Origin of the sequence: Dechloromonas sp. A34 (assembly GCF_026261605.1) — a bacterium.
Classification (GTDB): Bacteria; Pseudomonadota; Gammaproteobacteria; order Burkholderiales; family Rhodocyclaceae; genus Azonexus.
Map to the genome: position 1 here is coordinate 3,383,759 of NZ_CP102486.1, position 57,671 is coordinate 3,441,429.

The 57,671-nt window shown below is 62.4% G+C and carries 52 protein-coding genes (1 of these 52 cut by a window edge); 19 read left to right on the forward strand and 33 right to left on the reverse strand.

Annotation, left to right across the window (positions count from 1 at the left end):
• The 7 genes from NQE15_RS16880 to acs form a co-directional block, all read right to left on the reverse strand.
• Positions 1–67, reverse strand: the start of a protein-coding gene (locus tag NQE15_RS16880; RefSeq protein WP_416336474.1) for a DUF294 nucleotidyltransferase-like domain-containing protein. The gene continues 1,922 nt to the left of window position 1, outside the view; only the first 67 of its 1,989 coding nucleotides appear in the window; the start codon lies at positions 65–67; its stop codon lies off the left edge, out of view.
• A gap of 47 nt (positions 68–114) precedes the next feature.
• Positions 115–1,173 carry a DUF294 nucleotidyltransferase-like domain-containing protein gene (locus NQE15_RS16885; RefSeq protein ID WP_265942927.1) on the reverse strand — a complete coding sequence of 353 codons (1,059 nt, stop codon included), beginning with the start codon at positions 1,171–1,173 and terminating at the stop codon, positions 115–117.
• Between the two features lies 1 nt (position 1,174).
• Positions 1,175–3,337 (reverse strand): exonuclease domain-containing protein, encoded by a 2,163-nt coding sequence (locus NQE15_RS16890; protein WP_265942929.1) that lies wholly within the window; start codon positions 3,335–3,337, stop codon positions 1,175–1,177.
• Positions 3,338–3,419: 82 nt separating this feature from the next.
• Positions 3,420–3,791: a response regulator transcription factor gene (locus tag NQE15_RS16895; RefSeq protein ID WP_265942931.1), complete on the reverse strand. Its 372-nt coding sequence runs from the start codon at positions 3,789–3,791 to the stop codon at positions 3,420–3,422.
• A 17-nt stretch (positions 3,792–3,808) separates the two neighbouring features.
• Entirely contained in the window at positions 3,809–6,520 is a 2,712-nt protein-coding gene (locus NQE15_RS16900) for a sensor histidine kinase (protein ID WP_265942933.1), read from the reverse strand.
• Positions 6,521–6,715: a hypothetical protein gene (locus tag NQE15_RS16905; RefSeq protein WP_265942935.1), complete on the reverse strand. Its 195-nt coding sequence runs from the start codon at positions 6,713–6,715 to the stop codon at positions 6,521–6,523.
• Between the two features lie 184 nt (positions 6,716–6,899).
• On the reverse strand, positions 6,900–8,861 hold the full coding sequence (gene acs / locus NQE15_RS16910; protein WP_265942937.1) for an acetate--CoA ligase: 1,962 nt from the start codon (positions 8,859–8,861) through the stop codon (positions 6,900–6,902).
• A 254-nt stretch (positions 8,862–9,115) separates the two neighbouring features.
• Here acs and NQE15_RS16915 point away from each other — a divergent pair, with 254 nt between their 5' ends.
• Together NQE15_RS16915 and NQE15_RS16920 are read left to right on the forward strand one after the other, a co-directional pair.
• Positions 9,116–9,652 carry a TIGR00645 family protein gene (locus NQE15_RS16915; RefSeq protein WP_265942939.1) on the forward strand — a complete coding sequence of 179 codons (537 nt, stop codon included), beginning with the start codon at positions 9,116–9,118 and terminating at the stop codon, positions 9,650–9,652.
• 13 nt (positions 9,653–9,665) lie between these two features.
• A complete protein-coding gene (locus NQE15_RS16920; protein WP_265942941.1) occupies positions 9,666–11,198 on the forward strand; it encodes a fumarate hydratase in 1,533 nt (510 codons plus the stop codon).
• Positions 11,199–11,295: 97 nt separating this feature from the next.
• On the opposite strand, the gene NQE15_RS16925 is transcribed toward NQE15_RS16920, so the two are convergent.
• Positions 11,296–12,543: a diguanylate cyclase gene (locus NQE15_RS16925; RefSeq protein WP_265942943.1), complete on the reverse strand. Its 1,248-nt coding sequence runs from the start codon at positions 12,541–12,543 to the stop codon at positions 11,296–11,298.
• 435 nt (positions 12,544–12,978) lie between these two features.
• Between NQE15_RS16925 and ilvB the strand changes: the two genes are divergently transcribed.
• Positions 12,979–14,649 carry an acetolactate synthase large subunit gene (gene ilvB, locus NQE15_RS16930; protein ID WP_265942945.1) on the forward strand — a complete coding sequence of 557 codons (1,671 nt, stop codon included), beginning with the start codon at positions 12,979–12,981 and terminating at the stop codon, positions 14,647–14,649.
• A gap of 1 nt (position 14,650) precedes the next feature.
• Positions 14,651–14,962 carry an acetolactate synthase small subunit gene (gene ilvN / locus NQE15_RS16935; protein WP_265942948.1) on the forward strand — a complete coding sequence of 104 codons (312 nt, stop codon included), beginning with the start codon at positions 14,651–14,653 and terminating at the stop codon, positions 14,960–14,962.
• A gap of 30 nt (positions 14,963–14,992) precedes the next feature.
• On the opposite strand, the gene NQE15_RS16940 is transcribed toward ilvN, so the two are convergent.
• Positions 14,993–15,349, reverse strand: coding sequence for a PilZ domain-containing protein (locus NQE15_RS16940; RefSeq protein ID WP_265942950.1), 357 nt, complete (start codon positions 15,347–15,349; stop codon positions 14,993–14,995).
• Between the two features lie 145 nt (positions 15,350–15,494).
• Here NQE15_RS16940 and menB point away from each other — a divergent pair, with 145 nt between their 5' ends.
• The gene (menB, locus tag NQE15_RS16945; RefSeq protein ID WP_265942951.1) at positions 15,495–16,322 is read left to right on the forward strand and encodes a 1,4-dihydroxy-2-naphthoyl-CoA synthase; all 828 of its coding nucleotides are present in this window, start codon (positions 15,495–15,497) and stop codon (positions 16,320–16,322) included.
• Positions 16,319–17,296, forward strand: a complete 978-nt coding sequence (locus tag NQE15_RS16950; RefSeq protein WP_265942953.1) for an o-succinylbenzoate synthase — start codon at positions 16,319–16,321, stop codon at positions 17,294–17,296. Before menB ends, NQE15_RS16950 begins: the two co-directional genes overlap by 4 nt.
• 25 nt (positions 17,297–17,321) lie before the next feature.
• Here NQE15_RS16950 and phaR read toward each other — a convergent pair whose 3' ends face one another.
• The 4 genes from phaR to phaC form a co-directional block, all read right to left on the reverse strand.
• Positions 17,322–17,882, reverse strand: coding sequence for a polyhydroxyalkanoate synthesis repressor PhaR (gene phaR, locus NQE15_RS16955; RefSeq protein ID WP_265942955.1), 561 nt, complete (start codon positions 17,880–17,882; stop codon positions 17,322–17,324).
• A gap of 123 nt (positions 17,883–18,005) precedes the next feature.
• Positions 18,006–18,749 (reverse strand): acetoacetyl-CoA reductase, encoded by a 744-nt coding sequence (gene phbB, locus NQE15_RS16960; protein WP_265942956.1) that lies wholly within the window; start codon positions 18,747–18,749, stop codon positions 18,006–18,008.
• A gap of 48 nt (positions 18,750–18,797) precedes the next feature.
• A complete protein-coding gene (gene phbB / locus NQE15_RS16965) occupies positions 18,798–19,538 on the reverse strand; it encodes an acetoacetyl-CoA reductase (protein WP_265942958.1) in 741 nt (246 codons plus the stop codon).
• A gap of 26 nt (positions 19,539–19,564) precedes the next feature.
• Positions 19,565–21,250 (reverse strand): class I poly(R)-hydroxyalkanoic acid synthase, encoded by a 1,686-nt coding sequence (phaC, locus tag NQE15_RS16970; protein WP_265942960.1) that lies wholly within the window; start codon positions 21,248–21,250, stop codon positions 19,565–19,567.
• 129 nt (positions 21,251–21,379) lie between these two features.
• Here phaC and NQE15_RS16975 point away from each other — a divergent pair, with 129 nt between their 5' ends.
• The gene (locus NQE15_RS16975; RefSeq protein WP_265942962.1) at positions 21,380–21,613 is read left to right on the forward strand and encodes a hypothetical protein; all 234 of its coding nucleotides are present in this window, start codon (positions 21,380–21,382) and stop codon (positions 21,611–21,613) included.
• Here the strand turns inward: NQE15_RS16975 and NQE15_RS16980 are convergent.
• Together NQE15_RS16980 and gcvA are read right to left on the reverse strand one after the other, a co-directional pair.
• Positions 21,554–22,321 (reverse strand): ZIP family metal transporter, encoded by a 768-nt coding sequence (locus NQE15_RS16980; protein ID WP_265942964.1) that lies wholly within the window; start codon positions 22,319–22,321, stop codon positions 21,554–21,556. The two genes, NQE15_RS16975 and NQE15_RS16980, sit on opposite strands and share 60 nt — an antisense overlap.
• Before the next feature lie 29 nt (positions 22,322–22,350).
• Positions 22,351–23,328 (reverse strand): transcriptional regulator GcvA, encoded by a 978-nt coding sequence (gcvA, locus tag NQE15_RS16985; protein WP_323054903.1) that lies wholly within the window; start codon positions 23,326–23,328, stop codon positions 22,351–22,353.
• 125 nt (positions 23,329–23,453) lie between these two features.
• Here gcvA and NQE15_RS16990 point away from each other — a divergent pair, with 125 nt between their 5' ends.
• Together NQE15_RS16990 and NQE15_RS16995 are read left to right on the forward strand one after the other, a co-directional pair.
• Complete coding sequence (locus tag NQE15_RS16990; RefSeq protein ID WP_265942966.1) at positions 23,454–23,678, forward strand: hypothetical protein; 225 nt, start codon at positions 23,454–23,456, stop codon at positions 23,676–23,678.
• Between the two features lie 199 nt (positions 23,679–23,877).
• The gene (locus NQE15_RS16995) at positions 23,878–25,389 is read left to right on the forward strand and encodes an acetyl-CoA hydrolase/transferase family protein (RefSeq protein WP_265942968.1); all 1,512 of its coding nucleotides are present in this window, start codon (positions 23,878–23,880) and stop codon (positions 25,387–25,389) included.
• A gap of 51 nt (positions 25,390–25,440) precedes the next feature.
• On the opposite strand, the gene NQE15_RS17000 is transcribed toward NQE15_RS16995, so the two are convergent.
• From NQE15_RS17000 to rluD, 3 genes are all read right to left on the reverse strand, one after another.
• A complete protein-coding gene (locus NQE15_RS17000; RefSeq protein ID WP_265942970.1) occupies positions 25,441–28,059 on the reverse strand; it encodes a chemotaxis protein CheW in 2,619 nt (872 codons plus the stop codon).
• A 250-nt stretch (positions 28,060–28,309) separates the two neighbouring features.
• Entirely contained in the window at positions 28,310–29,044 is a 735-nt protein-coding gene (gene pgeF / locus NQE15_RS17005) for a peptidoglycan editing factor PgeF (RefSeq protein ID WP_265942972.1), read from the reverse strand.
• Positions 29,037–29,993, reverse strand: a complete 957-nt coding sequence (gene rluD, locus NQE15_RS17010) for a 23S rRNA pseudouridine(1911/1915/1917) synthase RluD (RefSeq protein WP_265942973.1) — start codon at positions 29,991–29,993, stop codon at positions 29,037–29,039. The genes pgeF and rluD overlap by 8 nt, the downstream gene beginning before the upstream one ends.
• Here rluD and NQE15_RS17015 point away from each other — a divergent pair.
• A complete protein-coding gene (locus tag NQE15_RS17015) occupies positions 29,992–30,819 on the forward strand; it encodes an outer membrane protein assembly factor BamD (protein WP_265942975.1) in 828 nt (275 codons plus the stop codon). The genes rluD and NQE15_RS17015 overlap by 2 nt on opposite strands.
• A gap of 80 nt (positions 30,820–30,899) precedes the next feature.
• Here NQE15_RS17015 and NQE15_RS17020 read toward each other — a convergent pair whose 3' ends face one another.
• Genes NQE15_RS17020 through NQE15_RS17040 form a run of 5 tightly spaced genes read right to left on the reverse strand, consistent with a single transcriptional unit; the run spans position 30,900 to position 38,336 of the window.
• Positions 30,900–32,378 carry an HDOD domain-containing protein gene (locus NQE15_RS17020; protein ID WP_265950327.1) on the reverse strand — a complete coding sequence of 493 codons (1,479 nt, stop codon included), beginning with the start codon at positions 32,376–32,378 and terminating at the stop codon, positions 30,900–30,902.
• The gene (locus NQE15_RS17025) at positions 32,303–33,283 is read right to left on the reverse strand and encodes a serine/threonine-protein kinase (RefSeq protein WP_265942977.1); all 981 of its coding nucleotides are present in this window, start codon (positions 33,281–33,283) and stop codon (positions 32,303–32,305) included. The genes NQE15_RS17020 and NQE15_RS17025 overlap by 76 nt, the downstream gene beginning before the upstream one ends.
• Positions 33,280–33,708: a DUF3293 domain-containing protein gene (locus NQE15_RS17030; RefSeq protein ID WP_265942979.1), complete on the reverse strand. Its 429-nt coding sequence runs from the start codon at positions 33,706–33,708 to the stop codon at positions 33,280–33,282. Before NQE15_RS17030 ends, NQE15_RS17025 begins: the two co-directional genes overlap by 4 nt.
• The gene (locus NQE15_RS17035) at positions 33,692–35,026 is read right to left on the reverse strand and encodes a DNA recombination protein RmuC (RefSeq protein ID WP_265942981.1); all 1,335 of its coding nucleotides are present in this window, start codon (positions 35,024–35,026) and stop codon (positions 33,692–33,694) included. Before NQE15_RS17035 ends, NQE15_RS17030 begins: the two co-directional genes overlap by 17 nt.
• Positions 35,027–35,033: 7 nt before the next feature.
• On the reverse strand, positions 35,034–38,336 hold the full coding sequence (locus NQE15_RS17040) for a DUF748 domain-containing protein (protein ID WP_265942984.1): 3,303 nt from the start codon (positions 38,334–38,336) through the stop codon (positions 35,034–35,036).
• A gap of 126 nt (positions 38,337–38,462) precedes the next feature.
• On the opposite strand from NQE15_RS17040, the gene NQE15_RS17045 reads away from it, so the two are divergent.
• The 3 genes from NQE15_RS17045 to NQE15_RS17055 are packed head-to-tail and all read left to right on the forward strand — an operon-like array spanning position 38,463 to position 40,243.
• Positions 38,463–38,861, forward strand: coding sequence for a hypothetical protein (locus NQE15_RS17045; RefSeq protein WP_265942986.1), 399 nt, complete (start codon positions 38,463–38,465; stop codon positions 38,859–38,861).
• A gap of 35 nt (positions 38,862–38,896) precedes the next feature.
• Entirely contained in the window at positions 38,897–39,847 is a 951-nt protein-coding gene (locus NQE15_RS17050) for a diguanylate cyclase (protein ID WP_265942987.1), read from the forward strand.
• 3 nt (positions 39,848–39,850) lie between these two features.
• Positions 39,851–40,243: a response regulator gene (locus NQE15_RS17055; RefSeq protein WP_265942989.1), complete on the forward strand. Its 393-nt coding sequence runs from the start codon at positions 39,851–39,853 to the stop codon at positions 40,241–40,243.
• A 50-nt stretch (positions 40,244–40,293) separates the two neighbouring features.
• Here the strand turns inward: NQE15_RS17055 and gloB are convergent, their stop codons facing one another.
• Positions 40,294–41,049 carry a hydroxyacylglutathione hydrolase gene (gloB, locus tag NQE15_RS17060; protein WP_265942991.1) on the reverse strand — a complete coding sequence of 252 codons (756 nt, stop codon included), beginning with the start codon at positions 41,047–41,049 and terminating at the stop codon, positions 40,294–40,296.
• 28 nt (positions 41,050–41,077) lie between these two features.
• Between gloB and NQE15_RS17065 the strand changes: the two genes are divergently transcribed.
• The 6 genes from NQE15_RS17065 to NQE15_RS17090 are packed head-to-tail and all read left to right on the forward strand — an operon-like array spanning position 41,078 to position 45,700.
• Positions 41,078–41,794, forward strand: coding sequence for a class I SAM-dependent methyltransferase (locus NQE15_RS17065; protein ID WP_265942993.1), 717 nt, complete (start codon positions 41,078–41,080; stop codon positions 41,792–41,794).
• The gene (gene rnhA, locus NQE15_RS17070; RefSeq protein WP_265942995.1) at positions 41,784–42,227 is read left to right on the forward strand and encodes a ribonuclease HI; all 444 of its coding nucleotides are present in this window, start codon (positions 41,784–41,786) and stop codon (positions 42,225–42,227) included. The genes NQE15_RS17065 and rnhA overlap by 11 nt, the downstream gene beginning before the upstream one ends.
• 4 nt (positions 42,228–42,231) lie before the next feature.
• The gene (dnaQ, locus tag NQE15_RS17075; protein WP_265942997.1) at positions 42,232–42,945 is read left to right on the forward strand and encodes a DNA polymerase III subunit epsilon; all 714 of its coding nucleotides are present in this window, start codon (positions 42,232–42,234) and stop codon (positions 42,943–42,945) included.
• 7 nt (positions 42,946–42,952) lie between these two features.
• Entirely contained in the window at positions 42,953–43,846 is an 894-nt protein-coding gene (locus NQE15_RS17080; RefSeq protein ID WP_265942998.1) for an esterase/lipase family protein, read from the forward strand.
• The gene (locus NQE15_RS17085; RefSeq protein WP_265943000.1) at positions 43,843–45,147 is read left to right on the forward strand and encodes a M18 family aminopeptidase; all 1,305 of its coding nucleotides are present in this window, start codon (positions 43,843–43,845) and stop codon (positions 45,145–45,147) included. Before NQE15_RS17080 ends, NQE15_RS17085 begins: the two co-directional genes overlap by 4 nt.
• Before the next feature lie 16 nt (positions 45,148–45,163).
• On the forward strand, positions 45,164–45,700 hold the full coding sequence (locus tag NQE15_RS17090) for a methyltransferase family protein (protein ID WP_265943002.1): 537 nt from the start codon (positions 45,164–45,166) through the stop codon (positions 45,698–45,700).
• A gap of 48 nt (positions 45,701–45,748) precedes the next feature.
• On the opposite strand, the gene NQE15_RS17095 is transcribed toward NQE15_RS17090, so the two are convergent.
• From NQE15_RS17095 to NQE15_RS17130, 9 genes are all read right to left on the reverse strand, one after another.
• Positions 45,749–47,986, reverse strand: a complete 2,238-nt coding sequence (locus NQE15_RS17095) for a heavy metal translocating P-type ATPase (protein ID WP_416336547.1) — start codon at positions 47,984–47,986, stop codon at positions 45,749–45,751.
• Positions 47,987–48,058: 72 nt separating this feature from the next.
• Positions 48,059–51,199, reverse strand: coding sequence for an efflux RND transporter permease subunit (locus tag NQE15_RS17100; RefSeq protein WP_265943006.1), 3,141 nt, complete (start codon positions 51,197–51,199; stop codon positions 48,059–48,061).
• A gap of 616 nt (positions 51,200–51,815) precedes the next feature.
• Entirely contained in the window at positions 51,816–52,019 is a 204-nt protein-coding gene (locus tag NQE15_RS23915) for a copper-binding protein (protein WP_323054904.1), read from the reverse strand.
• A complete protein-coding gene (locus NQE15_RS17105) occupies positions 52,016–53,326 on the reverse strand; it encodes an efflux RND transporter periplasmic adaptor subunit (protein WP_323054905.1) in 1,311 nt (436 codons plus the stop codon). Before NQE15_RS17105 ends, NQE15_RS23915 begins: the two co-directional genes overlap by 4 nt.
• A complete protein-coding gene (locus NQE15_RS17110; RefSeq protein ID WP_265943008.1) occupies positions 53,323–54,573 on the reverse strand; it encodes a TolC family protein in 1,251 nt (416 codons plus the stop codon). Before NQE15_RS17110 ends, NQE15_RS17105 begins: the two co-directional genes overlap by 4 nt.
• A 13-nt stretch (positions 54,574–54,586) precedes the next feature.
• Positions 54,587–55,156, reverse strand: a complete 570-nt coding sequence (locus NQE15_RS17115; RefSeq protein ID WP_265943010.1) for a DUF2231 domain-containing protein — start codon at positions 55,154–55,156, stop codon at positions 54,587–54,589.
• Positions 55,157–55,167: 11 nt separating this feature from the next.
• On the reverse strand, positions 55,168–55,488 hold the full coding sequence (locus tag NQE15_RS17120) for a copper-binding protein (RefSeq protein WP_265943012.1): 321 nt from the start codon (positions 55,486–55,488) through the stop codon (positions 55,168–55,170).
• 142 nt (positions 55,489–55,630) lie between these two features.
• On the reverse strand, positions 55,631–55,939 hold the full coding sequence (locus tag NQE15_RS17125) for a M48 family metallopeptidase (RefSeq protein WP_323054906.1): 309 nt from the start codon (positions 55,937–55,939) through the stop codon (positions 55,631–55,633).
• Positions 55,940–56,367: 428 nt separating this feature from the next.
• Positions 56,368–57,576, reverse strand: coding sequence for an ATP-binding protein (locus NQE15_RS17130; protein WP_265943014.1), 1,209 nt, complete (start codon positions 57,574–57,576; stop codon positions 56,368–56,370).
• Positions 57,577–57,671: the final 95 nt, after the last annotated feature.

Here is a 57,671-nt window from a genome sequence, read left to right on the forward strand (position 1 = left end):
GGCGCCCCTCCTGACGCAGCATGTTTTCCATCTCGGCAACAGCTGTGGAGTCCTGAGCTTCGGACATTTTTATTGGGGTTTCCTGTGACTTATTCACGACAACCTCGGTTCTTCTCAAAGGACGTAGTTTAACTTGAGTCGCTGTTGCAGCCGGCGCGCCAGTTTCAACGCTTCGCGCAGGATCACCCGGTCCATCTCATTCAAGGTATGCAGTTTCAAACTGTGACTGTCGCCGACCCCGGCCGCGCGGTCGGCTAACTGTTGGTCCAGACGCAAACGCAGGACATGCGAAAAAGCGGCATTGGCAGCGACCATTTCGCCTGCACCGAGGCCCGCCAGTTGGCCCGCCTCGCTAAGACGTTCGGCCGAATGCACGGCTCTGGTGCCGGCCGCCAGGGCAAATATCCGGGCTACGTCGACAAAAATTCGGCTCCCGAATTTTTTCAGATCAAGTAGATCCCCTTCGGCCGCCACTTCCCCGCGAAAATTGAGCGGCACCTCGGCCTGCAAGGCATTGGCCGCCATCAAATGCAGGAAGGACGGCGTATCCGAGGTCAGAGACAGCAGTAGGGTGCGCAAGGCTTCTCCGAGTTGGAGCTCACCGAACAGCGGTCGCAGATCGAAGAAGATGCTGGCATTGAGCAAGGCCGCCGGCTCGGGCCGGCGCACCCAGTCGATGAAGCGCTCGCGCCATTCGTCGTAGGACAGACACCAGACCGGATTGCCGGCCATGATCTGGCCGCTGCACAGCTCAAAGCCGCAGTCGGCAAGCCGTTGATTGACTTCCTGTGCGAATGGAAGAAACAGCGCCCGCAGCGCTTCAGCCTCTCTGCTATCGGTCGCATTGAAAATCAGGCCGTTGTCCTGATCGGTGACGAAGGTCTGCTCATGCCGGCCTTCCGAACCGAGCGCCAGCCAGCACCATGCCACCTGGGGCAGTCGGTGTTTGCGGGCGGTCAGTTCGATCACGCGAACGGTCAGCTGATCGTTGCCGGCCGAAATCAGCCGGGTCATCTCCAGCCCGGCAATCCCTTTGCCGGCCAGGTCGCGCATCAAGTCGCGCAGTCGCGTTGCCAGCGCCGGGGCTTTCTCCAGCCCATCAAGCGCCCGTAGCTCGGCGATCAGTTCGGCCTGCTGGCGGCAGGGATAAAAGGCGTCGAGAGACCAGTCCACCTCAGTATTTCACCCGGGCAAAGTAGGTCTTCTCGGAGGCTTCGAGCGCCTGGCGAACGGTGACAATCCCCTTCTCCTCAAGCAACGGAATCAGTTTCAGGAACACTTCGCCGGTTGCCAGGGCATCCTCCAGGGCATTGTGGCGAGTATCGATGTGCACCCCGAGGCGTTCGAGGATGACGTCCAGCCGGTGCGATTCCTGATTGGGATGGACGACCGCCGAGAGCAGCAGGGTATCAAGTACCGGCTGCGAAAACCGGATGCCGGTGCGCGTCTCCTTGAGTTGCAGGAAACGCATGTCGAAAGCGGCATTGTGTGCAATCAGCACCGTGTCTTCACAGAACTCATGGAAGGCCGGCAGCACGACATCGATATTCGGCTTGCCGCGCACCATGTCTTCGGTAATGCCGTGGATGGGAATCGATTCCGGCTTCAGCGGGATTTCCGGATCTACGATCTGTTCAAAGATTTCCTGGCGTAGCAGACGGTTGTTGACGATCCGCGCCGCCCCGATCTGGATGATTTCATCGCCGTTGGACGGCTCCAGCCCTGTAGTTTCGGTGTCGAATACCGTATAGGTCAGGTCGCTGAGTTTGCGATCGAGGTCGATCGACTTGTCGGCAAAATTAAAAAGGTCGAAGTCGTAGTATTCGGGGCGTCCGCCGCCCCGCCGCTGCTCCTCCTGATCGGGTTCGAGTTCCGGGGTCGCCACCGGCAGCACGAAGCGGAAGTAGGCGCGATGCGCCGCCTTTTCGCGCTGGTACCAGACCTCGCCACCATGGCGGTCAATGACGTCGCGCAAGGACAGCGGCGTCGTTTCGCTGCCGATCTGCATGGTGTCCATTTCCCAGGTGTAGAAGGTCTCGGACGACATCGCCGGGCCGGCCCAGATCAGATCGAGGTAGGCGAGTTTGCCGGCCGAACTCAGACGGAAGCGCAACTCTCGCGGTTCGTAGTGGTCCTGCAGCTTGCCCGCCAGATAAACCAGGGCAAAAACCAGAGAATAGCTGTCGGCCTTGACCCACAGCGCATCGTCGAGCTCTTCGGTCTTCGTCGGCAACTTCAGCTTGTCGTCGATGCGGCGCTGGGCGGCGGCGATGATATCGATCCCCAGGATGTCCTCAAGCGGCCAGCGGGTTTTCATCGAGTCGGAGAACTCGCCCATCGTCTGGTCGAGGCGCTGACTCATCTTGGCCGCTTCGTCAGCCACCACCAGAACGAAGCGCTCACGCAATTCCGCTTCCATGTCCGGGTAATCGGTCAGATTGGCGACGGCGGCGCGGATATTGCCGAGCGCCGAACGACTGCCTTCGGTCAAGGAATGCAGCACCTGGTCGCGGCGGGCTTCCTGCTCGATGCTGCGGGTAATGTTTTCAACGGTCAGCACGTAGCCGGACATTGCAGCTTCACCCTCGCTGCCCGCAGCCGCCAGCACGGGGACCATCTGGGCGCGCAGCAACTGGCCGCCACGCGTCGTCGTGATGAAATTGGAGATTGCCGTCTTGCCGGCGATCAGGCGCTGGCGAATCACTTCCTGGGCATGGTCGACCTGGCTTTTTTCGAGAATGGAATGGATGGAACGGCCCAACCCGATCAGTGCCCCGCCGGAAACCGAGGTCGGCCCCTGGGCCAGCGCCTTGAACTGCAAGCGGGCGCGGTTGTTGTAGAGCAGGATGCGGCCATCGAGATTGCAGACGACCACGGCCTGCGCCAGTTCCGACATCAGGGCGGCCAGGCGATTCTTTTCTTCTTCGACTGAAGCCTTGGCGCGAGATATCTGGGCATCGACATCGTCCATCAGGACGTCGCGCTGTTCGGCCAGGTCGTTGGCGGCCTGAGCCAGCTGCTGGACCTCAGGCGGACCATCGAGCGTCACCCGAAAATTCCGGTTGGCGCCCAGCATCAGGCGCAGCGTCTCCGACATGCGCAGCAGGCCTTCGACGTACTGTTTGAACAGCTTGTGCAGAACCAGCACCCCAATCACGAAGCCAAACAGCGTCATCATCGTCCCCACCGGCAAGCGAGAAAGCAGCAGTCCGGTGAGCAGGTCGCGCTCGCCTTCCTTCATGTCCAGCCAGACCAACAGCGAGGTGACGACAAACGGCCCGGTCATCAGCAGACCGAGGACGATCACGGCAAAGATGAAACGATGTTTAGCCTTCATGGCATGCATTCCGATGAATTTGGCCGTCGGCGGCCAGCACGGGCGACCGGGAGAATTTCACCCGGCTCACGGGAAGGGATGCTCAGGCGACGCCCAGCATGCTTTTCACCTTGAGCACCAGATCCTTGGTCGAGAATGGTTTGGTCACATAGGCATCAGCCCCGATGGCCAGACCCTTGGCCACTTCGGTATCGCGCCCCTTGGCGGTCAGCATGACGATTACCAGGCCGGCATGCGCCGGATCGGCACGCAGGCACTCGCAGACCTCGAAGCCGGATTTCTTCGGCATCATTACATCGAGCAGGATCAGGTCGGGGTTGAAACTGGCGACCTTGGCCAAGGCCTCTTCGCCATCGCTGGCCACGGCAATTTCGAATCCCTCTTTCTTCATCAGGAACTCGAGCGAGATGACGATGTTGGGTTCGTCATCGACAATCAGAATCTTGTGAGCCATATCTTAAGTCTCCCTTGTTATTCTTCCGGTACCGGCAAAGGCACCGTGAATATGAAATTCGCACCCGCTCCGGGCTGGCTTTCAACCCAAAGATTACCACCAAAATATTCGACGATCTGCCGGCTGATCGGCAGGCCGAGGCCCGTCCCCTGCGGCTTGTCGGTCATCGTGTTGCCACCCTGACGGAATTTTTCGAAGATCACCACGCCCTCCTCCGCCGTCAAGCCGGGGCCGTTATCCGCCACCTCGACGCGAACAAACTTGTCGTCCGACGACACCTTGACGTGGACCCGTCCGCTGCCACCGGGCACGAACTTCACTGCATTCGACAACAGATTGACCATGACCTGGGTCAGGCGGTCGCGGTCGGCCATTACCCGAGGCACCTGCGGCGGAATGTCGCCATCGAGGGCGACCTCCTTTTCGCGGAACAGCTGGCCGAGCGAAGCCATGCTCTCGCGCACCACTTCTCCGATATCGACGGCGCTTGTCGTCCATTCCGCCCGTCCCGACTCCAGCTTCGCCATGTCGAGAATTTGGTTGATCAAGCGGGTCAGGCGCTCCGCTTCATTGACGATGATGCCGAGAAAACGCTTGCGGTCGCTCAGTTCGAGCCGGGGGTCTTCATGTAGCATTTCGGAAAGCGCCCGGATCGAGGTCAACGGCGTGCGCAACTCGTGCGTCACGGTCGAGATGAAATCGTCCTTCATGCGGTCGAGTTCGCGCAGGCGTTCATTGGCTTCGCGCAGATCGGCCGTCGCCTCTTCCAGTTCATGCTGCTTGACCTCCAGTTCGCGGCTGTAGGCGCGCACCTGGGTCGCCTCGTCAAGGATGTCGAGTACCTCGTCCAGCCCGAGGTCCTCTTCCTGGGCCACCGAAGCGACCATCACTCGGGCGCTGGCTGAACCGATCGCCCCGGCCAGTTCGGCCTCGGCGAAATGGACAAAATCGGCATCGGCCGGCAGGGCATGCCAGTCCATGGCGCCGCGGACCTGGGCATAGTTCGCCAGTTGCTGCCGGGCGCGGGCCGGGCCGAGAAAACGTTCGAGCAAGGCGACAACGGTGTCGACCGAGGCATTGCCGCGCCATAGCCGATTATCGGTATCGCGCTGGGCGTGCCGGAAGACATCGACAAACCGTTCGGCCTGACCGGCCTCGACGGCATCGGGCGTCGAATTTAGGGAAACGGCGACATAGCAGCCAAGATTGGCGAGCAGGCTCCACCATAGGCAATGCGAGATCTCGTCCATCCCGGTCAGACCGAAAAGGGACTGCGCCTTCAGCCAGTCGATGCCGAACAGCCCGTGTTCGACAAAACCGCTGCCGATCCACCCCGATCTGGCAAAAGACGGCAGCAACAAGGTGTAGAGCCAGACCCCGAAGCCAGCCAGCAACCCGGCCACCGCCCCCGCCCGCGTTCCCTGCTTCCAGTACATGCCGCCGAACATGGCCGGGGCGAACTGGGCCACCGCAGCGAATGAAATCAAGCCGATGCCGACCAGGGCGTAGGCCTCGCCGGCCGCCCGAAAGTAGATGTAGCCGAGGAGCAGGATCAGCGCGATGGCGACGCGCCGGATGCCGATCAGCAGTCCGGAGAGATCCTGGCGTCTTTCGATCTGCAGCCAGGACGAGCGGAGCAGCAGGGGCATGACGAGGTCGTTACAGACCATGGTCGACAAGGCGATGGTCTCGACAATGACCATGCCGGTCGCCGCCGACAGCCCACCGATAAAGGCGAGCAGCGCCAGTGCCTCGGCCCCCTGGGTCATAGGCAGAGTCAGCACGAAGGTGTCGGGATTGAGTCCCTGCCCCTGAAAATGCAGCAATCCGCCGAGCGCCAGCGGCAAAACAAAAATATTGATCAGCAGCAGATAGAGCGGGAACAACCATACTGCCCGCTTCAGATGCGCCTCATCGACATTCTCGACAACAATGATCTGGAACTGGCGTGGCAGGAAAATAATCGCCAGACCGGAGAGCAAGATCAGCGACGTCCACGTCCCGGCCCGGCTGGAATCGAGCTGGAGCAGACGAAGCAGGTCTGGACTCTGTGCCGCCCGCTGAAAAATATCAGACAGGCCACCATACATGCCATAGGTGACGAACAAACCGACCGCCATGAAGGCCAGCAGCTTGACCACCGACTCGAAGGCGATGGCCGCGACCATGCCCTCGTGGCGTTCCGTCGCATCGAGATGACGGGTGCCGAACAGAATCGTAAATAAGGCGAGCACCGCGGCAATCAGCAAGGTCGAATCCAGCCACCAGGGCAGCAGGGTCGGTTCGGCGTGCTCGAACAGCACGCCAAGACTGGCCGATACCGCCTTCAATTGCAGCGCGATGTAAGGAACGACGCCGATCACTGCGATCACCGTCACCAGCCCGGCCAACAACTGGCTCTTGCCGTAGCGCGAAGCGATGAAGTCGGCGATGGAGGTGATGCGATAGGCTTTGCTGATCCGGATCATCTTGACGATGACGCCGACGAACATCAGCATCAGCGTCGGCCCAATATAGATGGTCAGGAACGACAAGCCGCCCGAGGTAGCCCGCCCGACGCTGCCGTAGAAAGTCCAGGAAGTGCAGTAAACCGCCAGCGAGAGTGCATAGACATTGGCCGAAATAATCGACCGCCCGGCATCAGCGCGCGCGTCACCAAAGCGGGCGACGGCAAAAAGCAGCCCGAGGTAGGCCGTGGACAGCGCCGCGACAAGCCAGCCTGACAGCAACTATTTCCCCCGCCGTTCCGCCACCCAGGCTGCCAGCGCAATCAAGCCAGCCCAGACGCCAAACAGATAGAGATAACCGGCCGGTACGCCGCCCAGGCTGCCGCTCGGCAGACTGAGCAAGGGATATGTGAGCAGAGGCAGGCCGAGCAGGCCGAGCGCTGCAAACCGCTGTCGGACAGGACTGGCTCTCTTCATCACCCGCTCCCAAAAAAGGAAACGGCTGGCACGCCACGCGTGCCAGCCGTTGTTGGCATGCAGTCTGATGCGACCACACGGGAGGCCACCTTATGGGTGACCATTGTCTCCTCTTTGCCTTTTAGTCTGTAGAGGCGGCGTGGCAAGCTCGCCGCCTCTTTGGCTCATTCAACAACCGGGGAAATCAACCCTTCAGTTGTTCCAGAATGGCCGGATTTTCCAGCGTCGAGGTGTCTTGCGTCAGTTCCTCGCCCTTGGCCAGACCACGCAGCAGACGACGCATGATCTTGCCCGAACGGGTCTTCGGCAGGTTGTCACCGAACCGGATGTCCTTCGGCTTGGCGATCGGCCCGATCTCCTTGCCCACCCAGTCTTGCAGTTCCTTGATGATGCGCTTGGCGTCGTCACCGGTCGGACGCTGGCCCTTGAGCACGACGAAGGCGACAATGGCTTCACCGGTCAGGTCATCAGGGCGACCGACAACGGCAGCTTCGGCAACGATCGGGTTGGCGACCAGCGCGGACTCGATTTCCATGGTGCCCATGCGGTGACCGGAAACGTTCAGGACGTCGTCGATACGGCCGGTAATGGTGAAGTAGCCGGTATTGATATCGCGAATCGCACCGTCACCCGCCAGGTAATACTTGCCCTGGAAGTCGGCCGGGTAGTAGGACTTGACGAAGCGCTCGTCATCGCCCCAGATCGTACGAATCATGGACGGCCAAGGCTTCTTGACGACCAGGATACCGCCTTGACCCCAGGGCACGTCGGCACCGGTTTCATCGACAATGGCGGCCATGATGCCCGGGAAGGGCAGCGTGCAGGAGCCCGGCACCAGCGGGGTAGCGCCCGGCAGCGGGGTGATCATGTGACCACCGGTTTCGGTTTGCCAGAAGGTATCGACGATCGGGCAGCGTCCGCCGCCGACGTTCTCGTAGTACCACGTCCAGGCAGCCGGATTGATCGGCTCGCCGACCGAACCGAGGATGCGCAACGACGACAGGTCGTAGCTCTTCGGGTGGATCACTGGATTGTTATCAGCCGCCTTGATCAGCGAACGGATCGCGGTCGGTGCCGTGTAGAAAATGCTGACCTTGTGGGTCTGGATTACCTTCCAGAAACGGCCGGCATCCGGGTAGGTCGGCACGCCTTCGAAGACAATTTCGGTAGCACCGCAAGCGAGCGGGCCGTAGGTGATGTAGGTGTGACCGGTCACCCAGCCGATGTCAGCCGTACACCAGAAGACATCGTTCGGCTTGATGTCGAAGGTGTACTTCATGGTCAGGATGGCGTGCAGCAGATAGCCGCCGGTGGAGTGCTGAACACCCTTCGGCTTGCCGGTCGAACCGGAGGTATAGAGCAGGAATAGCGGATGTTCGGCTTCGACCCATTCCGGTTCGCAGGTTTCCGGCTGGTTGGCCAGGGCATCGTGCAGCCACTCGTCGCGGCCGGCAACCATATTGACTTCGGCGCCGGTGCGCTTGAAGACGATGACGTTCTTGACGCACTCGCAGCCACCCATGCCGAAGGCTTCGTCAGCGATCGGCTTCAGCGGAATGGCCTTGCCGCCGCGGAACTGGCCGTCGGAGGTGATCAGCATCACGGCGCCGGCATCGTTCATGCGATCGCGCAGGGACTGGGCGGAGAAGCCGCCGAAAACGATTGAGTGGATGGCGCCGACGCGGGCACAGGCCTGCATGGCAACCACGCCTTCGATGGTCATCGGCAAGTAGATGACGACGCGGTCACCCTTCTTGACACCCTTCGAGCGGAGCAGGTTGGCCATCTTGCAGACCTTGACCAGCAGTTCCTTGTAGGTGACCTTGGTCGATTCGCCGTTGTCGGCTTCGAAGATGATGGCGACCTTGTCGCCGAGACCGGCTTCAACCTGACGGTCGAGGCAGTTGTAGGAGACATTCAGCTTGCCGTCGGCAAACCACTTGAAGAAGGGGGCATTGGACTCATCGAGTACCTGGGTAAACGGTTGCTTCCAGGTGACCAGTTCGCGGGCATGGCGAGCCCAGAAACCTTCGTAGTCGGCCTCAGCTTCCGCGCACAGCGCCTTGTAGGCGTCCATCCCGGAAACCGCCGCGTTCTTGACGATTTCGTCAGACGGATAAATGAGCTGCACGGATTCATTCGACATATTCTTCTCCTCTGCGGTACTTCGCAATTTATGTTGAAACAACCGATTGGATCTCGGGTTTTCGCCCGGGACAATTTAAAGCCGCACAAGCTGGAGGAAGTCCCTCTCCTCTCGCCAGCGTTGAGGCAGCATTAGACGTTGATATTCTTACAAAGCGCTTACGAAATCACGCTGCGCCGCAGCAATTCGGCATATCCGGGTTCCGCGCCGACCGCGTGATAAACTTCGCATCCCCAAAAAGTAGAATCCGGACGATGCGTACTCCAATCAAATCCCTTGAGTCATTCATCTTCGCCAGCCGCTGGATCCAGGCCCCACTTTACGTCGGCCTGATCGTCGCCCAGGTTGTCTATTGCTGGCTCTTCATGGTCGAACTGAGCCACCTGGTTCATAACGCCATTGATTCAGCCCATATCAGCGAAGCCGATGTCATGCTGGCAGTCCTTGGTCTGATCGATGTGGTGATGATCGCCAACCTGCTAGTCATGGTCATCGTCGGCGGCTATGAAACCTTCGTTTCCCGCCTCGATCTGGAAGACCACCCCGACCAGCCTGAATGGCTGTCGCACGTCAATGCCGGCGTCCTTAAGATCAAACTTTCGACAGCAATTATCGGCATCTCGTCGATCCACCTGCTGAAAAGCTTCATCAACGCCGCCAACCTGTCGCAGCACACGCTTATGTGGCAAGTCCTCATTCATGTCGTATTCCTTTTCTCCGCCCTGGCCATGGCGCTTGTCGACAAGACCATGACCCAGACCCTCGCCCTTCAACACCAGAAACCCCACTGACCCGGAGTTGTGCATGACCGCCATCAAACAGGAAGACCTGATCCAGTCCGTCGCCGACGCTTTCCAGTACATCAGCTACTACCATCCGCTCGATTACATCAAGGCCCTCGGCGAAGCCTATGACCGCGAGGAAAGCCCCGCCGCCAAGGACGCCATCGCCCAGATCCTGACCAATTCGCGGATGTCCGCCGAAGGCCATCGTCCGATCTGCCAGGACACCGGTATCGGAATGGTCTTCATCAAGGTCGGTATGCAGGTCACCTGGCCGGATGCCACTATGAGCATCCAGCAGATGATTGATGAAGGCGTCCGTCGCGCCTACGGCAACCCGGACAACCCGCTGCGCGCCTCGGTGCTCGCCGACCCGGCCGGCGCCCGCAAGAACACCAAGGACAATACCCCGGCCGTCGTGCACTTTGAAATCGTTCCCGGCCATCACGTTGAAGTCATCTGCGCGGCCAAGGGCGGCGGCTCGGAAGCCAAGTCCAAGTTCGCCATGCTCAACCCGTCCGACGACCTGGTCGACTGGGTCCTCAAGAAGATCCCGGAAATGGGCGCCGGCTGGTGTCCGCCCGGCATCATCGGCATCGGCATCGGCGGTACGCCGGAAAAGGCCATGCTGCTCGCCAAGGAATCGATCATGGCGCCGGTCGACATCCACGAACTGAAGGCTAAGGCCGCCACCGGCGCCAAGCTGACCCGGGCCGAAGAATTGCGCCTTGAACTGATGGAAAAGATCAACGCCCTCGGCGTTGGCGCCCAGGGCCTGGGTGGCCTGACCACGGTGCTCGACGTCAAGGTGCTGGATTACCCCTGCCACGCTGCCAACCTGCCGGTCGCCCTGGTCCCGAACTGCGCCGCGACCCGCCACTGCCATTTCCACCTCGACGGCTCCGGCCCGGCCAAACTCGAAGTGCCGAAGCTGGAAGACTGGCCGGCCGTCACCTGGACGCCGGATCTGAAGGCGGCCACCCAGGTCAACCTGAACACCCTGACCAAGGAAGAAGTCGCTTCCTGGAAGCCTGGCCAGAAGCTGCTCCTGAACGGCAAGATGCTGACCGGCCGCGACGCTGCCCACAAGCGCATCCAGGACATGCTGGCCAAGGGCGAGAAGCTGCCGGTCGATTTCACCAACCGTGTGATCTACTACGTCGGCCCGGTCGACCCGGTGCGTGACGAAGTCGTCGGCCCGGCCGGCCCGACCACCGGCACCCGGATGGACAAGTTCACCCGCATGATGCTGGAGCAGACCGGCCTGATCTCGATGATCGGCAAGTCCGAACGCGGCCCGGTTGCCATCGAGGCGATCAAGGACAACAAGTCGGCCTACCTGATGGCCGTCGGCGGTGCCGCCTACCTGGTCGCCAAGGCGATCAAGTCGGCCAAGGTCGTCGGCTTTGCCGACCTCGGCATGGAAGCCATCTACGAATTCGATGTCGAGAACATGCCGGTGACCGTCGCCGTCGATTCCTCCGGCGTCAGCGTGCACGAAACCGGACCGAAGGAATGGCAGATCAAGATTGGGAAGATTCCGGTCACGGCCTGATCCGTATCCCGGACAAACAAAAACCGGCTTCGGCCGGTTTTTTTATTTAGCTGCGATCTACACGCGCTGGACCACAAAGGCAACAGCTGGCACTAGCTCAGCACTTTTCCTCGTTCCGTGCCGAGCAGAGTTGCTCGCCGGCAGCATCCGACGGACAGAGCGACGCCTTGCCCGCGGTACGCAAGCTCCGACAGGCTCCGCAAATCGAGGTTACCCACCCCTTGCATGACATCATGGTCTCCGGCCCCGCCTCGGCGAGCAATTCCCGCAGGCGTTCGAAAAACTCATCCTGGCTGACGCTGTTCCCGCCGCAACCGGTCACGAAAACCACCCGGTTGCCACCAGCCTGAACCGCCGCATCGAGGCGGCTGACGGCCAGGCGCAACAACTCGTCGGTCGTGGTTGCCGCACTGTCTTCCGGCAATGCAGCAACACCAGCACTAACCGTGGCGACGACGCGCTCACCACGCAGGGAAATTTTTGCCGCAGCCAATGCTTTGCAAATACGCTTCGCGAAGCTGACACACTGCTCACGGCCGGCCGTCGACGAGATGATGGCAACGCGGCCACCGACCAGATGCAGCACGCTTTCGTTGCTCCGTATCTTGCTGGCCAGCAGGCGAGAAAATTTCAGAACAACCGAGTCGGCAACCTCTGATCCGTAGCGCAGCCTGAAATTCTCATAGCCATCGAGCCCGAAGACCAGGGCACCGCCCGGCGGAGCACCTTTGATCTCGGAAAGCGAGGACTGCAGACAATGTTCGGCTGATTCGCCACCCAACCCTAATGTCGGGGCGGGATTGTCGACAAATGGCTCACCAGTCAGGCCTGCCAGCCGACCGACCCGCGAGATGAAATCGCCCAGACCGACCTCACTCTGACTCCCGAACTCCGCGGCTTGCAATTCGGAAGCCGATGGATCCGCCGGATCGGGATTACCGGCATGAACGCGCTCGCCGGCGCCAGAACAACTCAGTTCGAGCAAGAGATTCTTGAGCGCCGGACCGGCCGTTTTTTTCGGGACGAACTCCGACACGCCAAGCTGCCGCGCCACGTGATGCCCAGAGGCGGCAAAGCTGTCGGAGACCAGAAGAAAGAAAGGCAGGCGATTCAGGCGCGGCAACTTGCTGGCCCGAAGTCGCTCGACCAGTCCCGCCCCTTCAAGATGGGTTATATCCAGTCCGGAAACGACCGCGATGATCGACGAATCGAGAACGAGAGTTTGCCAGGCCGACTCGGCGCCGCCCTCTTCGCAAACATTGAAACTCCCGCGTAAATACTTTGCCAACGACGCCCGAACCACCCTCGAGGCATCGACGATCAGAACCTTCGGCAACTTTGTCATATCTCTTCCGTACAGAATCGACAGTTTCTTGCGGTCGCTCAACTTCTATGACCAATTGCCTAGTTTACTTGATTCAACAGGATCGCGTAGTCATATTGGAATGCCATTTATTGATCGAGATCAAGACTATCCATTTTCTCCTCCTCTTCCCGGGTTCTTGATTTTGTTGCCGGCTTGGGCCATATTGCGAACTTCACATTGCCAGTCTCAATCCCCATCCGACCATGAACGCGAATTCCCTCTACCCTCTGGCCGCCATTTCGGCACCGTCGGTCGTCGTACGCGTAGTCGTCGTAGTAGGCGTCGTTACGCACGCGCCGTCGCGGATCGGGTAAGGCAAACAGACAGACTTCCCAAACCCCCGCCGGCGCAAACCGGCGGGGGTTTTGTTTTTGGAGCCCGCCGGTTGCACCACCAACCACCACGGAGAACTCCATGACAGAAACCCTGACCGGTGCCCAGCTCACCATCCGCCTGCTCGAACGCCAGGGCATCCGCACCGTCGCCGGCATTCCGGGCGGTGCGATCCTGCCGATTTACGATGCCCTCGGGCAATCGCACCTGATCCACCACGTCCTGGCCCGCCATGAGCAAGGCGCCGGCTTCATGGCTCAGGGCATGGCCCGGGTCAGCGGCCAGCCGGCGGTCTGCCTGGCATCTTCCGGCCCCGGCGCCACCAACCTGCTGACGGCGATCGCCGACGCCAAGCTCGATTCGATTCCACTGGTCGCCATCACCGGCCAGGTGCCGCGCGCGATGATCGGCACCGACGCCTTTCAGGAGGTCGATACCTACGGTCTGAGCATCCCGATCACCAAGCACAACTTCCTGGTGTCGTCGGCTGCCGAATTGCTCGAAGTCATTCCCCGCGCCTTCCAGATCGCCGCCTCGGGTCGGCCCGGCCCGGTGCTGATCGACATCCCAAAAGACGTGCAGACCCAGGCCATTGAAATCGGCGCCTGGCCCGAACCGGGTGCCGCCCTGACCCATGAACCGGCCGCGCCAGGACTGATCACCGAAGCCGCCGCCCTGATCAACGCCGCCGAACGACCCATCCTCTATCTCGGCGGCGGCGTTGTGCACTCCGGTGCGGCAATGGCAGCCATCGAACTGGCCGAAAGGGCTAGCCTGCCGACCGTGATGACGCTGATGGCATTGGGCGCCATGCCGGTCGATCACCCGCTGTCGCTCGGCATGCTGGGCATGCACGGCGCCCGCCACACCAACCTGGCGCTCGACGAATGCGACCTGCTGATCGCCGTCGGCGCCCGCTTCGACGACCGGGCGACCGGCAAGGTCGCCCAGTTCTGCCCGCAGGCCAGGATCATCCACATCGACATCGACCCGGCCGAACTCGACAAGATCAAGACCGCCCACATCGGCATCACGGCCGACGTCAAGGAAGCGCTCGCTCAGTTGCTTCCCGGCATTGCCCGAAACGAGCGGCACACCTGGAGCGCGCGCATCAACGAGTTGCAGGCCCGGTTTCCCTTCACCCCGCCCGCGGATGACAACCCGCTGTCGCCCTTCGGCCTGATCCGAACCGTTGCCGCCTGCCTGGACGACGATGCCCTCATCGCCACCGACGTCGGCCAGCACCAGATGTGGGTGGCGCAGTATTACCCGCTGCGCCGGCCGCGCCAGTGGCTGACTTCGGGCGGACTGGGCACGATGGGCTTCGGCGTCCCGGCTGCGATCGGCGCCGCCCTGGCCGCCCCTGACAAAACTGTGGTCTGCTTCACCGGCGACGGCTCGATCCTGATGAACATCCAGGAACTAGTCACCGCCGCCGAGGAGAACGTAAATCTGAAAATCGTCCTGATGAACAACGCGACGCTCGGTCTGGTCCATCAGCAGCAGACCCTGTTCTATGGCGAACGGCTGTTCGCCTCGCAATTCAAGAGCACGCCGGATTTCGTCAAGGTCGCCCAAGGCTTTGGAATCCGGGGAGTCGATCTCGATCACGCCGCCAATCCCTGCGCGGCACTAATGGAGGCCATCGCCCACACCGGGCCATGCCTGATTCACGTCAGCATCGATGCCGAACAGAAGGTCTACCCCATGGTGCCGCCGGGCGCCGCCAACCGCGACATGATCGGAGCCTGAAATGAACGCCATCAACCGCCATGAACAACAAGCCATTTCCCGCGCTGTGCTGGAAATCGACGTCAACAATCACGCCGGGGTCATGTCGCATGTCGTCGCTCTCTTTTCAAGGCGCGCCTACAACGTCGAGGGCATCCTCTGCCTGCCGGTCAACGACGGCAAACAAAGCCGGATCTGGCTACTGGTCAATGAAGACACGCGCCTTGACCAGATGATCAAGCAGGTGGAGAAACTGGAAGATGTGATCGCGGTTCGCCGGCACACCGCCGATCACGCGGTGTTCGGACAACTGGAGGAGTTCTTCCAGCCTTGAGGCCGGTTGCCGGACCACGGCGCGCCTCGCCTACTCCGGAGCGCGCCGGGCTTTTCTCGCCTTGGCCAGCGTTTCGTAGGCATGAATGATCTGCAACTGCTCGTCGCTGATCGACTCGAAGCGCAAGCCGACCAGATGCTGGTGCCCCACCCGGCGGATGCGCATCACGCTGACGTAGGCCTCGACCGTACTGGCCAGATCCGGCGATTCAATGGTGCAGATGCCGACTTCGCCGCTCGGCTTGGCGCCGAGGACGGCGACATCGAGCATGACGCCGACACCGGTCACGGAAATATCCGCCGCCGGAAACTCGAAGCTTTTTCCACCCAGTTGCAATTGCACCCGGCCCTGCAGGTTGAAGCGAAGGGAGCGACGGCGTTCTCTCACGGTGACGACTCTTTCAGGAATGACAGCGCATTTTCCCACGCCGGGGCACATGCCGCAAAAATGAATCCGCGCAATGCGACACGGCTCAAATCCAGGCGGCCGGCGCCCGGCTATACTCGCGATGACTTCAATTCACCGCGCCCCCATGACGACCAGCCCCATCCTCTGGCAGACCTGCCACAGCTATTCCGACATCCTTTTCGAAACTACCGAAGGCATCGCGAAAATCACCATCAACCGCCCGGAACGACGCAACGCCTTCCGCCCGGAAACGGTCGGCCAGTTGATCGATGCCTTTCACCGCGCCCATCACGACAACGGCATCGGCGCCATCATCCTGACCGGTGCTGGCGATGAGGCCTTCTGTTCCGGCGGCGACCAGAAGGTGCGCGGCAACGAAGGCTACATCGACGAAGGCGGCACGCCGCACCTCAACGTCCTCGACCTGCAAATGCAGATTCGCCGCTGCCCGAAGCCGGTGGTCGCCATGGTCGCCGGCTATGCCATCGGCGGCGGCCATGTCCTACACCTAGTCTGCGACCTGACGATCGCTGCCGAAAACGCCCGTTTCGGCCAGACCGGCCCGCGCGTCGGCAGTTTCGATGCCGGCCTCGGTGCCGGCCTGATGGCCCGCACCATCGGCCTCAAGCGGGCCAAGGAAATCTGGCTGCTCTGCCGCCAGTACGATGCCGCCACGGCACTCGACTGGGGGCTGGTCAATGCCGTGGTTCCCATTGCCGACCTCGAGGCGGAAACGGTAGCCTGGTGCCGCCAGATGCTGCAACTGTCGCCGATGGCCCTGCGCATGATCAAGGCCGGCTTCAACGCCGACACCGATGGCCTGGCCGGCATCCAGGAACTGGCCGGCAACGCCACCGGCCTTTTCTACATGAGCGAAGAAGGCCAGGAAGGACGCAACGCATGGCTTGAGCGCCGCCCGCCCGACTTCGGAAAATTCCGCAAACGGCCGTGAACATCGTCGCCGCCGACTGGCTGCCCTATACCCTCCCCTTGCTGCGCCCGTGGCAAACCAGCCAAGGGAGCTTCAGCGAGCGTCAGGGCAAGTTGCTCCGCCTGCGCACTCAGGATGGCCGGAGCGGCTGGGGCGATTGCGCCCCCTGGCCTGCATTCGGAATCGACGAAGTTGCCGCCACCGGATTCGCCGAAGAGACGGCGATGCTCGACCTCGCTGCCCAACAGGCCGGGCTGCCGCTCGACGCCTGGCTGAGCGGCAACCGGCCGCTTGCCGGTCTCGCCGTCAACGCCATGCTGGGCGCGCTCTCCGGAGTCGATGAAGCGCGCCTGGAGCAGGCCTTGGCCGAAGGCTACTCGGTGCTGAAAATCAAGGTCGGGACCGGCCGCTGGCGGGATGAAATCGCTCGTCTGGAAAGCCTGGCCGGGCGACTGCCAGCCGGCCGGCAATTCCGCCTGGACGCAAATGCCGCCTGGGAGATCGCCGATGCCCGCAGCTTCCTGCTGGCCTGTAACGGACTGCCGGTCGAAGGGCTGGAGGAGCCGCTGCGCCGGCCAACGCTGGACGCCCTCGCCAGCCTGCAATCGATGGTCGCCTTTCCGCTGGCGATCGATGAGTCGCTGCAGCTGATCGACTCGCAGTTCTTCAGTTGCCCGGCAGTCGGGCGCCTGATCCTCAAACCGGCCCGCCACGGCGGACTACTGGCATCTCTGGGAATAGGTCTGCAGGCGCGGGCAGCGGGCATCGAATGCATCGTCACCTCCAGCCTGGAAAGCGCCTGCGGCCTGCTGGCCTGCGCTCATCTTGCGGCAGTAATCGCTCCCCGCTCGACACACGGGCTGGCGACCGCCGAGTGGCTGGCCGAAGATACCGGCCCACCACCATCAATCAGCAACGGGTGCCTGTCTTTGCCGGGCACTGCCGGCCTCGGCTTCATTCCAGGGTTGGCCCGCGGCGGCGAGCAACCCGCATAGTTTTTCCGGGCCAGGCGGCCGAAGACTATTTTTTCTCGACCTTACTGTCGTCGGGATCGAACTGGAAACCGGTGAACATGTTCCGCGTCTGGCTTTGCAGTTGGTCCTGCATCGACTGAAACATTTTTTTTGACTGGTCCATGTAGGCACTCATCATGCTCTGCATGGCCGGTTGCTGAAAATTAAGAAACTGGTTCCAGAAATCCGCTTGTAGGTGGGTGTTGTCACCAGCGCCATACATGGTGCGCGACTGGTCCTGCAACTTGTTCTGGAAATCGACGAAAGTCCGCATGTTGTTTTCCAGATACTTGCCGAGCATGCCCTGCATGGCGCTACCGTAAAAGCGGACGAATCCTGAAAGCAACTCGCAGGAGAACAGCGGCACGCCGCCGGTTTCTTCTTCGAGGATGATCTGGAGCAGGATGCTGCGCGTCAAATCTTCCGCGGTTTTGGCATCGACCACCTTGAATACTTCGAACTTGAGAACCAGATCCTTGACATCGCTGAGCGTGATGTATGCACTCGTCTTGGTGTCGTAGAGACGACGATTGGGGTATTTTTTGATCAGACGGACAGGTTCGGTCATGCAGCGATCCTCGATACTAATTTGTGTGCAGTGCAACATTATAGACAAGAAAATAGGCACCCGGAGGTGCCTATTCGTGTTGCGGCGCAAAATTCAGCACCGATTCATGTCGATCTCTGCAGATTACTGGTAGTACAGACCGCCGTTGATGTTCATCGTCGCGCCGGTCATGAAGGCGGCGAGGTCGGAAGCTAGGTAGGCGCAGGCGCCACCAATTTCTTCCGGCTTGGCCAGACGCTTCATCGGCACGGTGTCGATGATGGACTGCAGCACTTCCGGCTTGATCGCCATGACCATCTTGGTGGCAACGTAGCCCGGGCAGATGGCATTGACGGTCACGCCCTTGGCGGCCAGTTCGGCAGCCAGTGCCTTGGTGAAGCCGATGACGCCGGCCTTGGCAGCGGAGTAGTTGGTCTGGCCAGCCTGACCCTTGACGCCGTTGACCGAAGAGATGTTGATGATGCGACCCCAGCCACGCTCGGCCATCTTGGCGGAGACTTGCTTGGTCATGTTGAACAGGGAGGTCAGGTTGGTGGCGATGACCGCATCCCAGCCGTCCTTTTCCATCTTGGCGAACATGCGGTCACGAGTGATACCGGCATTGTTGACCAGGATGTCGACCGGGCCGGCAGCCGCTTCGGCTTCGGCAACCATCTTCTGGCAATCTTCCAGCGAAGCGACGTCGCCCGGCACGCAGACGAAGTCATTGAAGCCGGCAGCGGCCATTTCCTTCAGCCATTCTTCCTTGTTATCGAACTGCGGATGATAGGAGGCGACAACCTTGTGGCCGGCCTTGGCCAGTTCCTGGCAGATTGCGGTTCCGAGACCACCCATAGCGCCGGTAACGAGAGCAACACGTTGCGTCATAGTATTTCCTTCCTTTTGTTGATATGTACAGCGGGGTAATAGCGACGGTCAGTACATGTGCTGGCCGCCGTTGATGGAGATATTGGCTCCGGTGACGAATGCCGCTTCATCCGAAGCGAGATAGGCCACCAGGCCGGCAATTTCCTCCGGCTTGCCCAGTCGATTGACCGGGATCTGCGGCAGAATTTTGGTGTCGAGAATTTCCTGCGGGATGGCTGTCACCATCTTGGTGCCGATATAGCCCGGCGAAATGGTATTGACCGTCACCCCCTGCTTGGCCACTTCCAGCGCCAGCGCCTTGGTGAAGCCGTGCATGCCGGCCTTGGCCGCCGAATAGTTGGTCTGGCCGAAAGCCCCCTTCTGGCCATTGACCGAAGCGACGTTGATGACGCGTCCCCAGTGGCGCTCGACCATGCCATCGACGACCTGCTTGGTCATGTTGAACACCGAGTCGAGATTGGTATGGATCACCGCATCCCAGTCGGCCTTGGTCATCCGCTTGAAGGTCATGTCGCGGGTGATGCCGGCATTGTTGACCAGCACGTCGACCGGCCCGACTTCGCGGGTCACGGCTTCGACACAGGCCTGTGCCGAATCGAAATCGGTGACGTCGCATGGATAGGCCTTGAAGCCGTAGCCCATGTTGTTCATCGTCTTCAGCCAGTCCTGAACCTTGGCATTGCCGGGCGAATAAGTCGTCACCACCTTGAAACCCAGCGCCGCCAGCTTGATGCAGACCGCCTCGCCAAGACCGCCCATTCCGCCCGTGACCAGTGCAACTCGAAACATGGTTCCCCTCCTCCAGAATTTCTGTTCTAGACCGCGCGTTCTCTGACGTAACGCCCGGGTGCCGGTTCGATCGGCTTGTACTTGGTACTACCCGGTTTGCGCGGCGCCCGCAGATCGCCGGCCAGCGGCTTGAGCCAGCTCGCCCAGTCGGACCACCAGCTGCCTTTTTTCTCCTCGGCGGCGGCCAGCCAGCCTTCGGAGTCGGATTTCACGTCGTCATTGACCCAGAAGCTGCGCTTGTTCTTGCTGACCGGGTTGATCACCCCGGCAATGTGACCCGACGCACCGAGAACGAATCGGACTGGGCCGCCGAGAATGCGGGTGCTCAGGTAGGCCGATTGCCAGGGAACGATATGGTCTTCGCGCGTCGCCAGCAGATAGACCGGCATATCGAGCGTACCCAGGTCGACGCGCTGGCCGCACATGTGCAACTTGCCAGGCAAACGCAGGTTATTTTCCAGATAGAGATTGCGCATGTACCAGCAGGCGAACGGCCCCGGCAGGTTGGTCGAATCCGAATTCCAGTAGAGCAGGTCGAAAGCCTGGGGTTTCTGGCCTTTCAGATAATTGCCGGCGACGTAGTTCCAGACCAGATCGTTGGCCCGCAGGAAGGAGAAGGTGTTCTGCAGATCGCGTGCCGGCAGCAGACCGCCGTTACCGATCGTCGCTTCGCGGGTGGCGAGGCCCTGCTCGTCGATGAAAAGGCCGATCTCGCCGGTATCGGAGAAATCAAGCAGCGTGGTCAGCAGGGTCAGCGATGCCACGATGTCCTGGCCGCGCGCTTTCAGAACCGCCAGTGCCGAGCTCAGGATCGTGCCGCCAACGCAGAAGCCGAGGGCATTGACCTGCTTGACCTTGCAGATTTCCTTGGCGACCTGCAGTGCGACGATCGGACCCTGTTCCAGGTAATCGTCCCAGGTCACGTTGCCCTGTTCTTCCTTCGGGTTGCGCCAGGAAACCAGGAACACGGTATTGCCCTGCTCGACCATGAAGCGGATCAGCGAGTTCTCCGGCTGCAGGTCCATGATGTAGAACTTGTTGATGCAGGGTGGCACCACGACCAGCGGCCGCGTACCGACCTTGGGCGTCAGCGGCGCGTATTGGATGAGCTGCATCAGCTCGTTTTCATAGACGACGGCACCTTCGGTCGTCGCAATGTTCTTGCCGATCTCGAATACCGATTCGTCGGTCATCGAGATGCGGCCCTTCTCGAAATCCTTGATCAGGTTGTTGATGCCGTCGGTAATGCTCTGGCCCTTGGTTTCGACCGCCAGTTTGATGAACTCGGGATTGGTCGCGGCGAAATTGGACGGCGCCATCGCATCGGCCACCTGGCGCGCCAGGAAGCGCATGCGATTCTTCGCCTTGTCGTCTTCCGCAGGAATGACCTCGACCACTTGCTTGAGGTACTGGGTGTTGAGCAGATAAGCCTGGTGCAGATAATCGTAGATCGGGCTTTCGCGCCACTCGGGGGCGGAAAAACGGCGGTCGCCGGGCTCCGGCGCAACCTTGAAAGCCTGTTCCTGCCCTTGCTGCTTGGCCAGCACGGCTTGCCAGAGAGACATCTGTTGATCCATGAACTGCTTTTGCAGTGCGGTCAGGGCCTGCGGATCGACTGGCGGAGGCGGTGTCGTGGCAGCCGGGCTCGCAGTCTTGCCGAGATACTCCATGAACTGCTGCGCCATGTTTTGTCCAGCCTGCATGAATTGCATGGCAGAACCCAAAAATGCGTCGTTATCGTTCGATCCCTGCGCCATGGGAAACTCGTCTCTATTGTTGTCGGGGTTTGAGCCTTTGGATTCTGCATACCGGCCTGAGCGCTGTCAATGCATAATTAGGGCATGTACATCATCGCTATCGGCTGGCTTTACGTCACAGTGCTTGTTGCTGCCAACGAACCCAGCGTCATTGCCGGCATCGTCTCTTTCCTTTTCTACGGACTGCTCCCCTGCGGCCTGCTGCTCTGGATGAGCGGCAGCAAAGTGCGCCGGCAACGGCATGCCTATCGCGAAAAGCTACTCGCCGACCAGCGTCTGGACGACGGCAATCGAGGCGATGCCGAGGCAGATCAGTAGGACCTGCTGGATCGTCGCCCGCAGTTCGGTCCGTTTGTGCAAACCGGGGATCAGGTCGGCCACCGCAACGTAGATCATGCTCGCCGCCGCCAGGCCGAGCAGCGTGGGAATCCACTCCTGCATGCCGGAGAGCGCAAAGTAGGCCAGCATGGCACCGACTAGCGTCGCCAGGCTGGAGAGCAGGTTGAAGGCCAGCGCCCGGAAGCGGCTGTAGCCGGAATGCAGCAGGATCAGGTAGTCGCCGACTTCCTGCGGGATTTCATGGGCGATGATGGCGAGCGCCGTGACGATGCCGACTTCCGTGCTTTGCATGAACGCCGCGGCGATCAGGATGCCGTCGACGAAATTGTGGAAGGTATCGCCGACCAGGATCAGCAGGCCGGAGCGCCCGTGATCATGGGCCGGCGCGTGTGCGTCGTGCGCCTCGCAGTGGTCGTGATGACAGTGCCGCCAAAGGACGAGCTTTTCCAGCACGAAGAAAACCATGATGCCGAACAGCACCGTCCCCGCCATGCGGTGCGGGTCGCCGTGCTCCAGCGCATGCGGCAGGATTTCCAGGAAAGCGGCACCGAGCAGGGCGCCGATCGCATAGGAAATTAGCACGTTGATGCGGTTAGCCCCCAGCGCCATGCTCAATCCGGCGGCCGCGACGACGCTCAGGACGCCACCGGCCAGCGATACGGCAATGATCCAAGAAAGAGTGCTCACGACTTCTGTTGGTTGGAGAAAGGCGCGGATTATACGCTTGCCGCGCGGTTCGACTGAACGCTCAGCGCTTCGTCGAGCAGCCAGGCGCGGAAGGCTGCGACCGAATGGCGATGGGCCACCGCCTTGCGCATGACCAGGAAATAGGCATACGGCGACGGCACGGCGATGTTGAAGGGCACGATCAAGCGGCCCGCTGCGACATCCGCCTCGACTAGCGGCTTTAAGGCCAGCGCCACGCCCTGCCCGTCGAGCGCCGCCTCTACGGCCAGCACGGCATTCGAGAAGCGCGGCCCGCGCTCGGCATCGACCGTATTCACGCCGGCGCTGGCCAGCCACTCCCGCCAGCCGGGCTGGCGTTCCTCGTCGTCGATGGTTTCGTCGTGAATCAGGACATGCCCGGCCAGATCCTGCGGCACGACCAGCGGCCGCTGCGCACTGGGCAGTCGCGGACTGCAGACCGGCAGCCAGTCGGGCGCAAAAATCTGCTCGACCTGCAGCCCGGGATAATTGCCGGTCCCGTAGCGGATGGCCAGTTCGCTGCCCGCCTCGCGCAGATCGAGCCGCTCGCCGTCGCGCAACAGCGTTTCGCCACGCCGATCGACACTTCCGCCGCTGCTCGCCAGGCGCAACACGACCTCCGGATAGGCGGCCGTGAAACGCGGCAGGCGGGGCACCAGCCAGCGCGTCGCGAACGACGGCGGGGCGGTCACAGTCAACACGCCTTCGACCGCCTGCCGGGTCCCGTCGATCGCTGCCGCAAAGCATTCGAAGCCTTCCCGGATCTTGGGCAGCATGGCCCGCCCCTGGGCGGTGATTTCCAGCGCCCGGGTCAGGCGACAGAAGAGACTGACGCCGAGATAGCTTTCCAGGGCCTTGATCTGCTGGCTGATCGCCGCCGGCGTGACGTGCAGCTCCTCGGCCGCCTTCTTGAAACTCAGGTGGCGGGCGGCCGATTCGAAGGCGCGCATGGCGGATAGCGGAGGAAGACGATAGGTCACGGCAGACACTTAAGTATTTCTAAACCGTCACATCATAAATAGTCGTTTGCCGCGCGGCAAGGCGCTCACTATCTTGTCGCCACCGGCCACCGATTGGGCCGCATCGCAACGTCTTCATCAAAGGAATTACCGCCATGAACAAATCCCTGCTCGCTGCCGCCCTGCTGGCCATCGCCCTGACCGCCTGCAACAAGAAGGAAGAAGTCGCCGTCAGCTTGCCGGCCCCGGCAACCGCCCCGGCGCTGCCGCCGGCCGCCCTGCCGACCGAAGCCGCCAAGCCGGTCGAAGCGGCCGGCCTTGCCGCACCGGCCAATCCGCAGCCGACCGCGCCGGCCGCCGAGAGCAGCACCGCACGCTGAGCCCGTGCCGGCCAACGCGTAAGTTTTATTTATCCATCGGATAAAAATATCTCGTTCGTTGGCCAATCCGGCTTTTGGTAGATTGCAGCTCCTCCCCCAGACCTTAATGCGCTTTGGATCTGGATTTGAGCCCGCCTTGTGCGGGCTCTTTTTTTAGGAGTCACCTGTTGATCAATCACCCTACTGGAGCGTCGAAAAAATGACTGGAGCTTCCCGCATCCTTAACGCCAACTTGCGCGGCAAGATCATGTCGGCCACCGAAGCGGCCAACCTGATCCCGTCCGGGGTCAATGTCGGCATGAGCGGCTTCACCGGCGCCGGGTATCCGAAAGTCGTCCCTTCGGCACTGGCCAAACGCATCATGGATGCGAACCTCTATGGCAAGAAATTCAAGATCGGCGTGTGGACCGGCGCCTCGACCGCTCCCGACCTCGACGGTGCGCTGGCCATGGTTGATGGCGTCGAGATGCGCCTGCCCTACCAGTCCGACCCGACCTGCCGCAAACGCATCAATGCCGGCGAGATGGAATACATCGACATCCACCTGTCGCATGTCGCGCAGTTCGTCTGGTCCGGCTTCCTCGGCAAACTCGACTTCGCCGTCGTCGAAGTCGCCGGCATCCTCGAAGATGGCCGCCTGATTCCCTCGTCCTCGGTCGGCAACAACAAGACCTGGCTGGACCAGGCCGACAAGATCATCCTCGAGGTCAATTCCTGGCAGAACCCCGCCCTCGAAGGCATGCACGACATCTACTACGGCACCGCCCTGCCCCCGCACCGGCGACCGATTCCGCTGCTCCGGACCAGCGACCGGATCGGCGAGCCTTACCTGCGCTGCGATCCGTCAAAAGTGATCGCCGTGGTCGAGACCCACAGTCCCGACCGCAACTCCGCCTTTGCCGCGCCGGATGAGAATTCGCGCAAGATTGCCGGCCATATCCTCGAATTCCTCGAACACGAGGTCAAGATGGGTCGCCTGCCAGCCAATCTGCTGCCGCTGCAATCGGGCGTCGGCAATATCGCCAATGCCGTGATGGCCGGCCTCAACCAGGGTCCGTTCGACAACCTGACGGCCTACACCGAGGTCTTGCAGGATGGGATGCTGGAGATGATCAAGTCGGGCAAACTGGCCTGCGCCTCGGCCACCGCCTTCTCGCTGAGTTCCGGCGCGCTGGCCGAATTGAATGCCGACCTCGAGCGCTATCGCGACCAGATCATCCTGCGTCCGCAGGAGATCAGCAATCACCCGGAAGTCATCCGCCGCCTCGGCGTCATTGCCATGAACGGCATGATCGAGGCCGACATCTACGGCAACGTCAATTCGACGCACGTCATGGGCACCAAGATCATGAACGGCATCGGCGGTTCCGGCGACTTTGCCCGCAACGCCTTCATCTCCATTTTCATGACTCCATCGCAGGCCAAGAACGGCGAGATTTCCTGCATCGTGCCGATGGCGTCGCATGTCGACCATACCGAGCACGACGTCCAGGTCCTGGTCACCGAGCAGGGCCTGGCCGACCTCCGTGGCCTGTCGCCCAAGCAACGCGCCAAGGTGATCATCGAGAACTGCGCCCATCCGCACTTCAAGCCGGGCCTGATGGACTACTACAAGCGCTCGCTCGAACATTCTCCGGGCAAACAGACGCCGCATCTGCTCGACGAGGCGCTGAGCTGGCACCTGAATTTCCTGCGCAGCGGCCGGATGTAAGCCCGGTATCGTCTCCGGGCTGCGGCAACCCCGCCGCCCGGAGACGATGCATCAAGCCTCGCGATAGGCCAGCGTCAGCGGTGCTTCGTGCTGGAGTCTTGCCCCGAACAGCCTTTGCAGCATGCGCTCGACCGAGAGGATGACCAGAATGCGCTTTTCGGCATCCGCCGGATGCGGCTTGACCAGGCTTTCAGTCAGCGACTTGCCGTTGGCCAGCATGCCGGGAATCGGCTCGATCCGTTCGGCCGCAATCTCCGGAATCTCGCCCAGCTCATCGACCAGGATGCCGAAGCTGATCCGCTGCTCCGGACTTCTGATCACGACGATCTGCCTCGCCTCGAGCGCGGTCGGACGACCGGTCAGCAACGCGGCCAGATCGAAGACGGTTATCGGCTGGTCGTCGTGCATGACGCAACCGCGCGCCCATTCGGGTAGCCCCGGAATGACCGTGATGTCGCCGGCATCGATGGCTTCGACGACCAGGCTCGAAGCCACGCCGTACCAACTGTCGCCAATATAGAAGGTGGCAATCTCGACCGCATCCTCGCCGCCCGCCTGACGGCTTGCATAGCTGGCTTTATCGGTCCGCTGCAGCAGGCACTGCTCATCCGGGCGCAGCACCCGATCCGACAAGGGAACCAGCACCAGGGCGACGACCGCGTTGCGATAGGCGTCGCTGGCACTCTTGTACTCCCGGTACCCGGCCGACATGCGGGCGCCGACGGCAAAGTAGCGCCCCCTGAACTCGACGATGTTGGCGTATTCTCCGCCCGGCTCGAGGGTGAAGAACTCGCGGCCGATCTCGAGGCGCATGCCGGAAGCCAGCTCCGGATCGGTACTGGCGATCACCCGGCCCTCCTGGTCGGTGAACAGCGCGAAGGCGCCGTCGACAATGGCGCCGTCTTCGGTGCGGGGCAGCGCGTCCTCAAGCATGGCGGCAAACTGGGTGGCGGAATCGAAAATGATGGCGATGCCGCCGACCGGGTCACCCCGCTCGCCCGGTGCGCGAATCGCGGCCGCATAGATATAGGTTGGCAGGTTGGCGTAGAGCGGCGACGGCGCGAAGGGCGAAACGCAATAACTCTGGCTGTCCGGCAGGGACAGGGTCTTTCGCATCCACTCAGTCTGCAGGGTCTGGCCGAGCATGTCGTTGTAGGCCGGATTGGCCACGGCCACCACCTTGCCGGCACCGTCGAAGATCAGCAGGTTGGCATACACCGTATACAAACCGTTGATCGAGCGCAGGATGGCCGTCAGTCCTTCGCGCCGCGCCTCGCCGCCCTGCGCCAGCGCCCCGCGGAAGGCGCCGGTCAGCGCCCACCAGCGGCAGTCATTGGCCCGTTCATAGAGATTGCGGTCCATGATGTCCATGGCCAGCGCCGCCTGCGCCGAGCAATCCGAAATCGCCGCCGAAACGACGGTTTCGTAGAGATTGGTCGTCGATTCGCTGAACACGCTGCGCGTCTTCATACCCGTGCTGCCGATCTCCCAGAGCAGCACCTTGGCGAAGGAGGTGTTCAGGGCATGGCTATCGCGCGACAGCCAGACGTTGCCATTCCACACCGCGCGGTTCAATTCGTGCTGGATGCTGGTCGCGCGCAGCGGGATGTCGCGCAGCTCGGCGGAAAACAGGGTGGCGGTTTCTAGCACCCCGGCGCGAACGGATTCGGGCACCTCGTCCAGCTCGCCGGCCAGGGACATTTCAAATGCATGATTGAGCGGCGCCAGGGCATGGCCGCGCCAGCCCGGGCCGCGATACCCCTGGTAGCCATGGCTCTGGCAGGTACTGGCGAGATATTCCCGGCCGGCGAAGCGGGCGATCCGGCACTCCTCATCGTCGCCCCCGGCCAGCCGGGCGCCCACCGGAAACTGGTAGGGGTCGCTGCTGGCGATGACCCGGCCCTCAGGGGAGAGAAAGGTGATCACCGTCCACTCGTCCTCCTCGAGCAGGCTGCGAAAGATCCGCTCACACTCGTCCTGGAAGCGGAAACACAGACAAAGCACGCCGACCGGATGGCTGTCATCCGCCGCCATCACGCGGTAGGAATAGATCAGCGGCGAGCTCTCGCCCGGCAGCAGGTCGCTGGCGCGAAAAGTCTCGACGTAGGCGGCTTCGGTGGCCAGCGATTCGGCGATCAGCGGGTCGCGCGAAGCGGCGAGCGGAATTTCTTCATCGAGGCGGGCGAGCACCTTGCCGTCCGGCGCCACCAGGATGATGTCGTGATAGACAGAATATTTGCGGACATATTCGTCGAACCTCGCCCGCAACGCCGGGCGTTGTTCCGCAGCCGCCACCGGGTCGCTGCCGGCGATTTCGGCAAAGGCCTGGATCTCGCTGTCGGTCGCCAGAAAGCCGATATCGGCGGTGCGCTCGAAGAGATTGCGCACCAGAATGTCGATCGCCACCCGCGCATCGGAGCGCAGGCCAAGCACGGCCTTCTTGCGCAGCTCCTGGGCCAGTTGGGTCATCAGGACATCGGCCAATTCCTTGAAGTCGGCGCGCATTTGCGTGATATCTGTACCGGCGCACAGCAGTTGCCCGAGCAGGGTCAGGTTGTCATAGACGCTCTGAATCTCGCGCAACCGACCCTGATCCTCGCGCAGGCCGAGCATGAACCCGGAGAGGTAGTTGATATCAGTAGAGGGGCGTTCAAGACGGTTTTTTCTCATGGCGGGCTTCCTTTGCATTGTTACGGACTGTGCAACGCAATAGCCATACCAGTTAAATTAAATACGCAACACATTGAATAAATTTAATATTTTTACAAACCTGCATTACGGATTTAAATCTCGCACCAAGATCGTGCCCGCTCAGCACAAGAAAACCTGAGGCGCCCATGAACGGTGCATGCAATGCAGCAGTCACCGGAAAGTAGGATGCAGGCCGAACTCAAGCCCGGGCTCGCGCGCGGCAAAAACCCTATGCCTGACCGTCCAGCCAGATCAGGGTGGCTTGGCGACCGGTGACCCCGTCACGACGATAGGAGAAAAACCGCTCGGCATCGCTCAGCGTGCACCATTCGCCGGCGCTGACCGAACCGACGCCGGCGGCGCGCAGGCGTTGAGCGGCCAGGCAATAAATATCGGCCAGCCATTTCCCGACACCATGCGGGACGAAGGCACAAGCCGACTCCGGGTCGCCGGCGATGAAGGATGCACGGACTTCATCGCCGACCTCGAAGGCCGCCGGGCCGATGGCCGGCCCCAGCCAGGCGAGCACGTCGCCGGGCGGTACGCCCATCCGGCCGAGCGTCGCCTCCAGGACGCCGGCAAGCAGACCACGCCAGCCGGCATGGGCTGCCGCCACGACGGTGCCAGCCCGGTCACAGAAGAGGACCGGCAGACAATCGGCCGTCATCACGACGCACACCTTGCCCGGCCCTCGGGCAAAGGCGGCATCGGCTTCCGGCGAAACGGCTTCCGAACCAGCGTCGACCACGGCAATGCCATGCACCTGCGTCAACCACAGCGGTTCGGCCGGCAACAAGGCGCGCAAGGTCGCGCGGTTGGCGGCAACCCGCGCCTGGTCGTCGCCGACGTGATCGCCCAGATTGAAACTATCCCAGGGCGGCGGACTGCACCCACCGCTGCGCAGGGTCTGCATGGCCCGCACGTTGGCCGGGGCCGGCCATTCGGGGATCAGCAGGTCAGCCATGGCGCAAGCTGTCGAGCAGATTGCGCATGTCTTCCGGCAACGGGACTTCCCACTGCATCTTGAAACCGGTCAGCGGGTGCACCAGGCCCAGCCGGGTGGCGTGCAGCGCCTGGCGTGGAAAGGTCGGCAGTTTCGGGTTCGTCTTGCCATAGACCTGGTCGCCGACCAGCGGATGGTTGATCGAGGCCAGATGGACGCGGATCTGGTGCGTGCGGCCGGTTTCCAGCGAACACTCGACAAAGGTGCAGTATGGGAATTTCTCCAGGATGCGGAACCAGGTCAGCGCCGGCTTGCCGCCGCGATTCTCTGGCACGACCGCCATCTTGGTGCGCTGCACCGGATGCCGGCCGATCGGCGAATCGACCCCGCCGCCGGTCGGCATCGCCCCGGCCGCCAGCGCCAGATAGACCCGGCGCACGGTGCGCGCCTGCAACTGGCGGACGAGATGGGTCTGCGCCTCCAGCGTCTTGGCAACGACCAGCAGGCCGCTGGTGTCCTTGTCGAGCCGGTGCACGATGCCGGCACGCGGCACTTCCTCGATGCCCGGCACATGGTGCAGCAGCGCATTCATCAGCGTGCCGCTCCAATTGCCGCTGCCCGGATGGACGACCAGGCCGGCCGGCTTGTTGATGACGAGCAGCGTCTCGTCCTCGTAGACGATGTCGAGCGGAATGTCTTCCGGCTGTTCGGGCTGATCGCGGGCGTCATGCGGTTCGGCGACGAGCAGGCGTTCGCCGCCCAGCAGTTTGCGCTTGGGCTCGAGCTCGACCTTGCCATCAACCTGGACGCAACCGTCGCGCACCCACCCCTGCAGGCGATTGCGCGAATGCTGCGGCACCATCTCGGCCAGTATCTGGTCGAGACGACGACCGTAACAGGCATCCGGAACCGTCAAGTGAAGCGGTTCAGTTCGGCTATAATCGCCGGAGTTTTCCATAGGATCTTTCATGATGCGAAGTTTAGCCGCATTCCGGCCTTTCCCCGACCTCTTCCGCCTGTTTGCCGCGCTTTTCATCGCCCTCGCAGTCGCCGGGTGCAGTTCGCTGGGCGACTCCACCGACGAAACTGCCGGCTGGTCGGCCAGCAAGCTTTACTCGGAAGCCAAGGATGCGCAAGCCGATGGCACTTGGGAAAAGGCGGCGAAGTATCTCGAGAAACTGGAGTCCCGTTTCCCCTATGGCCGTTTTGCCCAACAAGCCCAGCTTGAACTCGGCTACGTCTACTGGAAGGGCAACGAACCCGGCTCGGCGCTGGCGGCTTGCGACCGCTTCATTAAGCTCCACCCGAATCACCCGGCCGTCGATTACGCTTATTACCTGAAGGGCCTGATCAACTTCAACGAAGATCTGGGTCTGGTCGGCTACATCAGCTCGCAGGACCCGACGGAGCGCGACCCCAAGGCGGCCCGCGAAGCCTTCGACTCCTTCCGCGAATTGGCCACCCGCTTTCCGAACAGCAAGTACACGCCTGATGCCATCAAGCGCATGGACTATCTGGTCAATGCACTGGCCTCGATGGAAGTGCACGTCGGCCGCTATTACATCAAGCGCGGCGCCTATATTGCCGCCGCCAACCGAGCCCAGTTTGCGATCACCACCTACCCGCGCGCGCCGGCGATCGAGGAGGCCATGTTCATCCTGATCACGGCCTACGACAAGCTGGGCATGAACGACCTGCGCGACGACGCCGACCGCGTCATGCGCAAGAATTTCCCAAACAGCCGCTATTACAAGGATGGGCTGGAGCGCAAGGTCGCCTGGTGGAAACTCTGGTAAGACTGAGCTGAATGAAAACAAGACGGGGAACCTCTAGGTTCCCCGTCTTGTTTCTAGTGCCAGCATTTGTTTATGTGGTATCAGCTGCCCTGCTTGATCGCCAGCACCGCCTGATTACGCAAGGTGCGCAACAGGGACAGCTCCTTCTCGGGAATCGAAATACCTCCCGGCTCATCATGGTCGGCGTAAATCAGCGCCACCGGATTGCCCTTGATATTAAGCGGGAACAGCACGAAGGAATGCGCCGGCACCGCCTTGCGGTACCAAGCCGGGATGCGCTCGGCGATCTTCGGGTCGTTGATGTCGCTGATCAGGATATCGACCCCCTTCGAGGTTGCAGCATGAAAAATGTCCGGCGTGAAGCTCAAGGGAAAGCGAAAGGCCCGCGCGACCTCGTTGGCCTCCGGCCCGAAACCGAAACGCCCCTGCATCGTCCCTGACTTGGCATCCCGGATGCACAGCACGACGCGCTTGAAGCCCATCGCCCGGTACATGGTTTCCAGAATGATGCGCAGGATGTCGTTGAGTTTGAAGCCATCGACCAGGGTATTGCTAATATCCTGAATCCCGGCCGTCAGCACCGACTGCGCATCTAGTTGCCGACCGCCATTGCCCGCCGAATCGCCATCGACGCCACCAAGCGGGTCGTTTTCGCGCAGCAGAGTACCGTCCATGTAGTCGGTGTCGCCCGGCTTGTCTGTCGCATCTTCGTCGCTACCGCCCTTGGCGAACTGGCGCATCTGCTTGCCGAAGGTGGTCTGTTGCAGGTTGAGGTGAATGATGCGCGCGAAGTCCGACACCTCCTCGACCGCCCGCTGCACGGTCTGCTGCATCTCCTGGCGGTCGATCGCAACGGCGTCGGCAAAGCGGGCCATCGCCTTCTTCATTTCCCGATCCCGCGCTTCCGGGGTGGCCTTGGCGATGACATCGCACAACTCGTTGGCAAACCCCGACAGCAGCCGCAGCTTGTCTTCCTGCGTCACGCCGCGCTTGACCGGCCCGGCCGGCAACTTGCGCATGCTGCCGACGATCAGTGGCGGAAAACCCCACTGCCGGGCGATGGCGACGCCCATTTCCTCGAAGGAAATGCCGAGTACCTGGAGCGCCGCGCTGTCTTCCGTACAGCTCTTCTGCTCCATGATGCGGCGAATCTCGTCGGACTCATCCGGGAAATAGAACTGGGCCAGCAGGCGCCCCAGGCTGTTGAACAAGGAGCAGATGAAGGTCTGTTCGAGGTCGCGCATCTGCGCCGCGGCACCGATGTCCTTGGCGAGGATGCCGGCCAGGTTGGCGCGCAGGAAATCCTCCTTGAGCTGATTGGCATTGGACTTGTTCTGCAGATGCTCGAACAACAGCACGGTAATGGCGATGTTGCGCACCGCCTCGAAGCCGAGCACGATCACCGCCCGCGACACGGTACTGATATTGCCGCCGCCAGCCGGCCGGAAGTAGGCGGAATTGACCAAGCGCAGGATCTTGTTGGTCAGCGCGAAGTCCTTGAGGATCGAATTGGAGAGCTTGGTGATGCTCTCGGTCTCGCTGTTGGCAATCTTGTTGATCGCACTGACCGATTCCGAGAGGGCCGGAAAATCGCTCTTGTGGCGCATCCGGCGGAGCAGAAAATCGAGGGTCGACTTCTTGCCTTCCCCCCCTTTGCCGTCCTCTTCCGGATCGAGATAGTTATCGAGCGCCTCGGCGAACTGTTCTGCGGACTGATAGCGCAGCCCGGATCACGGGCCAGCGCCTTGTACAAGATCCCGCCCAAGGCATCGTCGACCGCGGCACTGGCAGGCAGCTTGAGATTCTCGTTGGCCAGGCGGTGCATCACCTGGAAAACGTTATTGCCCTCCACCGCCCGTCGCCCGGCCAGCATCTCGAACAGGATCAGACCGGCGGCGAAGACATCCGAACGCTCGCTGGTCTGACGATTCTCGATGTACTCGGGCGCCATGTAGGCCGGCGTTCCACTGTATTCCTGGGTATCGTCGCTGGGGCTGTCGACCCGCGCCGCAATGCCGAAATCCATGACGCGCGGCGTACCGTTTTCGTCGAGCAGGATATTGGAGGGTTTGAGGTCGCGATGGATGATGCTCTGGGCGTGGGCATGGGCGACCGCATCGAGAATCGGCCGCATGATGCCGATTGCCTTGACCGGCGACAGTGCGCCGCTGTCGCGCAGGAACTCGGCCAGATTTTTGCCCGGCACGTACTCGAAAACCAGGTAGATATCGCCGTCCGCCTCACCCGCCTCGAAAATCGGGACGATATTCGGATGGCGCAACTTGCTGACCGTTCGTGCCTCGTCAAGCAGCACCTGATTCTGCGTCGGGTCGGCGCGGCTGACGTGAACGGTCTTGATCGCGATTTCGCGCTGCAACTGGGGGTCGAAACCGAGGTAAACCGTACTCTGCGCCCCCCGTCCCAATTCCTTACGCAGTTCAAAACGGCCAATTTTCTTGCTCATTGATCTTTTTCTATCCAAACGAGGTGCGGCACGGCATCGGCGCCACCGCAGACCAGTGCATTCTGCCCAAAAATCCCGGCCAGTGCGCAAGCATCTTCGCGCGTGATATCGGGTATGAAACAACTTTCCTCGACCGGCGCGTCACCGTCGTCCGGTCGATTCTCACCGGCATAGGGCTCGTAATTCCCCTCCAGCAGATCGCATTCGAGTTGCGACTGGCGCTCGGCATTTTCTTCGCCATCGATCACTTGCGAACCGGGATTATGCGCCGTGATGATCGCAAAGCTCGCGCAGCCCGACTTTTCCAGCCAACGACTGAGCACTTCGTTGACCCGGTCGATGCGCAGATCGGCAGAGCCACCCGGCAAATACACCCGGTACGTCGTTGCGCGGTAGGCCGCGTCCAGTTCACTCGTCTTCGCCATCAAAATCCGCCACGCCTATCAATTGTTCGGAAACGCCCACCGGCAAAGCCTCGACATCCTTCAACCGGCGCGAGAGCTGACGCGTCCTGATCTCCGCCTTGCCGATGCTGTTGCTGGCCTCGTCCAGCTTCTTCCGGGTGTGGGCCAGGGCCTCGCCAAATTTACCGAATTCGGTCTTCACCGCCCCGAGCACCGACCAAACCTCCGCCGAGCGCTGCTCGATGGCCAGGGTCCGAAAACCCATCTGCAGGCTGTTAAGCAGCGCTGCCAGCGTCGTCGGGCCGGCCAGGCTGACCCGGTAGTCGCGCTGCAGCGTTTCGGCCAGCCCCGGCCGGCGTAGCGCTTCCGCATACAGTCCCTCGATCGGCAAGTAGAGCATGGCGAAATCGGTGGTGTGCGGCGGCGAAACATATTTTTCGCGGATACTCTTCGCCTCGTTTTTCAGGCGCATCTCGATCGCCCGCGATGCCTCTTCGACCGCCAACGGATCGCCCCGCTCCTGGGCGTCGAGCAGGCGCTGGTAATCCTCGATCGGAAACTTGGCGTCGATCGGCAGCCAGACCACGGCACCGTCACCCTTGCCGGGCAGGCGAATGGCAAAATCGACGCGTTCGTTGCTGTCTGGCCGGGTCGCGACATTCGCGGCGAACTGGTCGGCAGTCAGCAGTTGCTCGAGCAAGGTGGCCAACTGGACCTCGCCCCAGGTGCCGCGGGTCTTGACATTGGTCAGCACGCGCTTGAGGTCGCCGACGCCGGCTGCCAGGGTCTGCATCTCGCCCAAGCCACGATGGACCTGCTCGAGACGTTCGCTGACCAGCTTGAAGGAGTCGCCGAGGCGCTGCTCCAGAGTCGCATGCAGCTTCTCGTCGACCGTCCGCCGCATCTCCTCGAGCTTGCTGGCATTGTCGGCCTGGATCGCCGTCAAACGGCCTTCCACACTCAGTTTCAGGCGCTCGAAACGCTCGTCAAGCCCCAAGGAGAACCGGTTGAGTTCGCGAGCAAAGGCTTCCAGGCGCTCGGCCTGTAAGGCGCCGAACTGCCCGACCTGAGTCGTCAGTACCTGACCGAGCAGGGTCGAGGACTGAGCTCTTTCCTCACGGTCGCGAAAAGCCTCCTCGGCATCCTCGCGCCGGTTGCGTGCCAGTTCCTCGCGCAACTCCCGCTCAAGCCGGGCCAGCCCCTTCTCCTGCGCTTCCTGTAGGGAGCGGAAAGCCGGATCGGCATCGCCGGCCTTGCCGGCTCGCAGCAGCAGGGCCACCTGCAGCAGAATCACGACGACCACGCCGGCCAGCACGGCGAGTCCCATTATTTCGCTCATGCCCAACCTATTTTAGTGAAAAATCGACACGGCTGGCCTTGGCTTTGGCATCGGTTTCAGCCTCGACTTTCGCTGGCAGCAGGAATAGTCGCTCAGGTGCGATCTTGCCCTGCTCGATCAACCAGAGCTGGACATTTTCGGCCCGGCGTGTGGCCAATTGGACGACGTCATCATCGGTGACCGGCGAATTGGCCAGCATCAGCTTTTCCATTTCCTCTAGCGGCAAATCTTTTTGCAGTCCGATCATGTTGCGCGGTTTCGGGAACTTGGCGGCCTTGTAGGCGCGCGTCAGATAAGTCGTGTACTCCTCCGGGGCGATCTCGACATCGCGCAAGGATCCGCTGTTTTCGGCCTTGTTCGGCATGTCTTTCTGCTTTTCGAGCCGCATCGCACGTTCCATGGCGACCCGCTTGATGCCTTCCTTGTCGGCTTCCGGATCGGCCCGACCGGTGATCTCCAGATTCAGCGCCGAACGCTCGCTCAGCGCCTTGGCCAGGGTTTCCAAGGTCTTGCCGGCAGCCTCGCCGACGCGGGCACGGCCCGGTGCAAACTCAACGTTCGACAGTTCTTCGCCACTGCCCATCATCGAGCCGAGCAATGCAAACGGCGAGGTGACGGCCTTCATGAACAGGTTGACAATGACCTTGATGATCAAGCCGCCGATCGAGAACTGCGGGTCATCCAGCGAACCGGAGATCGGCAGATTGAGGTCGATCTCGCCACGATTGTTCTTGAGTAGCGAAATCGCCAGATTGACTGGCAGCTTGGTGGCATCGGGACTCTCCACCGGATCGCCGAAAGTAAACTGGTCGATGAACAGCTTGTTGTTGGCCGTCAGCTGATTGTTCTCCAGCTTGTAGGCCACGCTTAACGAGAGCTTGCCCTTCTCGATGTTGTAACCGGCATACTTGCCGGAGTACGGCGAGAAACCGGTCAGATCGACGCCGGTCACCTCGGCCTTGAGATCGAGATAGGTTTTGGCGGCCAGCGGATTCAGCTTGGCCTGGATCTGCACCGGCGCCGATTTGGCGTAACTGCCGCGAAGATCCAGATCGGCCACGGTGTTCTCGACCGACGACAGGCCGGTGACGCGCCCGCCCAGTCGGGTGATATTGACGGTGTAATTCGGTTTGACGAAGAAATCGGAGAAATTCAGCGTGCCGTTCTGCAAGGTAATCTTGGCGATCTTGATCGGCAGCGGCGGCTTCTTCGGTGCAGCCTCCTTGACCACCGGCAGCGCAGGTGGCGGCACGGTCGTCACCACTGGCACCACCTCGCCTTCCGGCTTCTTGACGATATCCTGGACATTGAGGCGCCCGGCCTTGTTGAGAATCAACCGGGAATAGTAGTCACTCAGTGCAATTTCGCCGACGGTGATCGCCATCGGCTCCAGCTTGAAATCGATGCCACCCAGGTAGAGCGACTTCCAGCGCAGGAAATCGGCACTGTTGACCTTGTCGACCGCGAGAAAGTCACCCAGCGTCACCGACCCCTTGTAGGCAGCTTTCAGGCCGTCCTTGTCGATCCGTGCCGTGGCTTCGCCCTTGTTCGAGACCTGGCCGCGCGCCAGTTCGATATTCAGGCGCTCGGTAAAGTAGGGTTGCAGCGGTAGCAGCGGGATCGCCTGCGTCTCGACCATCACGGCGACATCAAGCGGCATCAGTTGAACACTCCCCCCAACTTTCAGGTTGCCCTGCTTGTTGATCCTGCCCTCCAGCGCAATGCTGCCCTTCTTGCCCGGATCATTGCCAAGATTCACGCCGCGCAGACTAAAACCCTCCAGTTCCTGCACCGCCGCCGGCCGTGTCGCCTGGTCCTCGAAACGGAAAGCGAGGTCGGCGATGTTCAATTTGGCGACGTGACCGATCCACGGCCGTTCGTCCTTGGCCTTGGCATCGGTCGCCCGGATCGTTTTCAGCACCGGAGAACTGACCCATTCGATCTGGCCGTCCTTGTTGCGCAGCATGCGGGCGCTGGTCCTGGCGTTGTCGACCTCGGCGATATCGATGCGATGTGCCGGCAGGTCAACCTTGATGCCCTTGACCGTCATCTTTTCGACCCGAAAACGCTCCCCCAGCTCAACCTGATAACTGACTTCGGACAGTTCGATCGGATCGGCAAGCCGGCTATCCAGCTTGCCGATCGCGGCATGCAGGTCACGCACTTCGCCGACCACGGTGACGGCCTTCGACTCATCCTTCCAGCGCACCAGGCCATTACTCAGCGCAAACTCGCCGAGCGACCAGGCCAGCGGCTTGGCTGCGGCCGGCTGCTTCGGCTGCGCATCGGCCGGTTTGGACATTTTGCCAACCAGCTCCAGCACATTGAACTCGCCCTGACGATTAACCGACAGCGTGACATCGAGTCCATCCAGGGCAACCCGCTTGACGGCGATGCTCCGGTTAACCAGATCGGCATTGTCGAGATCGACGTCCAGCCTCTTCCAGGCAAGCAGAGGCTGACCGTTGCTTTCGGCGACAGTCAGCCCCGACACATGGGCGCTGCCGATAACGGCCAGCGAAAAGACCTGATCGGCCCCCTCCTTGAATACCACCTTCAATTCCGAATCCAGCGTCCCGGCGGCCAGACGGATCGGCATCGTTTCCGGCAGATAGGGCTGGAGACGGGACAGATCGAAACGATCAAGGTCGAGATCGAGCACGCTTTCATGCGTGCCGGCAAAAGGTTTGCTGCGCCCCTTGAGCACCAGTTGGGAACCGTTGATATTGGCGGAAAAATTCGGTTCGACCAGCACTTCTGCCTGGTAAGGCAGACTGGATACAAAAGGCACCCCCAAATTGATCTCGCCGATTACGTGCTTGGTACCCTCGGGCTGATCGTCAAACTCGATCCGGCCGCCGATCAATTGAATGTTGTTTAGAGAAAAACGCGGCGTCCCGGTATCCGGCTCATCCTTCGGCTTCATCCACTGCTCGAGCAGATCGGATATGTCGTAGCGCCCATCGGCGACCCGCGCCACGGCAAGGCGCAAGCCCTGCAGGCGAACCTCATCGACGACGGCCGCCAGTTTGAAAATGGAGGCCGACGAGAGATTGATGAACAATTCGTCGAAGCCGGCGACTTCCCTCCCCCCATCGTTCTTGATCGACAGGCCATTGACCCGCGCCGACAGCGCATAGGGGTTAATGTCGATTTTCTCGATGCTGACTTCGCGGTGCAATTCCTGCCCGAGTTGCTTGAGCAAAATTGATTTAAGCAGCGGCGGCGCGGCAAAATAGCCCAAAAGCCCGAAAACCAGCAAAAACCCGCCCAACCATTTGCCGATTTTCCTGCTACGAGTGGATTTCACGAGTTCGCCAAGCCGTGACATTGTCAGCGGATTGCTTGCGGTCTGGTCAGCCATGATAATCTACCGTCGTTATAGTTTCTTCTGCCAATTTAGCACACCGGAACCGTCCTCAAGACGGCAAAAACCATGGCCTGGATCATCAACGACATAAAAAAAGCACTGGCCCAACTCCGGCGCGGGCAAACCTGGCTGGCCATCGGACTGATCAGCCTGTTCGCTTTTCTTGCTTATGTAGTCAGCCAGTTCGCCTTCAGAACCGATTCCGTTTTGATGTTTCTGCGGCACACCGCCAGTTCCTGCCGGGAAATGACCAACGGCATCATCATCTTTCTGTTCTGCGGCATGATTTTCTTCCTGTTCACGGCCGTGCTGACGCTTGGCGAATTGCAGCGTTATTTCGACCTCAAACAGCGCTCGGCCCACTACCAAGCCCGCCAAACATTGTATTGGGGCCTAGGCTGGGGAGCCGTTGCCATCGGCATAGCGGTCGCCGCGCTGGTTTTCTTCAACACCTATTGTCGCTAGACTGCGCTGGCAAATCTGCCCACCCGCGGTTCCCCATGAAAATCCTCATCGTTGAAGACAGCCGTGCCAACCTCCTCGTACTGACCCAGTACGTCGAGCGTTACGGCGCCACGGCGATCCCAGCCGAGAATGGCGAAAACGCGGTGGCCACCTTCAGCCGTGAACGGCCCGACCTGGTACTGCTCGACGTCATTCTTCCCGACATCGACGGCTTCGAGGTCGCTCGCCGCATCCGCGGGCTGGAAAATCCCGGCGACTGGACCCCGATCATCTTTCTCTCCGCACTCGGCAAAGACGAGGATATCGAGAAGGGCATTTCGGCCGGCGGCGACGACTACCTGCACAAGCCGGTCAGCGAAATCGTGCTCGATGCCAAGATTCGCGCCATGCAGCGCCTCATCCAGATGCGGACATCGCTGGTCGTGCTCGCCCGCAAGCTCGATGTCGCCAATCAGGAATTGAAGCGCCTGTCGGCCAGCGACGGTCTGACCGGCATCGCCAACCGGCGCTTCTTCGACGAATATATCTCGCGCGAATGGCGGCGCGGCCGCCGCAACGCCAGCGGCATCGCGCTGATGATGTGCGACGTCGACCACTTCAAGCTGTTCAACGACACCTACGGCCACCAGGCGGGCGACGACTGCCTGCGTCGCGTCGCCGGCGCCATCGCCGCCAACCTGGAGCGGGCTGCCGACATTGCCGCGCGCTACGGCGGCGAGGAATTTGTCGTCGTTCTGCCCGAGACCTCGCTCGGTGGTGCCCTGATGGTGGCCGAAAAAATTCGCCACGCTGTTCACGCACTGAACATCCCCCACTCCGCGTCGTCATTTGGACGGGTCACGCTGAGTATCGGCATCGCCTCCGCAGTACCCGAACTCGACAATCCGTGCGACGAATTGATTCTGGCCGCCGACCGTGCCCTTTACCATGCCAAGCACACGGGCCGCGATCGCGTGTGCCGGGCCGACAAGATTCCGGCCGCCTGACCCATGGCCGGCAAACGTATATCGATATTGATCGTCGACGACAACGACATCATGCGTACGGTCTTGCGCGGCATCGTCCGCGGCGATGACTACGAAGTCGTCGGCGAAGCCCGCAACGGCATTCTGGCAGTCGAACTCGCGCAGCGCCTGAAACCCGATATCGTTTGCCTGGATGTGCTGATGCCGGAAAAGAACGGTCTGGAAGCCCTCTGCGAAATCAAGGCGGCCCGCCCCGAAACCGTGGTCATCATGATCACCGGCAACGCCGACCCAGGAACGGTTCAGGAGGCGATCGTTGGCGGCGCTGGCGGCTTCATTGTCAAGCCCTTCAACGCCGCCCGCGTGCTCGACACACTGGACAAGGTAGCGGCGCGCATCCGCCAGAAATCGGGCTAGTAGCAGCCTTTGAATTGGTGGTGCGAGTGCCGGCCCTTGAATTCATGGTGCTAGAAGACGTTCCGCCAGCCGCGGATGGCGGAAAAAATCGCTGTTTTGGAGCGGTCGACCGCATCATGCTGCAAACCTGCTGCAATCACGGCAGCTTCACCGCTGCGCAGGAAGGGATTGGTCGCCTTTTCCTCGGCCAGCGTCGACGGCACGCTGGGCAATCCCGCGGCACGCTGCGCCGCCACCCGGGTGACGCGCTGCCTTAAGGCGAGGTTGTCCGGTTCGACGGCCAGCGCAAAACGTAGATTCATCTCGGTGTATTCGTGGGCGCAATAGATTAGCGTCTCGTCGGGCAAGGCGGCAAAGCTGTCGAGGGAGGCAGCCATCTGCGCCGGCGTCCCCTCGAACAGACGGCCGCAGCCGGCGCCGAACAAGGTGTCGCCACAGAACAGCAACCCCGGCGCGTAGTAGGCAATATGGCCCAGCGTATGGCCGGGGACGGCCATCACCTGGAGCGTCTGGCCGAGAACTTCGATGCGTTCGCCACCGTCCAAAGGCCGGGTACAGCCTGTGATAGACTCTTTGGCCGGCGCAAAGACCTCGGGCTTGTAGTGTGCCTTCAGTTCGCCAACGCCGCCTTGATGGTCGCCATGGTGATGCGTGATCAGGATGCCCTCCAGCCGCAGACCGTCGGCCTCCAGCCGCGCCAGCACGGGTGCTGCCTCGCCGGGGTCGACGACGAAGGCACTGCTGCCCTGGGTCAACAGCCAGATGTAATTGTCCTTGAATGCGGGAATGAACGACACGTCAAACATGCCGGAACTATCAAGCCAGGAACGTCGGATGTCAATTCCCGGTCTCGATGCCTGGCTGGGCTCGGCTCAGGGCCGTTACGTGCTCGACTGGGAGCAGGACAAGCTTGATGAGGCGGTGGCCGACGTTTTCGGCTTCAATGCCCTGCAAATCGGTCTGCCCCAGTTCGATTTCCTGCGCGCCAACCGCATCCCTCTGCGCCAGAAGGCCGGCGAGTTCGGCGTCGTCGATGTCCTGTGCGAGATGCCGGCCCTCCCCTTTGCCTCGCACAGCACCGATCTCGTGGTCATGCCGCACGTGCTGGAGTTCAGCGACGACCCGCACCAGATCCTGCGCGAAGTTGAACGCATCCTGATCCCGGAAGGACAGGTCATCATCGTCGGTTTTAATCCGCTCTCGCTGTGGGGCCTCAAGAAAAGCGTCGATCGCACCGGCAATTTTCCGTGGAACGGCAGTTACCTCTCGCTGACGCGCCTCAAGGACTGGTTGAAGCTGCTCGGTTTCGAAGTCGACCGCGGCACCCTGGGCTGTTACGCCCCCCCTTTCGAGCAGGCGCGATGGCTGCACCGCTCGCATTTCATCGAGTCCGCTGGCGAACGCTGGTGGGATTTTTTCGGTGGTGTCTATCTGCTGCGGGCGATCAAGCGCACGCACGGCATGCATCTGATCACCCCCGAATGGAGAAAAAAGCCGGTGCGCGCCAAGGCGTTGCGCCCGGTTGTTCACAAGGAAAAACATGGCCGTTGAGGAAACGATAGAGATCTATACCGATGGCGCCTGCAAGGGCAACCCAGGCCCCGGCGGCTGGGGCGCGATCCTGCGCGTCGGCAAGCACGAAAAGGAGTTGTGGGGCGGCGAGAAGGAAACCACCAACAACCGCATGGAACTGACGGCCGCGATCCGCGCCATCGAGGCCCTGAAGCGTCCGGTCGCCGGCCGCATCTACACCGACTCGCAATATGTCCTGAAGGGCATCAACGAGTGGATTCACGGCTGGAAGCGCAACGGCTGGAAGACGGCCGACAAGAAGCCGGTAAAGAACGCCGATCTCTGGCAACTGCTCGACGCCCAGGTCAAACAGCACAAGCTGGAATGGATCTGGGTCAAGGGCCACGCCGGCCACCCGGAAAACGAACGCGCCGATGCGCTGGCCAATCGCGGCATTGAAGAATTGAGGTAAAGACATGCGCCAAGTTGTTCTCGACACCGAAACCACCGGCCTCGACCCCCGTTCGGGTCACCGCATCATTGAAGTCGCCTGCATCGAGATGGTCAATCGCCGGCTGACCGGCCGCCATCTGCACAAATACACCAACCCCGAGCGCGAAATCGACGAAGGCGCCCAGGCGGTACACGGCATCTCGCTCGAGTTCCTGGCCGACAAGCCGAAATTCGCCGACATCGCCGACGAGTTCCTCGAATTCATCAATGGCGCCGAGCTGATCATCCACAACGCGCCCTTCGACCTCGGCTTCCTCAATGCCGAACTGCGGCGCCTCGACCGCGTGCCGGTCGAAACCATCTGCAGCGGCGTCACCGACACGCTGAAGATGGCCAAGGAACTGCACCCGGGCAAGCGCAACAGCCTGGATGCCCTGTGCGAACGCTACGAGATCGACAACTCCAGCCGCACCCTGCACGGCGCCCTGCTCGACACCGAACTGCTGGCCGACGTCTTCCTGGCCATGACCCGCGGCCAGAACTCGCTGATGATCGAACCGGATGCCGCACCGCGCCCGCAACTCGGGGCCGACGGCATGGTCCGCCAGCGCAAGCCGCTGTTCGTCCAACGCGCCACGGCCGAAGAACTGACCGACCACGAGCGCGTCCTGGCCGCTATCGACAAAGAGTCGAAAGGCGCCTGCGTCTGGCTGCCCAAGACCGAAGCGGCGAGCTGAGCGCAGCATGGTTCCGATCTCTCTGTTCGTCTGGATCATCCTCGAAGTCACCGTCTACCTGGCCATCGGCCGTTACTTCATGCATCTCGACTGGCCGCTGGCCATCGTCGGCGCCTTCAACTGCGTGCTCGGCCTGCGTTTCTGGATGAACGCCGTGACCTGGTACTACGGCATGACCTACGCCTCGCCGGCGCCGCCGCTGGGCTTCGCCAAGCGCCTCGCGATCATGGTCGGCGAATACTTCGCCTTCCTGTTCACCTTCCTGGTGGTGATCCCCTTCGAACCGCTGTGGATGCCGGCAGACCGGCTGCCGAGCGGGCGCCATCCGATCCTGCTCGTCCATGGCTATGGTGTCAGCCGCGGCGTCTGGTGGCTGCTGCGCCGCCGCCTGGAAGCCGTCGGCCATACCGTCGCCACGGTCAGCCTGGTGCCGCCCTACACCAGCATCGGCAAGCTGGTGCCGCAACTGCATCAGCGCATCGAGGAAGTCTGCGCCGCTACCGGCAGCAAGCAGCTCACCCTGGTCGCCCACAGCATGGGCGGCCTGGTCTGCCGCTCCTATCTGGCTCGCCATGGCATTGCCCGGGTCGCCAAGCTGATTACCCTGGCCGCGCCGCATGGCGGCTCCGCCATGGCCCGCATCGGCCTCGGCCAGAACGCCCGCGAAATGGAACCGGGGTCGCTCTGGCTGCGCGACATGGCCAGCGAAGGCCTGAAGATTCCCGCCGTCGCCCTGCGCAATCCCTACGACAATTACTCGATGCCGCAGGACAATCAGCGCCTGCCCGGCGCGCAGGATGTCGAACTTCCGGCGATCGGCCACATCGCGATGCTTTATGATGGACGGGTTGCCAATCTCGTCCTCGACTCCTGCCGCGACGAAAAACGAAAAACGCCATGAACATCCCCGCCATCGCCCACGCCCAAGCCCGGGACATGCTTCAATTCATCGACGCCAGCCCGAGTCCCTGGCATGCCGTCGAAACCTGCGCCGCCCGTCTGCAAGCCGCCGGTTTCAGCCGCCTGGAAGAAACCGAGCGCTGGACGCTGGCCGCCGGCAGCCGCCATTACGTCGTGCGCGGCGGTTCGTCGATCATTGCCTTCATCGTCGGCAGCCGGCCGGCGGCCGACACCGGCCTGCGCCTGATCGGCGCCCACACCGACTCGCCGGGCCTGCGCCTCAAGCCAAAGCCGGCCGAGGACGCCGCCGGCATGATCCGGCTCGGCGTCGAAGTCTATGGCGGCCCTATCCTCGCCACCTTCGCCGACCGCGACCTGGCGCTGGCCGGCCGGGTCAATGTCCGGATGGCGGACGGCTTCGAAAGCCGCCTGGTGCGTTTCGACGAGCCGCTGCTGCGCTTGCCCAACCTCGCCATCCACATGAACCGCGAGGTCAATGAAAACGGCCTCAAGTTCAACAAGCAGACCGAACTGCCGCTGCTACTCGGCGTTTCCCAGGAAGACAGCAAGGCCGAGGCGCGTTTCCGCCAGCCAATCGCCGAGGCCCTCGGGGTCGATGCCGGCGACCTGCTGACCTGGGAACTGAACGCCTACGACACACAAAAAGGCACGCTCTGGGGTGTCGACCGCGAGTTCGTCGCCGACAGCCAGCTCGACAACCTGGCCTCCTGCCATGCCGCGCTAAGCGCCCTGCTCGCCACCGAAACCCCGGCCGCGACCTGCCTGTGCGCCTTCTTCGACCATGAGGAAGTCGGCAGCGAGAGCGCCACCGGCGCTGGTGGCAGCTTTGTCGCCGACCTCATCGCCCGCCTCGCCGCCGGCACCGGGCTCGACGCCGAAGACCAGCGCCGCGTGCTGGCCAAGAGCTTCTTCATCAGCGCCGACATGGCCCACGCCTGGCATCCGAATTTCCCGGCCGCCTACGAGCCCTGCCACCGGGTGCTGGTCAACGCCGGCCCGGTGATCAAGAGCAACGCCAACCAGCGCTACAGCACCAGCGCCGACAGCGCGGCGCGCTTCATGGCGCTCTGCGAGAAGGCCGGCGTGCCCTGCCAGCAGTATGCCCACCGCACCGACCTCGGCTGCGGCAGCACCATCGGCCCGATCGTCGCCTCGCGGCTGGGTATCGCCAGTGTCGATGTCGGCTCGCCGATGTGGGCCATGCACAGCATTCGCGAAAGCGCCGGCGTCCTCGACCACAACTACATGATCGCCGCATTGACGGCAGCTTTCACGGAGTGACACGATGAACGAATTGATGGCATTTCTACTAGGCAGCGCGGTGATCCTCTGGTGGTCGCGCAAATCGCTGGCCATGCCCGGCGGGCATGGCTTTTACCGCTTCTTCGCCTGGGAAGCCATCCTCGGGCTGATCGTGCTGAACTACGAACCCTGGGGCAACGATCCCTCGTCGATCCACCAGATGACTTCCTGGGTGCTGATGGTGCTCAGCATCCTGCTCGTCCAGCAGGGCATGAGCGCCCTGACCAGCCAGGGCAAGGCCAGCGCGCAGCGCGCCGACTCGACGCTTTACGAATTCGAGAAAACCACCGCCCTGGTGACAAGCGGCATCTACGGCTACATCCGTCACCCGATGTATGCTTCGCTGTTGGCCCTGGCCTGGGGGGCCTATTTCCAGAATCCGTCCTGGCCCGGCACCGCCGTCGCCATCATCGCCTCGCTCTCGCTGTACCTCACCGCCAAGGCCGACGAACAGGAATGCCTGGCCTATTTCGGCGAGGCTTACGCCGCCTACATGCAACGCACCCGGCGCTTCATTCCCGGCCTCTTCTAGTACCAGCCTCTGGGTCCGTGGTACCAGGCTAGCCGGAAGCCCCCGCCCTCAGGCGCCGCGCAGGCGCAGGGCGTTGCCGACGACGCTGACCGACGACAGGCTCATCGCCGCCGCCGCGATCATCGGCGACAGCACCAGCCCGAAGAAGGGGTAGAGGATGCCAGCTGCGACCGGCACCCCGAGGGCGTTGTAGATGAAGGCGAAGGCCAGGTTCTGGCGCATGTTGCCGACCGTTGCGGCGGACAGCAGGCGGGCGCGGGCTATGCCGCTCAGGTCGCCCTTGACCAGCGTGACCTGGGCACTGTTCATGGCGACATCGGTGCCGGTCCCCATCGCGATGCCGACATCCGCCCGGGCCAGGGCCGGGGCGTCGTTGATGCCGTCGCCGGCCATGGCCACCACCCTGCCCTCTCGCTGCAGGCTTTCGACCAGCGCCAGCTTGTCGGCCGGCTTGACCTCGCCATGCACCTCGTCGATACCCAGGCTGGCACCGACCGCCCGGGCGGTGGTCAGGCCGTCGCCGGTGGCCATCACGATGCGCAGCCCGGCCTGGCGCAGGATGGTCAGCGCCTCGTGGGTACTCGCCTTGATCGGATCGGCGACGACCAGCAGCCCGAGCAGGCGGCCGTCGGCTGCCAGATACATGACGCTGGTGCCGTTTTGGCGCAGGGTTTCCGCCTCCCCGGCGAGGGCGCCGAGAGCGACGCCGTCCGCCGCCATCAGCGCGCCGTTGCCAAGCGCCAGGCGCTGGCCGCCGACCTGCCCGCGCACACCGCTGCCGGTCGCCGATTCGAACTGTTCGGCCTTGTCCAGGGCCAGCCCGCGTTCGCGGGCGGCGCGGACGATGGCGTCGGCCAGCGGATGCTCGCTGCCCTGGTCGAGACTGGCGGCTAGGCGCAGCACCTCGTCCTCGCCAACACCGGGCGCTGCCACCGCACGTTCGAAGGCCGGGCGGCCTTCGGTCAGGGTGCCGGTCTTGTCCACGATCAGGGTATCCACGTCACGCAGCCGTTCGATGGCCGCCGCGTCGCGGAACAGGATGCCCTGCGTCGCCGCCTTGCCGGTGGCGACCATGATCGACATTGGCGTGGCCAGACCCAGGGCGCAGGGACAGGCGATGATCAGCACCGAGACGCCGTTGATCAGGCCGAAGACCCAGCCCTGCTCGCCACCGAACACGCCCCAAGCGAAAAAGCTGGTCAGTGCGACGGCGACCACGACGACCACGAAATAGCCGGCCACGACATCGGCCAGCCGCTGCATCGGCGCCTTCGAGCGCTGGGCTTGGGCGACCATGTGGACGATCTGGGCGAGCACCGTCTGGGCGCCGACCTGCTCGGCACGAATCACCAGGCTGCCAGTGGTGTTCATCGTCGCGCCGATCACCTGGTCACCGGGGCGTTTGCTCACTGGTAGCGGTTCGCCGGTGAGCATCGCTTCATCGACGGCGCTGGCGCCTTCGAGCACCGCGCCATCGACCGGCACTTTCTCTCCGGGGCGCACGCGCAGGGTATCGCCGACATGGACATGGGTCAGCGGCACATCCTCCTCCGTGCCGTCGGGATTGATCCGGCGGGCGGTTTTCGGGGCGAGACCGAGCAGGGACTTGATGGCGGCCGAGGTCTGCGCCCGGGCGCGCAGTTCGAGCATCTGGCCGAGCAGGGTCAGCGAGATGATGACCGCCGCCGCTTCGAAATAGACGCCGATCCGGCCATGAGCGACGAAGGATGACGGAAACAGGCCGGGAGCCAGCGCCGCCACGATGCTGTAACTGAAAGCCGCCCCGGTGCCGAGGCCGATCAGGGTCCACATATTGGGGCTACGGTGGACCAGCGACTGCCAGCCGCGCACGAAGAACGGCGCCCCGGCCCAGAGCACGATAGGCAGGGTGAACAGCAGTTCGCCCCAGGTGCGCACCGCCGGCGACAGACCTTCCAGCCGGTGCCCGGCCATCGCCAGGACGACCACGATCACGGTCAGCGGCAGGCTGACCCAGAAGCGGCGGCGAAAATCCCGGTACTCGGTGTTGTCCTCGTCCTGGTCAAGATCGGGCAGCAGCGGTTCGAGGGCCATGCCGCACTTGGGACAGGTACCGGGGCCGATCTGCCGGATTTCCGGGTGCATCGGGCAGGTGTACTCGGCTCCCGGAACGGCGACCTCTTCCGGCTTGGGCGCCAGGTAGCGCGCTGGTTCGGCATCGAATTTCGTCTTGCATTTGGCGCTGCAAAAGCGGTAATCAACACCGTCGAGTTCGGAAGCATGCGGCGAATCGGGCTTTACCGTCATGCCGCACACGGGATCGATGAAAGCCTGAACTTCGGGATGAGGTACCGGATGTTCGTGTTCCACGATCGCCTCCTAGTTCTCACTGCCGCGGTCCAGCCGCCACTGTTTGACCAGCGCGTAGATGGCGGGAATCACCGCCAGGGTCAGCACGGTCGATGAAATCATGCCGCCGACCATCGGCGCCGCGATCCGGCTCATCACTTCCGAGCCGGTACCGGTGCCCCACAGGATGGGCAGCAGGCCGGCCATGATCGCGGTCACCGTCATCATCTTCGGTCGTACCCGTTCGACGGCGCCTTCCATGACCGCGGCGTAGAGATCGGCCGTGGTCGGCGGCTTGCCCTCGGCGATGCGCCGCTCGCGGATTGCCGTCCACGCGTGGTCGAGATAGATCAGCATGATCACTCCGGTTTCCGCCGCCACCCCGGCCAGCGCGATGAAGCCGACGGCGGCGGCGACCGACAGGTTGTAGCCCAGCCACCACATCAGCCAGATGCCGCCGACCAGCGCGAAGGGAACCGAAAGCATGACGATCAGCGTTTCGGTCAGGCGCCGGAAGTTCATGTAGAGCAGCAGGAAGATGATCAACAGCGTCACCGGCACGACAATCTTTAGTTTCTCGATGGCACGTTCCATGTACTCGAACTGGCCGCTCCAGGTGGCATAGGTGCCGGGCGTGAATTTGACCTGCTCGTTGACCGCCTTCCTGGCATCGGCGACGTAGGAGCCGATGTCGCGGTCGCGGATGTCGACGTAGATGTAGGCCGAGAGCAGCGCGTTTTCGGTGCGGATGGCCGGGGCGCCGGTAGTGATCTTGACTTCGGCGACCTGGCCGAGCGGCACCATGCTGGCCGCGCCGCCCATTTCGGCCGGCACCGGGACCAGGACCTCGCGGGCGATGGCCTGCGGATCGCTGCGCAGGTCGCGCGGGTAGCGCACGGTGACGCCGAAGCGCTCGCGGCCTTCGACGGTAGTGGTGACCATTTCGCCACCCAGCGCCGCCGCCACGACATCCATGACCTCGCCGACGGTCAGGCCGTAGCGGGCCAGGGCCAGGCGGTCGGGAACGATGTCGAGGTAGAAGCCGCCGGTGATGCGTTCGGCGAAAGCGCTGCTGGTGCCCGGCACGGTCTTGACCACGCTTTCGATTTCCTTGGCCAGGCGTTCCATCTCGACCAGATCGGTGCCAAAGACCTTGATCCCGATCGGTGTCCGGATGCCGGTGGACAGCATGTCGATGCGCGCCTTGATCGGCATCGTCCACGAATTGGCGACGCCGGGGAACTGCAGCGCCTTGTCCATCTCGGCGATCAGCTTGTCGGTAGTCAGGCCCGGGCGCCACTCCGATTCCGGCTTGAGGTTGATCACCGTCTCAAACATTTCCAGCGGCGCCGGATCGGTCGCGGTCTGCGCCCGGCCCGCCTTGCCGAACACCGAGGCGACTTCCGGGAAGCTCTTGATGATCTTGTCCTGGGTCTGCAGCAGTTCGGCCGCCTTGGTCACCGACAGGCCGGGCAAAGTCGTCGGCATGTAGAACAGCGTGCCTTCATTCAGGGTCGGCATGAATTCCGACCCCAAGCGGCTGGCCGGGATGATGCTGATCGCCAGCACGATCACAGCGGCGGCGATGGTCGCCTTTTTCCACTGCATGACGCCGGCGATGATCGGCCGGTAAAGGCGGATCAACATGCGGTTGACCGGGTTCTCGGCTTCCGGCCGGATGTGGCCGCGAATGAAGAGCAGCATCAGCACGGGCACCAGCGTCACCGACAGGAAGGCGGCGGCGGCCATGGCGAAGGTCTTGGTCCACGCCAGCGGCGCGAACAGACGGCCTTCCTGGGCTTCGAGCGTGAACACCGGCAGGAAGGAAACGGTGATGATCAGCAGGCTGAAGAACAGCGCCGGGCCGACTTCCTTGCACGCCGCGATCATCGCCTCGCTGCGCGACTCGCCGGGTTTGAGCCGCTCCAGATGCTTGTGGGCGTTCTCGATCATCACAATGGCAGCGTCGATCATCGCCCCGACGGCGATCGCGATGCCGCCCAGGCTCATGATGTTGGCGTTGACGCCAATCGCGCGCATGCCGATGAAGGCGGCCAGGATGCCGACCGGCAGCATAATGATGGCGACCAGCGCTGAGCGCAGGTGGAGCAGGAAAACGACGCAGACCAGCGCGACGATCAGGCTTTCCTCGGCCAGCGTGCGTTTCAGGGTGTCGATGGCGCGGTGGATCAGTTCCGAGCGGTCATAGACGGTCTGGATGCTGACGCCCTCAGGCAGCCCGGCGCTGATTTCGGCGACCTTGGCCTTCAGGTTGTGGATCACCTCCAGGGCGTTCTGGCCGTAACGCGCCATGGCGATGCCGGAAACCACTTCGCCTTCGCCATTCAGCTCAGTGATGCCGCGCCGTTCGTCGGCGACCAGTTCGACTCGGCCGATGTCGGCGACACGCACCGGCGTACCGTTCTGGGCCTTGAGCACAAGATTCTCGATGTCGCCCTTGCCACGCAGATAGCCGCGGCCGCGCACCATGTATTCGGTCTCGGCCATCTCCAGCGTGCGCCCGCCGACGTCGCGATTGGAGTTGCGGATCACCTCGGTGACCCGCATCAGCGGGATGCCGTAGGTTTTCAGCCTGATCGGATCGACGGTGACCTGATATTGCTGCACGAAACCGCCGATGCTCGCCACTTCGGCGACGCCAGGCGCTTTCGCCAGCTGGTAGCGCAGGTACCAGTCCTGCAAGGTGCGCAGTTCGGCCAGTGTCTTGTTCTTGGCCAGCACGGCGTACTGGTAGACCCAGCCGACCCCGGTGGCGTCCGGGCCGAGCGTTGGACTGACGCCCTTGGGCAGCTTGCCGGACACCGAATTGACATACTCCAGCACCCGCGAACGCGCCCAGTAGATGTCGGTGCCGTCTTCGAAGATGACATAGACGAAGGACGCGCCGAAGAAGGAAAAGCCGCGGACGACCTTTGATTTCGGCACCGAGAGCAGCGCCGTAGACAGCGGATAAGTCACCTGGTCCTCGACCACTTGCGGGGCCTGGCCGGGGAATTCGGTGTACAGGATGACCTGTACGTCGGAGAGGTCGGGGATGGCGTCGAGCGGGGTTTTCAGGATCGACCAGATGCCGCCGATGATGACGAATAGCGTGGCGAGGAGGACCAGGAAGCGGTTTTTGGCGGACCAGCTGATTAAGGCATTAAGCATGGGTGGCTTTCTGTGGCGTCACCTTGGGGGCTTTGTAATTGGCTTGGGGTTCCGCCTTGCGGGCGGGCGTACTTTCTTTTGCTTCGCCAAAAGAAAGTAGCCAAAGAAAAGGCGACCCCTGGGTCGGTGCCCGCTGCGCGGGTTCCCTGTGCTACTCGGTCAGCCGGGCGGCTGGCTAAACTCGCCTGCGGCTCAGACAACGCCAGCCGAAATTCCCCGGCGCTTCTGCGTTGCTCGGCACCTCTCAAGGGGCCCGGAAAAACGAGCCGGGCTGAACGGCCTGCCCGGTCATTCCCGCGCAAGCGGGAATCCATGCTGGGGACTGGACTCCCGCCTGCGCGGGAGTGACAGCGGTCGGGACCTGGCTCGGTTTTGCCTTTCGGGTCCCCGTGTGCAGCGCCGAGCAACGGAGCTGCTGGCGGATAAAGGGCGAGGACTGTCTGAGGGCCGTAGGCCCGAGTTCCGCAGCCCCCGCCAGTAGCGAGTAGCGCAGGGAAGTCGGCGCAGCCGACCGCGAAACCCGGGGTCGCCTTTTCTTTGGCTACTTTCTTTTGGCGAAGCAAAAGAAAGTACGCCCGCCAACAAGGCGGAAACCCAAGCTCATTCAAGGGGCCCCTCATTTCTTCACCACAGAGGTAACCACCCATTCCCCCGCCTGCCGCTCAACAAACTCAAACTCAACCGCAGCCCCCGGCTTCAACCCAGCCACCAGCGAAGGATTCGCCAACACAAAATCCATCTTCATCGCCGGCCAGTTCAAGCTAGCCACCGGCCCGTGGCTGATCGTGACGCCACCGGTCGCCGCATCGACAGCAGTCAACGTCCCCTCCGCCTTGTGCCCAACACCCGCTGGCTTGGCAACAGCAGGCTCCGCCGCCTGCATCCCCCCAACGCCGCCTTCAGGTTGCTTTCCGCATCGATCAGGAAGTTGGCCGAAGTAACCACCATCTCCCCCTCCTTCACCCCCTCCAGCACCTGCACGAATTCCCCGCCGCGCGCCCCGAGCTTGACCGGGCGCGGCTCGAACCTTCCTTCGCCAAGCTGGACGATAACCACCTGCCGCTTGCCGGTATCGATCACCGCCGAATTGGGCACGGTAATAACCGAAGCCGCGTCGGCCACCGGAATATCAACCTCGGCGAACATCGCCGGCTTCAGACGCCCCTTGGGATTGGCCAGCTCGATACGCACCGGCACCGTCCGTGTTTCCGCCTTCAGGGTCGGATAGACGTAGGCGATACGGCCCTCGAAGACCTCGCCGGGATAGGCGTTGATGCGGATCTTCGCCTTCTGCCCGACGCTGACCGCGGCGATGTCCTGCTCGAATACATCGGCCTGGACCCAGACTGCTGAGATATCGGCAATCTGGAACAGCATTTCGCCGGGCATGAAGCGCATGCCCTGCACCGCCTTCTTCTCGGTGACGATGCCGGCTACCGGCGAACGGAAGCTCAATGTCCGCTTGGCGTTACCGGATTTGGCCAACGCCTTGACCTGTTCCTCGGAAATATCCCAGTTCTTCAACCGTTGCAGGCTGGATTCGGCCAGTTGCTTCATCGCCGACTGCGCGTCGCCGCCGGCGGCGCCGAGCTGGCCGACGCCCTGCGCGGCAATCGCGTATTCGCGCTGGGCCGAGACCAGTTCCGGGCTATAGACCTCGAACAGCGCCTGGCCGCGGCCGACCGGCTGGCCGGTGGTATTGACGTAGAGGCGTTCGATGTAGCCCTCGAATTTGGCAGTCACCGTGTAGGTGCGGCTTTCGTCGATTTCGACGCGGCCGCTGGCGCGCACGCTTTTATCCAGGACCTGCAGTTTCGCCGGCTCGCTCTTGACGCCCAGTTTCTGGATTTTCTCGGCGCTGATCTTCAGGCCGCTGTCACTTTCTGCGTCACCCTCGTAGACCGCGATGTAGTCCATACCCATCGGGTCCTTCTTCGGCGTCGGCGAAGTGTCGGGCAGGCCCATCGGGTTGCGGTAATAGAGCAGCTTCCTGGCCGGCTGCGCGGCGCTCGTCTCGGCCGTCGCCTGCGGCGCCGCATCGCCCGGCGGGCGGGCGAACTGGTAGCCGGCAAAACCGCCGGCAGCAAGGGCAAGGGCAACAACAATCAGGGTGGGGCCAGTTTTCACAGGTCTTCTCCGAGCAGGCGTTCGATGTCGGCCAGCCGCATCTGCTGGCTGGCCTGGGCGCGCAATAGCGCAAGGCGGGCGTTGCGGATCTGGCGCTGGGCGTCGAGCAGCGTGGCGAAATCCACCTTGCCGTTCTCGTAACCGGCGAGCGCCGATCTGAAAGTCAGTTCGGCCTGCGGCAGCAGGCGGTCGCGGGTGATCTGCTCGGTCGTGCGCGCTGCATCCAGATTGGCCAGCGCGCCGCCCAGTTCGCCCAGCAGGCGATGGCCCACGGCTTCCTTGCGGGCGGCAGCGGCTTCCAGCATGCGTTCGCTCTCGCGCTCCTGACTGCGCCGGGTGCCCTGCTGCAGTGGCAGGTTCATTTCCAGCATCAGGCTCCAGGCATCCACCCGGTTCTGCACCTGCATCGGGGCGACGCCCAGCGTCAGGTCGGGATAGCGATTGCGGTAGGCCAGTTCGCGGCTCTTTTCGGCCCCGCCGACGCGGGCGGCTTCGATCGCCAGCTGGGGATTCCTGGCCTGCAGGCGTTCGACCAGCGCCGCTTCGTCGAGCCGCGCCGGAATCGGCCGCAAAGTGGCCGGTTCGGCCAGCGTCGAAGCGATCGGGCGGGCCAGCATGGCGTTGATGAAGACCATCAAGTGGTGGTACTCGGTTTCCATGCCGACCAGTTCGGTATCCATCGTGCTGCGCTCGACCTGGGCGCGGATAGCGTCCTGCTGGGCGGCCAGGCCACCGGCGTAGCGCACCTGGGCAACCTGTTCCAGGTGGCGGGTCAGCTCGATATTCTCGCGGGTCAGTTGCAGTGCCTGGCGGGTCAGCCAGTATTGCGCATAGAGGTTCTTGATGCGGGCGGCGACTTCACTCCAGGCGTCGGCGGCCCGGCCGCTCGCCTGCTCGGCTTCGGCGCTGGCGACGTCGCGCCTCAGGTCGCGCTTGCCCCAGAACGGTAGCGGCTGCATCAGCGTGTACTTGGTGTCGCCGACCTGCGAAGGCGACAGGGTTGCGCTCTGGCTGCCGTTGCGGGTGATGTTTTCCAGCTCGATACGCAACACCGGATCGGGCAGCGCCCCGGCCGGCTGGATACGCTCGCGGGCCGCCTCGGCCTCGAGCCGTACCATGCGCAGATCCGGGCTACCTTCGCGGGCGGCGGCGAGCAGCGATTCGACACTGGCGCCGGGCAGCGGCTCGGCCGCCCGGGCGGGCAACGCGGCGACGAGCAGCAGGACCATGAGCAGCGGAAGTTTCATCGCGTCGGCTCTCTTAGTGATGATGGCGCTTGCCATCCTTATGGATGTGCTCGCCTTGGACCTCGGCGGGCGCCGCGGGCACCGGGACCGGGGCGGAGACGGCGGCCGGCAGCTGCACTTCGGGAGGGGGAGGAGGACTGGCAAAGGCGGCCGGCGAGACGCCGACGCCATGGCGAAACACCATCTCGCCGCCCAACCAGCCGGTAACGCAAAGGCCACCGGAGATCAGCAGCATGGCCGGCAACAGCCCCCCGTGTACCGCCTTGTCGGCGCGTTGGCGCAAACCATCCCACAGGGCAAGCAGCACCAGGCCGAGCATACTGGCCATTGCCCAGTTGCGATGCTGCAGCATGACCCGATGGCCGGCGGCATCGTGCTCGACGGTCAGGTAGGCCTGCCAGCCGAGGGCCGCGGCCAGCAAGGCAGCGCCTGCGGCAAGCGCCAGCAGCAGACGGGCGCTTGCGACAAGCGTCGGGTTGGCCGGGCGCAGACGGCCGGCGAGCAGAAGCAGCGTCGCGGTCAGCGCCAGGGCGATCGGAAAATGGACGGCAACCGGGTGCCAGTTGGGCAAAACTTCAGGCATCGCGGGAGCCCTTACTTCGCCAACTCGTAACGGCTGACGATGGCATTGCCAGCTTTCATCTCGGCGGCGAAGCGGATCTTGTCACCGGCCTTCAGCTTGTTCAGCCAGCTCTTGTCGGTGACCCCGAAGCTCATGGTCATCGGCGGCATGCCGATGCTGTCGAGCTGGCCGTGCTGGATGACGACCTCGCTGGCCGTCTTGTCGACCTTCTTGACCGTACCCTCGGTCAGCGGTGCGGCCTTGGCAGCCGCTGCCGGCGGGCTGGCGTGATGGTCGTGCTGGGCGAAGGCAGGTAGGCTGAGGGCAAAAAGAAGGGAAAAAATCAGGCGCATGACGAAATCCTCGGTTAATTGACAGCTGCATTGTGGTTGTCCGTGGTCGACGCGTCCCTGACGGGAAGATTACAAACTCGTAATCTGCGGATAAAGGGGTTCGTGGAAGGCCGATCTGTAACCGTGCCCACTGTGCCATTCATCAGTACCCCCAGTTCTCGTGCCTGACCGGCAAGTGGTTCAGGGCATCCCGCAAATGCTTCCACTGGGGCATGAACAGATCCATCAGGGCCGAGAAGCGTGCGTTATGGGTCGGCTCCAGCAAGTGCGTCATTTCGTGTACCACGATGTATTCCAGACACTCCGGCGGTTTCTTGGCGAGGTCGGTGTTGAGGCGGATGGCGCGGCTCTCGGGGTTGCAGCTCCCCCACCGTGTTTTCATGCGCTGCACGAAAACACGCCCAACCTGGACGCCCATCACAGCCTCCCACTTGGCGATCAACTCGGGCAATACAGTGCGGATTTGCTCGCGATATTGCCGGCGCGGTCGATCCGGTCACCCAGGTAGCGGTAGTGCAATTCGTCGCGAAGGAGCGCCATAACGCGCTCCTTTATGGCGCGTTCCGGCTGGCTGATGCTGTTTCACTTCAGCACCTCCCAATGCCCGCCCTTGGCCGAGCCAATGCGATTCAAGCAGCCAAGCTGCCTTCAGTTTGGCCAGGTTGTCTCGAATATGCCGATCTGTTCGGCCAGCTCCCGAGCCAATAGGCGATTGTTCTGCAATATCACAGTCAGGATGCGTGGCTGATTGTCACTCAGCTTTATCGCGAGGCGTGCCGGATACGCTCGGAAGGTCAGCATCAGTCCGGACATGTTGAAGTCATCGCCGGGTAGCTTTCTTTCATGGATGGCAAATCCCGGCGACTTTAAATGACTGCATCAAACCTCAGATTGCGGGTCAGCCGCATCGGCGAAATCAAGATTGCCTTGTGGGGCGAGCGGTGGCCAGTTGCCGGCAGCTTTGCGCTCCTCAAACCAGCGGTGCATCGCGGCATCTTCCACGGCGTATTCGCCCCGGGCAGATTTCCAGACTAGCGCCGGCATGCGCTGGCGCAAGGCTTCCAGAGCATTCTGCGCGCGCTGGGCGCTGACCGGTCCGCCGGTCTGTTCGCGGTAAAACTTCAATGCGGCCGAATCATAGGGCCGAAAGCGCGGCCCCTGTTCCAGCATGCGCCACAACACCGCCTGTTCCAGCGGCTTGAGGCCCAGGAAATCGGATTCCATCTGCGCTTCATCGTCGCGCTGGCGCTGCTGTGCAGCCTCCAGCATGGCCGGCTCGAAACGCCCGGTGATTGCGGATAACGGGCTCAGCACCAAGCCCAAGGATTCCATGAAAAACTGCGGACGGTTGCCGAAACCCTCGAAGGCCGCCTGCAGCACCGTGCAATCCACCGGACGCAACTCCGGTCGTTGAGCTTCGATCAGCGCGCCGATATGGGCGATGAAGTCTGGCCCCAGCGGCGGCATGCGCTGGATTTGCGAACCGTAGAAAGGGGCGGCGTTGCTGTTCACCAGGCGCAGCAACTTGTCGCGATCCGAGCCGGACATCACCAGCATCAGATTGACCTCGCCGGGGCGGTTCAACTGGTCGCGCGCCGACTTCAGCGCCGACATGGCGTTCTCACCCGCCTCGCTGGTCAGCGCGTGCTGTGCTTCATCAATGATCAGCGCCACCGGCTGGCCGGCGGTTTCGTGCAGGGCGCGCAAGGCATCGACCAGGGTCAGCCCATCGAGCTTGCCGATCTTGCTGGTATCGATTTGCAGCCAGCCGGCCAGGCTCACTTTCTCCAGCCCGGCTTTTTTCGCGGCCTTGGCCACTACGCCCAGATGCGGCAGTAAAGCCCGGCCAATCGCCTCGGCGATCAGCGCACCGGGATCGCGCGCCGCATCGGCCCACAGATCGACATACACCACTGTGACACCAGCCCGTTCCAGCGCCGGACGCAAATCGCCCTGCAAAAAAGTGGATTTGCCGGTACGGCGGGGCGCGGCGAGAAAGAGGCCGTTATGGGCATCGCTAAAACCGGCCTTGCCTTGCAGGGCGGTTACCAGCTCGTCAGCCAACGGGGTACGAGGGTAGGAGATCATCGCTTTATGCCTTTTTATCTCAAAAACGATAATTTATCGCCATTCAGATAAAAGTCAATAAAGCGGAGTGAGCCGCTCAAACCAGCCTCAAAATT

Bases quoted from the DNA above. Each gene is read 5' to 3' on its own strand.
- NQE15_RS16890 (WP_265942929.1), bottom strand. From the start codon at position 3,337: ATGAAGGCTAAACATCGTTTCATCTTTGCCGTGATCGTCCTCGGTCTG.
- NQE15_RS16895 (WP_265942931.1), bottom strand. From the start codon at position 3,791: ATGGCTCACAAGATTCTGATTGTCGATGACGAACCCAACATCGTCATC.
- NQE15_RS16905 (WP_265942935.1), bottom strand. From the start codon at position 6,715: ATGAAGAGAGCCAGTCCTGTCCGACAGCGGTTTGCAGCGCTCGGCCTG.
- acs (WP_265942937.1), bottom strand. From the start codon at position 8,861: ATGTCGAATGAATCCGTGCAGCTCATTTATCCGTCTGACGAAATCGTC.
- NQE15_RS16915 (WP_265942939.1), top strand. From the start codon at position 9,116: ATGCGTACTCCAATCAAATCCCTTGAGTCATTCATCTTCGCCAGCCGC.
- NQE15_RS16920 (WP_265942941.1), top strand. From the start codon at position 9,666: ATGACCGCCATCAAACAGGAAGACCTGATCCAGTCCGTCGCCGACGCT.
- NQE15_RS16925 (WP_265942943.1), bottom strand. From the start codon at position 12,543: ATGACAAAGTTGCCGAAGGTTCTGATCGTCGATGCCTCGAGGGTGGTT.
- ilvB (WP_265942945.1), top strand. From the start codon at position 12,979: ATGACAGAAACCCTGACCGGTGCCCAGCTCACCATCCGCCTGCTCGAA.
- ilvN (WP_265942948.1), top strand. From the start codon at position 14,651: ATGAACGCCATCAACCGCCATGAACAACAAGCCATTTCCCGCGCTGTG.
- menB (WP_265942951.1), top strand. From the start codon at position 15,495: ATGACGACCAGCCCCATCCTCTGGCAGACCTGCCACAGCTATTCCGAC.
- phaR (WP_265942955.1), bottom strand. From the start codon at position 17,882: ATGACCGAACCTGTCCGTCTGATCAAAAAATACCCCAATCGTCGTCTC.
- phbB (WP_265942956.1), bottom strand. From the start codon at position 18,749: ATGACGCAACGTGTTGCTCTCGTTACCGGCGCTATGGGTGGTCTCGGA.
- phbB (WP_265942958.1), bottom strand. From the start codon at position 19,538: ATGTTTCGAGTTGCACTGGTCACGGGCGGAATGGGCGGTCTTGGCGAG.
- phaC (WP_265942960.1), bottom strand. From the start codon at position 21,250: ATGCAATTCATGCAGGCTGGACAAAACATGGCGCAGCAGTTCATGGAG.
- NQE15_RS16975 (WP_265942962.1), top strand. From the start codon at position 21,380: ATGTACATCATCGCTATCGGCTGGCTTTACGTCACAGTGCTTGTTGCT.
- NQE15_RS16990 (WP_265942966.1), top strand. From the start codon at position 23,454: ATGAACAAATCCCTGCTCGCTGCCGCCCTGCTGGCCATCGCCCTGACC.
- NQE15_RS16995 (WP_265942968.1), top strand. From the start codon at position 23,878: ATGACTGGAGCTTCCCGCATCCTTAACGCCAACTTGCGCGGCAAGATC.
- NQE15_RS17000 (WP_265942970.1), bottom strand. From the start codon at position 28,059: ATGAGAAAAAACCGTCTTGAACGCCCCTCTACTGATATCAACTACCTC.
- pgeF (WP_265942972.1), bottom strand. From the start codon at position 29,044: ATGGCTGACCTGCTGATCCCCGAATGGCCGGCCCCGGCCAACGTGCGG.
- NQE15_RS17015 (WP_265942975.1), top strand. From the start codon at position 29,992: ATGATGCGAAGTTTAGCCGCATTCCGGCCTTTCCCCGACCTCTTCCGC.
- rluD (WP_265942973.1), bottom strand. From the start codon at position 29,993: ATGAAAGATCCTATGGAAAACTCCGGCGATTATAGCCGAACTGAACCG.
- NQE15_RS17025 (WP_265942977.1), bottom strand. From the start codon at position 33,283: ATGAGCAAGAAAATTGGCCGTTTTGAACTGCGTAAGGAATTGGGACGG.
- NQE15_RS17030 (WP_265942979.1), bottom strand. From the start codon at position 33,708: ATGGCGAAGACGAGTGAACTGGACGCGGCCTACCGCGCAACGACGTAC.
- NQE15_RS17035 (WP_265942981.1), bottom strand. From the start codon at position 35,026: ATGAGCGAAATAATGGGACTCGCCGTGCTGGCCGGCGTGGTCGTCGTG.
- NQE15_RS17045 (WP_265942986.1), top strand. From the start codon at position 38,463: ATGGCCTGGATCATCAACGACATAAAAAAAGCACTGGCCCAACTCCGG.
- NQE15_RS17050 (WP_265942987.1), top strand. From the start codon at position 38,897: ATGAAAATCCTCATCGTTGAAGACAGCCGTGCCAACCTCCTCGTACTG.
- NQE15_RS17055 (WP_265942989.1), top strand. From the start codon at position 39,851: ATGGCCGGCAAACGTATATCGATATTGATCGTCGACGACAACGACATC.
- gloB (WP_265942991.1), bottom strand. From the start codon at position 41,049: ATGTTTGACGTGTCGTTCATTCCCGCATTCAAGGACAATTACATCTGG.
- NQE15_RS17065 (WP_265942993.1), top strand. From the start codon at position 41,078: ATGTCAATTCCCGGTCTCGATGCCTGGCTGGGCTCGGCTCAGGGCCGT.
- rnhA (WP_265942995.1), top strand. From the start codon at position 41,784: ATGGCCGTTGAGGAAACGATAGAGATCTATACCGATGGCGCCTGCAAG.
- dnaQ (WP_265942997.1), top strand. From the start codon at position 42,232: ATGCGCCAAGTTGTTCTCGACACCGAAACCACCGGCCTCGACCCCCGT.
- NQE15_RS17080 (WP_265942998.1), top strand. From the start codon at position 42,953: ATGGTTCCGATCTCTCTGTTCGTCTGGATCATCCTCGAAGTCACCGTC.
- NQE15_RS17085 (WP_265943000.1), top strand. From the start codon at position 43,843: ATGAACATCCCCGCCATCGCCCACGCCCAAGCCCGGGACATGCTTCAA.
- NQE15_RS17090 (WP_265943002.1), top strand. From the start codon at position 45,164: ATGGCATTTCTACTAGGCAGCGCGGTGATCCTCTGGTGGTCGCGCAAA.
- NQE15_RS17095 (WP_416336547.1), bottom strand. From the start codon at position 47,986: ATGACGGTAAAGCCCGATTCGCCGCATGCTTCCGAACTCGACGGTGTT.
- NQE15_RS17100 (WP_265943006.1), bottom strand. From the start codon at position 51,199: ATGCTTAATGCCTTAATCAGCTGGTCCGCCAAAAACCGCTTCCTGGTC.
- NQE15_RS17110 (WP_265943008.1), bottom strand. From the start codon at position 54,573: ATGAAACTTCCGCTGCTCATGGTCCTGCTGCTCGTCGCCGCGTTGCCC.
- NQE15_RS17115 (WP_265943010.1), bottom strand. From the start codon at position 55,156: ATGCCTGAAGTTTTGCCCAACTGGCACCCGGTTGCCGTCCATTTTCCG.
- NQE15_RS17120 (WP_265943012.1), bottom strand. From the start codon at position 55,488: ATGCGCCTGATTTTTTCCCTTCTTTTTGCCCTCAGCCTACCTGCCTTC.
- NQE15_RS17130 (WP_265943014.1), bottom strand. From the start codon at position 57,576: ATGATCTCCTACCCTCGTACCCCGTTGGCTGACGAGCTGGTAACCGCC.